Source organism: Halorubrum sp. AD140, from assembly GCF_034497445.1.
In the GTDB taxonomy this organism is placed as follows: domain Archaea; phylum Halobacteriota; class Halobacteria; order Halobacteriales; family Haloferacaceae; genus Halorubrum.
The window spans coordinates 1-57671 of the sequence record NZ_JAXRUU010000010.1; the positions used below are offsets into that span (position 1 = coordinate 1).

At 56.9% G+C, this 57671-nt stretch carries 50 protein-coding genes, 2 tRNA genes and 4 pseudogenes (1 of these 56 running past the window's edge); 18 read left to right on the top strand and 38 right to left on the bottom strand.

What is annotated here, in order from left to right; translation table 11 throughout:
* A partial coding sequence (locus U4E84_RS04110; RefSeq protein ID WP_322530831.1) for a DsrE/DsrF/DrsH-like family protein occupies positions 1-560 on the top strand: 560 nt, incomplete at its 5' end.
* A 6-nt stretch (positions 561-566) separates the two neighbouring features.
* Positions 567-788, top strand: coding sequence for a HalOD1 output domain-containing protein (locus U4E84_RS04115; RefSeq protein WP_322530832.1), 222 nt, complete (start codon positions 567-569; stop codon positions 786-788).
* Between the two features lie 145 nt (positions 789-933).
* Here U4E84_RS04115 and U4E84_RS04120 read toward each other — a convergent pair whose 3' ends face one another.
* The 10 genes and pseudogenes from U4E84_RS04120 to U4E84_RS04160 form a co-directional block, all read right to left on the bottom strand.
* Positions 934-1929 (bottom strand): cytochrome d ubiquinol oxidase subunit II, encoded by a 996-nt coding sequence (locus tag U4E84_RS04120; RefSeq protein ID WP_322530833.1) that lies wholly within the window; start codon positions 1927-1929, stop codon positions 934-936.
* Positions 1922-3370, bottom strand: coding sequence for a cytochrome ubiquinol oxidase subunit I (locus U4E84_RS04125; protein WP_322530834.1), 1449 nt, complete (start codon positions 3368-3370; stop codon positions 1922-1924). The genes U4E84_RS04120 and U4E84_RS04125 overlap by 8 nt, the downstream gene beginning before the upstream one ends.
* Before the next feature lie 394 nt (positions 3371-3764).
* Positions 3765-4883: pseudogene (locus U4E84_RS04130) on the bottom strand (aminotransferase class V-fold PLP-dependent enzyme).
* Between the two features lie 84 nt (positions 4884-4967).
* Entirely contained in the window at positions 4968-5585 is a 618-nt protein-coding gene (locus U4E84_RS04135; RefSeq protein ID WP_322530835.1) for a DUF1641 domain-containing protein, read from the bottom strand.
* Positions 5586-5587: 2 nt separating this feature from the next.
* A complete protein-coding gene (locus U4E84_RS04140) occupies positions 5588-6733 on the bottom strand; it encodes an FAD/NAD(P)-binding oxidoreductase (RefSeq protein WP_322530836.1) in 1146 nt (381 codons plus the stop codon).
* Positions 6730-6966 (bottom strand): sulfurtransferase TusA family protein, encoded by a 237-nt coding sequence (locus U4E84_RS04145; RefSeq protein ID WP_322530837.1) that lies wholly within the window; start codon positions 6964-6966, stop codon positions 6730-6732. Before U4E84_RS04145 ends, U4E84_RS04140 begins: the two co-directional genes overlap by 4 nt.
* 128 nt (positions 6967-7094) lie before the next feature.
* A pseudogene (locus tag U4E84_RS18955) lies at positions 7095-7476 on the bottom strand (hypothetical protein).
* Between the two features lie 2 nt (positions 7477-7478).
* Positions 7479-7697 carry a DUF2892 domain-containing protein gene (locus tag U4E84_RS04150; protein ID WP_322530838.1) on the bottom strand — a complete coding sequence of 73 codons (219 nt, stop codon included), beginning with the start codon at positions 7695-7697 and terminating at the stop codon, positions 7479-7481.
* A 92-nt stretch (positions 7698-7789) separates the two neighbouring features.
* Entirely contained in the window at positions 7790-9040 is a 1251-nt protein-coding gene (locus U4E84_RS04155; RefSeq protein ID WP_322530839.1) for a M20/M25/M40 family metallo-hydrolase, read from the bottom strand.
* A complete protein-coding gene (locus tag U4E84_RS04160) occupies positions 9037-10389 on the bottom strand; it encodes an FAD-dependent oxidoreductase (protein ID WP_322530840.1) in 1353 nt (450 codons plus the stop codon). Before U4E84_RS04160 ends, U4E84_RS04155 begins: the two co-directional genes overlap by 4 nt.
* A 94-nt stretch (positions 10390-10483) precedes the next feature.
* Here U4E84_RS04160 and U4E84_RS04165 point away from each other — a divergent pair, with 94 nt between their 5' ends.
* Entirely contained in the window at positions 10484-10891 is a 408-nt protein-coding gene (locus tag U4E84_RS04165; protein WP_322530886.1) for a MarR family transcriptional regulator, read from the top strand.
* A gap of 30 nt (positions 10892-10921) precedes the next feature.
* Here U4E84_RS04165 and U4E84_RS04170 read toward each other — a convergent pair.
* Positions 10922-11092: pseudogene (locus U4E84_RS04170) on the bottom strand (transcriptional regulator TrmB); the annotation flags it as partial.
* A gap of 63 nt (positions 11093-11155) precedes the next feature.
* Between U4E84_RS04170 and U4E84_RS04175 the strand changes: the two are divergent.
* From U4E84_RS04175 to U4E84_RS04190, 5 genes and pseudogenes are all read left to right on the top strand, one after another.
* The gene (locus U4E84_RS04175) at positions 11156-11917 is read left to right on the top strand and encodes a hypothetical protein (RefSeq protein WP_322530841.1); all 762 of its coding nucleotides are present in this window, start codon (positions 11156-11158) and stop codon (positions 11915-11917) included.
* A 610-nt stretch (positions 11918-12527) separates the two neighbouring features.
* Positions 12528-13487, top strand: a complete 960-nt coding sequence (locus U4E84_RS18960; protein WP_345785495.1) for a tyrosine-type recombinase/integrase — start codon at positions 12528-12530, stop codon at positions 13485-13487.
* A gap of 718 nt (positions 13488-14205) precedes the next feature.
* The gene (locus tag U4E84_RS04180) at positions 14206-18654 is read left to right on the top strand and encodes an ATP-binding protein (RefSeq protein ID WP_322530842.1); all 4449 of its coding nucleotides are present in this window, start codon (positions 14206-14208) and stop codon (positions 18652-18654) included.
* A gap of 59 nt (positions 18655-18713) precedes the next feature.
* Positions 18714-19175, top strand: a complete 462-nt coding sequence (locus U4E84_RS04185; protein WP_322530843.1) for a hypothetical protein — start codon at positions 18714-18716, stop codon at positions 19173-19175.
* A 372-nt stretch (positions 19176-19547) separates the two neighbouring features.
* Positions 19548-19727: pseudogene (locus U4E84_RS04190) on the top strand (helix-turn-helix domain-containing protein); the annotation flags it as partial.
* Positions 19728-19960: 233 nt separating this feature from the next.
* On the opposite strand, the gene U4E84_RS04195 reads toward U4E84_RS04190, so the two are convergent.
* The 3 genes from U4E84_RS04195 to U4E84_RS04205 form a co-directional block, all read right to left on the bottom strand.
* The gene (locus tag U4E84_RS04195; protein WP_322530844.1) at positions 19961-20509 is read right to left on the bottom strand and encodes a hypothetical protein; all 549 of its coding nucleotides are present in this window, start codon (positions 20507-20509) and stop codon (positions 19961-19963) included.
* A gap of 880 nt (positions 20510-21389) precedes the next feature.
* On the bottom strand, positions 21390-21836 hold the full coding sequence (locus U4E84_RS04200) for a hypothetical protein (protein WP_322530845.1): 447 nt from the start codon (positions 21834-21836) through the stop codon (positions 21390-21392).
* A 72-nt stretch (positions 21837-21908) separates the two neighbouring features.
* Entirely contained in the window at positions 21909-22664 is a 756-nt protein-coding gene (locus U4E84_RS04205; protein ID WP_322530846.1) for a PD-(D/E)XK nuclease family protein, read from the bottom strand.
* A 1018-nt stretch (positions 22665-23682) separates the two neighbouring features.
* Between U4E84_RS04205 and U4E84_RS04210 the strand changes: the two genes are divergently transcribed.
* Entirely contained in the window at positions 23683-24483 is an 801-nt protein-coding gene (locus U4E84_RS04210) for a hypothetical protein (protein WP_322530847.1), read from the top strand.
* Positions 24484-24602: 119 nt separating this feature from the next.
* On the opposite strand, the gene U4E84_RS04215 is transcribed toward U4E84_RS04210, so the two are convergent.
* The gene (locus tag U4E84_RS04215) at positions 24603-25616 is read right to left on the bottom strand and encodes a nucleotide kinase domain-containing protein (RefSeq protein ID WP_322530848.1); all 1014 of its coding nucleotides are present in this window, start codon (positions 25614-25616) and stop codon (positions 24603-24605) included.
* 118 nt (positions 25617-25734) lie between these two features.
* Between U4E84_RS04215 and U4E84_RS04220 the strand changes: the two genes are divergently transcribed.
* From U4E84_RS04220 to U4E84_RS04235, 4 genes are read left to right on the top strand one after another with little or no spacing between them, the layout of a single operon-like run.
* Positions 25735-26622: a hypothetical protein gene (locus tag U4E84_RS04220; protein WP_322530849.1), complete on the top strand. Its 888-nt coding sequence runs from the start codon at positions 25735-25737 to the stop codon at positions 26620-26622.
* The gene (locus U4E84_RS04225) at positions 26619-27191 is read left to right on the top strand and encodes a hypothetical protein (protein WP_322530850.1); all 573 of its coding nucleotides are present in this window, start codon (positions 26619-26621) and stop codon (positions 27189-27191) included. Before U4E84_RS04220 ends, U4E84_RS04225 begins: the two co-directional genes overlap by 4 nt.
* A gap of 15 nt (positions 27192-27206) precedes the next feature.
* Complete coding sequence (locus U4E84_RS04230) at positions 27207-27647, top strand: DUF4231 domain-containing protein (protein ID WP_322530851.1); 441 nt, start codon at positions 27207-27209, stop codon at positions 27645-27647.
* A gap of 44 nt (positions 27648-27691) precedes the next feature.
* On the top strand, positions 27692-28162 hold the full coding sequence (locus U4E84_RS04235) for a TIR domain-containing protein (RefSeq protein ID WP_322530852.1): 471 nt from the start codon (positions 27692-27694) through the stop codon (positions 28160-28162).
* A gap of 54 nt (positions 28163-28216) precedes the next feature.
* Here U4E84_RS04235 and U4E84_RS18965 read toward each other — a convergent pair whose 3' ends face one another.
* The gene (locus U4E84_RS18965) at positions 28217-28480 is read right to left on the bottom strand and encodes a hypothetical protein (protein ID WP_345785496.1); all 264 of its coding nucleotides are present in this window, start codon (positions 28478-28480) and stop codon (positions 28217-28219) included.
* 619 nt (positions 28481-29099) lie between these two features.
* Here U4E84_RS18965 and U4E84_RS04240 point away from each other — a divergent pair.
* A complete protein-coding gene (locus tag U4E84_RS04240; RefSeq protein WP_322530853.1) occupies positions 29100-29306 on the top strand; it encodes a hypothetical protein in 207 nt (68 codons plus the stop codon).
* A gap of 740 nt (positions 29307-30046) precedes the next feature.
* On the opposite strand, the gene U4E84_RS04245 is transcribed toward U4E84_RS04240, so the two are convergent.
* The 10 genes from U4E84_RS04245 to U4E84_RS04285 all read right to left on the bottom strand — a co-directional run bounded on the left by U4E84_RS04245 (position 30047) and on the right by U4E84_RS04285 (position 43657).
* Entirely contained in the window at positions 30047-32647 is a 2601-nt protein-coding gene (locus U4E84_RS04245; protein ID WP_322530854.1) for an N-6 DNA methylase, read from the bottom strand.
* A gap of 98 nt (positions 32648-32745) precedes the next feature.
* Entirely contained in the window at positions 32746-35721 is a 2976-nt protein-coding gene (locus U4E84_RS04250) for a type I restriction endonuclease subunit R (protein WP_322530855.1), read from the bottom strand.
* Positions 35722-35744: 23 nt separating this feature from the next.
* Positions 35745-36977, bottom strand: coding sequence for a restriction endonuclease subunit S (locus tag U4E84_RS04255; RefSeq protein WP_322530856.1), 1233 nt, complete (start codon positions 36975-36977; stop codon positions 35745-35747).
* Complete coding sequence (locus U4E84_RS04260) at positions 36974-38542, bottom strand: class I SAM-dependent DNA methyltransferase (RefSeq protein ID WP_322530857.1); 1569 nt, start codon at positions 38540-38542, stop codon at positions 36974-36976. Before U4E84_RS04260 ends, U4E84_RS04255 begins: the two co-directional genes overlap by 4 nt.
* A 640-nt stretch (positions 38543-39182) precedes the next feature.
* The gene (locus tag U4E84_RS04265) at positions 39183-39863 is read right to left on the bottom strand and encodes a hypothetical protein (protein WP_322530858.1); all 681 of its coding nucleotides are present in this window, start codon (positions 39861-39863) and stop codon (positions 39183-39185) included.
* A 71-nt stretch (positions 39864-39934) separates the two neighbouring features.
* The gene (locus U4E84_RS04270) at positions 39935-40225 is read right to left on the bottom strand and encodes a hypothetical protein (RefSeq protein WP_322530859.1); all 291 of its coding nucleotides are present in this window, start codon (positions 40223-40225) and stop codon (positions 39935-39937) included.
* On the bottom strand, positions 40218-42728 hold the full coding sequence (locus U4E84_RS04275; protein WP_322530860.1) for a MarR family transcriptional regulator: 2511 nt from the start codon (positions 42726-42728) through the stop codon (positions 40218-40220). The genes U4E84_RS04270 and U4E84_RS04275 overlap by 8 nt, the downstream gene beginning before the upstream one ends.
* Positions 42637-43383, bottom strand: a complete 747-nt coding sequence (locus U4E84_RS19025; protein ID WP_369698422.1) for a DUF5817 domain-containing protein — start codon at positions 43381-43383, stop codon at positions 42637-42639. The genes U4E84_RS04275 and U4E84_RS19025 overlap by 92 nt, the downstream gene beginning before the upstream one ends.
* On the bottom strand, positions 43380-43502 hold the full coding sequence (locus tag U4E84_RS04280; RefSeq protein ID WP_322530861.1) for a hypothetical protein: 123 nt from the start codon (positions 43500-43502) through the stop codon (positions 43380-43382). Before U4E84_RS04280 ends, U4E84_RS19025 begins: the two co-directional genes overlap by 4 nt.
* A complete protein-coding gene (locus U4E84_RS04285; protein WP_322530862.1) occupies positions 43496-43657 on the bottom strand; it encodes a hypothetical protein in 162 nt (53 codons plus the stop codon). Before U4E84_RS04285 ends, U4E84_RS04280 begins: the two co-directional genes overlap by 7 nt.
* Before the next feature lie 2071 nt (positions 43658-45728).
* Here U4E84_RS04285 and U4E84_RS04290 point away from each other — a divergent pair.
* A complete protein-coding gene (locus U4E84_RS04290; RefSeq protein ID WP_322530863.1) occupies positions 45729-46523 on the top strand; it encodes a hypothetical protein in 795 nt (264 codons plus the stop codon).
* 34 nt (positions 46524-46557) lie between these two features.
* Here the strand turns inward: U4E84_RS04290 and U4E84_RS04295 are convergent, their stop codons facing one another.
* Together U4E84_RS04295 and U4E84_RS04300 are read right to left on the bottom strand one after the other, a co-directional pair.
* Positions 46558-47574 carry a phage integrase SAM-like domain-containing protein gene (locus tag U4E84_RS04295; RefSeq protein ID WP_322530864.1) on the bottom strand — a complete coding sequence of 339 codons (1017 nt, stop codon included), beginning with the start codon at positions 47572-47574 and terminating at the stop codon, positions 46558-46560.
* Between the two features lie 410 nt (positions 47575-47984).
* Positions 47985-48059 (bottom strand) — tRNA-Val (locus tag U4E84_RS04300).
* 81 nt (positions 48060-48140) lie between these two features.
* Between U4E84_RS04300 and U4E84_RS04305 the strand changes: the two genes are divergently transcribed.
* On the top strand, positions 48141-48656 hold the full coding sequence (locus U4E84_RS04305; protein WP_322530865.1) for a hypothetical protein: 516 nt from the start codon (positions 48141-48143) through the stop codon (positions 48654-48656).
* Between the two features lie 11 nt (positions 48657-48667).
* Here the strand turns inward: U4E84_RS04305 and U4E84_RS04310 are convergent, their stop codons facing one another.
* From U4E84_RS04310 to phoU, 5 genes are all read right to left on the bottom strand, one after another.
* Entirely contained in the window at positions 48668-48943 is a 276-nt protein-coding gene (locus tag U4E84_RS04310) for a hypothetical protein (protein ID WP_322530866.1), read from the bottom strand.
* A gap of 110 nt (positions 48944-49053) precedes the next feature.
* A complete protein-coding gene (locus U4E84_RS04315) occupies positions 49054-49587 on the bottom strand; it encodes a cob(I)yrinic acid a,c-diamide adenosyltransferase (protein WP_322530867.1) in 534 nt (177 codons plus the stop codon).
* Entirely contained in the window at positions 49584-49823 is a 240-nt protein-coding gene (locus U4E84_RS04320) for a glutaredoxin (protein WP_322530868.1), read from the bottom strand. The genes U4E84_RS04315 and U4E84_RS04320 overlap by 4 nt, the downstream gene beginning before the upstream one ends.
* 89 nt (positions 49824-49912) lie before the next feature.
* On the bottom strand, positions 49913-50311 hold the full coding sequence (locus U4E84_RS04325; RefSeq protein ID WP_322530869.1) for a thioesterase family protein: 399 nt from the start codon (positions 50309-50311) through the stop codon (positions 49913-49915).
* Between the two features lie 63 nt (positions 50312-50374).
* Entirely contained in the window at positions 50375-51049 is a 675-nt protein-coding gene (gene phoU / locus U4E84_RS04330) for a phosphate signaling complex protein PhoU (RefSeq protein WP_322530870.1), read from the bottom strand.
* A 470-nt stretch (positions 51050-51519) separates the two neighbouring features.
* Between phoU and U4E84_RS04335 the strand changes: the two genes are divergently transcribed.
* The gene (locus tag U4E84_RS04335; protein ID WP_322530871.1) at positions 51520-52260 is read left to right on the top strand and encodes a ferritin-like domain-containing protein; all 741 of its coding nucleotides are present in this window, start codon (positions 51520-51522) and stop codon (positions 52258-52260) included.
* A gap of 577 nt (positions 52261-52837) precedes the next feature.
* Here the strand turns inward: U4E84_RS04335 and U4E84_RS04340 are convergent.
* Positions 52838-53401, bottom strand: coding sequence for an OsmC family protein (locus tag U4E84_RS04340; protein WP_322530872.1), 564 nt, complete (start codon positions 53399-53401; stop codon positions 52838-52840).
* Positions 53402-53759: 358 nt separating this feature from the next.
* Positions 53760-53834 (bottom strand) — tRNA-Val (locus U4E84_RS04345).
* Positions 53835-54038: 204 nt separating this feature from the next.
* Between U4E84_RS04345 and U4E84_RS04350 the strand changes: the two genes are divergently transcribed.
* Positions 54039-55175 (top strand): M24 family metallopeptidase, encoded by a 1137-nt coding sequence (locus tag U4E84_RS04350; RefSeq protein ID WP_322530873.1) that lies wholly within the window; start codon positions 54039-54041, stop codon positions 55173-55175.
* Positions 55176-55201: 26 nt separating this feature from the next.
* Here the strand turns inward: U4E84_RS04350 and U4E84_RS04355 are convergent, their stop codons facing one another.
* The 3 genes from U4E84_RS04355 to U4E84_RS04365 form a co-directional block, all read right to left on the bottom strand.
* The gene (locus U4E84_RS04355) at positions 55202-56614 is read right to left on the bottom strand and encodes an NAD(P)/FAD-dependent oxidoreductase (RefSeq protein ID WP_322530874.1); all 1413 of its coding nucleotides are present in this window, start codon (positions 56612-56614) and stop codon (positions 55202-55204) included.
* A 129-nt stretch (positions 56615-56743) separates the two neighbouring features.
* Positions 56744-57592, bottom strand: coding sequence for a glycerophosphodiester phosphodiesterase (locus U4E84_RS04360; RefSeq protein WP_322530875.1), 849 nt, complete (start codon positions 57590-57592; stop codon positions 56744-56746).
* Positions 57589-57671, bottom strand: the end of a protein-coding gene (locus U4E84_RS04365) for a hypothetical protein (protein WP_322530876.1). 91 nt of this gene lie beyond the right edge of the window; 83 of the gene's 174 nt are visible here — the last part of the coding sequence; its start codon lies beyond the right edge, outside the window; its stop codon occupies positions 57589-57591. Before U4E84_RS04365 ends, U4E84_RS04360 begins: the two co-directional genes overlap by 4 nt.

Below are 57671 nucleotides of genomic sequence, written 5' to 3' on the forward strand. Positions count from 1 at the left end.
CACCCGACGCGCCGACCGACGACGCGCCCTCGCATGCTGAGCTGGCCGCACGCGTCGACGAACTCGAAGAGGCGCTCGCCGAAGCCACCAGCGAGGACGACAGACGGAAGATGAGCATCATCGCGACGAAGGGGACGCTGGACATGGCGTACCCGCCGCTCATCCTCGCCAGCACCGCCGCCGCCTTCGGCTACGACGTGACCGTCTTCCACACGTTCTGGGGGCTCGACATTCTCCACGAGGAACGCTCGAAGAACCTCAAACTCAGCTCCGTCGGCAACCCCAACATGCCCGTGCCGAACGCCGTCGCCGTGCTCCCCGGCATGGACCGCGTGACGACGAAGATGATGGAGAAGAAGATCGCGGACAACGACACCGCCACCATCGAGGAACTCATCGAGACGAGCCTCGACATGGGTGTGGAGTTCCAGGCCTGTCAGATGACCATCGACCTGATGGACTACGACGAGGACGACTTCTACGACGGCGTCACCACGGGCGTCGGCGCCGCGACCGCCCTCCAAGACATGGCCGACGCCGACATCCAACTCCTCGTCTAATCCTCCATGAACGAACTCGAGAATCCGATTCCCCAGATTGTCGAGGCCGTCGCGGAGGCGGAGGGCGTCGAGCCAGTCACGCTCGAGCCGCCGCTAGCCGAGATCGTCGATCCGGATGCAATAGACCGGTTGGTCGAGCATTCGACGGCGTCTGACCTCGAAGTTCGATTCGCGTATCGTGGTCACGACGTCATCGTCGACGACAGCGGTCGTGTACAGGTCGACTGAAGCAGACCGTCATTTCTCTCACCATACCCCGTACTTCACCAAAACCGCCTCAGCGGCGCCGTTTGGTTTCACCGGATGCTCGGCGATGAGACCAGCCATGTGTATGCCTGCCCAAGTTGTTCCGCAAGGGCAGGTCATGAGGATGTCAGCCCTCATAGCCCTCACCCTCGATTGGGCCGCTGAAGACGCCATAGAGGAACTTGAAGTACCATAGTACCAGCAGTAACACCGGAAACCCGAGGACAGTCACGAGATTCAGCGCCAGCGGCGATACGACTGCTTCTCTAACCAGCAGCCCGGTTGACGGATAGATCGTCGGATAGAGCAGAATTGCGATCAAAATCGTCAACAGTGCGGGGAGGGCCAACGCGCTCGCCAGCCAGGCCCGGTACTGGCCGCGTAGGGCAAGCAGGCATCCACCCAGCCCCACGGCTGCCGAGAGGGCGACGACTGCAGCCACGGGAAGTGAGAGGACCGTGTCGGCAGCGCCGCCCGCATCGCTAAGGACAACAGTTCCAAGCAGCACGATCACCCCAACAAGGTACGCCAGTGTTGCGCCGACACCGTACACACGCAGTTCCGCAGCCAAGCGGGGCTCGGTTTTGGCCGCGAGGAACGCCGCACCAGTGACGATCGAGACGGCGACCAGCCCAACGCCGGTCAGCACCACTGGCAGCGTTGCGGTGCCGAACAGCCAACGGCCGGCAAGCATCCCGAACAGCAGTGGCGCGATAACGCTGCCGCCGACGAAGGCGTAGTCGGTATATCGCTTCCACCGTTCGTCATCACGCTGCTCGCGAAGTTCCGGGCCGAGTCCCCGGAACACCAATGCGAGGACGAACCCGATTGCGAGCAGGTAATTGTCCGCGAGGAGACGAGCGTAGACGCGCGGGAATGCCGCCAGCAGCATCGTCCCGAATGCGACCAGCCACACCTCGTTCGCGTCCCAGACCGGGCCAAACGCCGACAGTAACGTCTCTCGCTCGTGTTCGTCCGTTCGGGTCGCATACAGCATTCCGATTCCGAAATCGAAGCCATCGAGGACGACGTACATTCCCAATGCGAACAGCACTGCGCCGAACCAGATCTCCGGCAGCGACTCGACGAGGTAGGTATCAACAGGTATCAACTGATCAGTCATCTTCGCTCACCCACGGGATCGGACCACGCCAGCGGCTTTCATTCGACGCTCGGACTCCGAGTGCCTGGAGTTCCTTCCGGACTAGCCACTTCAAAACGTACAGGGCTGTCAACACCAACCCGACGTAGACGACGACGAACCCGACTAGAGTCAGTGTCGCCTCGGCCCCGGTGAGCGTCGATGACACCGCCTCGCTCGTCTTGAGTTCGTCCTGAATGACCCACGGCTGTCGGCCGATTTCGGTGACGTACCAGCCGGTGAGCAACGCGGCGTAACCAAGTGGCGATGCAGCGATCATCGCCTTCAGGTAGCGTGTGCTGTCAGACAGCCGCCCGCGGTACGTGAGGTACCCGCCCCACAGCGCCAGCCCAATAAACAAGAACCCGAGCCCAACCATAAAGCGGAACGACCAGAACACGAGTGCTACGGGGGGATTCTCCTCGTACTCATTCAGTCCGATGACCTCGGCGTCGAAGTCCCCACCGCTGGCGAGGAACGACCCAATTGCGGGAAGGCTCACAGTGACGAGGTTCTCGGCTCGCGGGTCAGTGAGTGCTTCGGGGGACTTCGGAAACGCGACCAAGTGCAGGTCGGCCTGCCCCGTCTCATAGTGGGCTTCCATTGCGGCGAATTTCTGTGGCTGTGTGTCCTCGACGTGGCGACCGTAGGCGTCGCCATGGACCGCCTGGAACGGTGCGGAGACGATCAGGAGTACGACAGCTAGCTTGAGAGCGGTGTTCCATGCTTTAGTGTCGGGCTTTTTCCATACGATGTACGCCGAGACACCCGCGACTAGTAGTGCAACCGATATCACCGACGCGTTCATCATATGGACGTACATCCAGGGCATTCGCGGAGTGAGGAACGCGGTGAACGGGTCGGTCAGTTTGGCGACCTCCATCCCGTTGCGGGTGACCATCTCGTAGCCTCGTGGAGTCTGCATCCAAGCGTTGACGATTAGGATCCAGAACCCCGACAGCCAAGCGCCCACGCCGACGAGTACCGATGAGATGACATACGTTCGGTCTTCAACGCGGTCGCGGCCGTACAGCAACACGCCGAGGAAGACGGCCTCCAAGAAGAACGCCATCTTCGCTTCGAAGGCCAGCGGGCCACCAATCAGTTCACCGGCCACCTCGGCGAATTGTGGGAAGTTCGTGCCGAACTGAAAGCTCATCGGAATCCCCGTAACTGTACCCATCACGAAGCCGGCGGCGAACACCTTCACCCAGAACGAGCGTAATCGCGCATACTGCTGCTCGTTCGTCCGCACGTCTTTCCAAGTGAAGTAGATAATGAATGGTGCGAGCCCGATCGAGAGAGACGCGAAGATGATGTGAACAGAGATCGTCCATCCGAACTGCATCCGGCTCGCAGTCTCTGGAGAGAGCAACGCTACCAATCCCAAGTCGACGGCGGACAACAGTGTTGTTGGGCCCATGCGGGAAATACTACGAGACACTGCCTAATAAGTCGTCAGGCGAGTCCCAATTTGCGAACTTCAGCACAAAACTATATTTGTAGAACCAAAATTTATTATAGTTCTTCGGTAACTCAGCAACATATATTATCATATTAGTTTTGAAGAATGAGAGATAGAGTGCGAAGTGACCGGTTGAGGGGACGAAAACCGATATTGTGACGAGAAAATCAGTCCCATCGGAAGGATGAGTGGCCAGGTCGACGGTGGGAACCCAGATACTCCCGCCTCGCCGGCAGCAACAGACGATAATGATTCGTCACGGGGGGACTGCTTAGCCAACAATCAGCCGCCTGTTTAGTCAGTGTCCATTAACGTAGGTGTGCGTCCAACAGAGAGGTGTACATTGAAAAAATCAAATCCACTCCGATCCGAGGGCATCAAATAACCGCTCGACCTCAGCGTGAGTGTTGACCGCGTGAACCGACGCCCGGACGGCGTCCGGGGCCGGCAAGGTGCGAACGACAATTCCCTCCGACGCGAGTCGGTCGACCGTCCCTTCGGGGTCATCCACGTCGATAGTCACGAGTCCCGACTCGGGGTCCGCTGGACTGAGAAGCCGGTTGTCTGGAATTCCATCGGCCAGCCCGCTGACCTATTCCTGAATCCGGGCAGCGATACGGTCGACTCCCACTTCATCTATCGCCACGATTGCTTCCGCCAGGGAGACGTGTGGGGCCGGGTTGGCCGAGCCGACCTCGAAACGGCGAGCGCCGGCTGCGAAATCGTAGGGGTCTGCAGTCGGCGTCTCGACGCTTCGGTACCCAACTGTAGTGGGTTGCAGGGAGTCAGCAGCTCTCCGGTCGACGTAGAGGAAGCCCCCGCCCCACAGCCGCAACAGCCACTTGTGGCCGGCCGCCGCGACGGCGTCCGCCCCCCACTCGCCGACGTGCATCGGGAGCTGTCCCGGCACCTGTACGGCGTCGACGAGCGCGAAAGCGCCAGCTTCGTGAGCGATGTCCACGAGATCAGCGACGGGCAATTGGGTGCCGTGCGTCCAGGTCACGGCACTGAAACAGGCCAGGCGCGCGTCGGCGACGGCCTCGGCGAAGGCGTCGACGTCGACGCGGCCGTTCTCCGTCTCGACGACGCGAACCTCGACGCCCTCCTGTTCAAGGCGTTGCCACGGGAGCGTTCCGGCCGGGTGCTCGAGGTCGGTCCGCACGACGGTGTCGCCGGGCTCCCAGTCGATGGCGGTCGCGACGGCGTTGATACCCGCGGTCGTGCTCTCCGTGAGCGCGATCTCGTCGTCGTCCGCACCGCCGAAGGTGGCGACGCGCTCCCGCACGCAGTCGTAGGCGTCGAACGCCACCTCGTAGGGGTCCCTTCGCGTGCTCGTTTCGTACTCGTGTGACTGCACGAACTCGTCGGCAGCCTCGACGACGTACTGAGGGCTCGGCCCGTGAGCGTCGAAATTCAGGTAGACGTCCTCGTCCAGGGCGGGCGTGTCGGCGCGGAGTTCTTTGGGAGTCATCTCGTTGTCTGACTATACAATACAATCTGGCTCGGTCACGCTCCGTCGACATCGACTGGGAGGTGACCGCCCCGAAGAGACCGGCTAGTGAGAGTTCTCGGTGGATTGCGCACGGCCGAGTGCGCCCGCAAGCGCCAGCAGGTAGCCCAGCCCGTACTGGACGTCCGGATCACGTAATCCGCGCAGCAGGCCGACGGCCCCGACCTGGTCGGGGGAGCTCTGCTCCGCTTCACCGACGCTCGCCAGCAGCGTTTGGATGCCATCGCGGGTATCGTCGTCCGCGGCCGTCTGCGCGACCTCGCCGACCGCAGCACCGGTACCGGCCAATGACGTGACCATCTCGTCGTCGAGCGCCGCGGTCGCCAGCGATCCGACCTCCGCGATTTCGGCCAATTCGTTTAGCGTCCCGCTTTGCTGAAGCGCGAGCAACGTCTCGAGGGCCTCCCGCAGGTCGTCGCCGTTCTCCCCAACCGTCTTGGCCAGTGCCACGGTCTCGTCCGTCGCGAGGCCGTCGGCGGACTCGACGAGCGACGATCCCGTGGCCGAGAGCTCGCGAACCATCTCGTCGTTGAGCGCGCTCTCGCCCAGCGAGAGCACGTCCAGTAGCTCGTTTACCGCGTCTAGATGCTCCACGAACTCGGCGACCGCCTCGGGGTTCCGTTCGATCGCCGCCTCCAACTCGGAGTTCTGCGGTTCAGACATGGTCAGAGCAGCCCTCGTGCAGTCAGCCAGTAGGACTCGTTGTACGCCAGCTTCGACCAGTGGAGCTTCTCCGACGGCGGCGCCGGCGACGGTTGCTTCTCGTAGTCGAACTCGACGAACGACGCCGCGTCCATCCCCGTCTCGAGGAAACACAGCGTCTTTCCGTCGTAGGTCGCAGTCGCCGGGCGGCCGCGGATCTCGCTGGCGAGGCGCTGGCCGACGACGCCGGCCTGGTAGTGGGCGACGCTGCCCGCCTTCGGGGCGCCGGTGTCGGCCGTGTCGCCGAGCGCGTAGACGTTCTCGGCGGCCTCGGCCTCGAGCGTGTGTTTGTCGACGTCGACCCAGCCGTCGTCGCCGAGACCCGCCTCTTCGATGAAGTCGACGCCGCCGTGGGGCGGAATCGTCACGAGAAGGTCGTAGTCGAGTTCGGTCCCTTCCATCGACGTGATACTCTCCGCCTCGGGATCGATCGACTCGGCGTTGAAGAACGTCTCCACTTGGATCTCCCGTTCCTCCATGAGGGGGCGAGCCCACTCGGCGATGTGGGGGTTGCCGTGGACGCGCTGGATCGGATACGTGTACGTGATATCGACGTCCTCCCGGAGGCCGCGTTCGCGGAGCCAGTCGTCGGCCATGAAGACGAACTCCAGTGGTGCCGCCGGACACATGTGCGGCGTCCCGACGACGCTCAACACGAGGTCGCCCTCGGTGAAAGCCAGCAGTTCCTCGCGCAGGTCGGTCGCGCCCGACTCGCTGTAGTAGTCGTGACCGCCCTCTGCGAGACCCGGAACCCGATCGGGTTCCAACGTCGATCCGGTCGCCAGGACTAGGTAGTCGTAGCTGATTGATGGGACACTCCCGTGGAACTGAAGCTGCTGGGCCTCGGTGTCGACGTCGGACACGCGATCGATCCGGAGGTCGACGGCGTCGTCGACGAGGTCCTCGAGCGGACGACGGCCGTCGTCGGGTTCGCGCTGGCCGAACGGCACGTACAGCCAGACCGGCTTGTAGACGTGGTCGGGGTCGTCGTTGATCAGCGTGACGCGGACGTCGCCGGCGTCGAGTTCGGATTCGAGTCGGTCGGCGAGGTCGTTCGCGAGGACGGTCCCACCGGTCCCGCCACCGACGATGACGACGTGCTCGGTCATGTTTTCTCCACGTAGAACGCGTTGTGGTCGTCGCGCTTTTCGACCGCCAGTAGTTCGTTGCCTGCTTCCTCGACCCACTCGGGAACGTCGGTGAGCGACTGGCCGTTGTCGCTCAGCAGTCGGATCACCTCTCCCGATTCGGCGCTCCGAATCTCGCCGATGAGGTCCATCAATGGGCCGGGGCATGCTGCGCCTCTGGCGTCCACGGTGGCGTCAGGCTCGATCTCAGTCATTGAGAGGTCACAGACAGTAGTTGGAACTGCTACGTATTAGTATTGTGTGTAAGTTCCAAGTTCCTGAAAACAAGTGAATGTGGAATAGGCAACCGAGAGATCATCTCGAAATCGTCGAGTAAGCGCGTTCACCGCTCGAATACCAGCGCATAGTGATACGTAGGCAGCTCGACCTGGCGGTCGAGCGTGAACGCAGGGGTGGGAAGCACGGCGTCTTCAGTCTCTCTCGGCGTCACCCGGAGTTTCGTGGGGGGCCCCGCGGTTCAGTTCCGACAGTCGTCGTTTCGCGTGGGCGATCCTGCCAGATGACGATGATCAGGCTTCCGCCGGGTTCGGTCACCTGGAACGCCCGCTCGATCAACTCCGACTGGTCGTCGACGCCGCGAAACGTGTTTGCCACGACGAGCGTGCTGACTGAGTCGGGAAGGGCGCCAGTCAGGTTCCGGGCGTCGGCCAGAGTTTGCTCCACCAGTCCCAGTCGGGGTGGCCAGTACTCTGGAAGCGTCCCATCCCTAGGTGGATCCCGAGGTATCCACTCCCAGCAGGCGGTACAGGAGACAGACTCGAACGAGCCCAGTTCCGGCGAGAACGAGACCCAGCAGCGTTAGCGCTGTGCCAACCACCGTCCCAACTCCAAGCAGCCCCCCGAGTGAGGCCAACCCGACAGCCGCCAAAGCCACCCCGATGACGATCCGGATTCGTCTGTCTGTCGTACCAATATTGTTCTCCATGCCCACAGATACACTATACTATCACCTAAGTCTTTCCCGTCGGATTCCCCGCACCACCCGAGCAGTCCGGCACAACCGCCGGACTGGAGGCGTTACTGACCGAGCTGGGACTGCCACCGTGCTGGGAGCTGAGCGTAAACGACGGCGTTGTCGACGAGTACGTCCGTCGGAACGTACTCGTCCGGCGCGTGGACGGTGTCGGTTCCGAGTGCGAACTCGACGGTCGGGATGCCAGCATTCCGGAGTTTCTTGGCGTCGCCACCACCCGTAGCGCTCCGCCTGAAGACACGATCGCCCGTGGCCTCCTCCGCGGTCGACGCGACGGCTTCGACGAGTGGGCTGGCGGGTGCTTCGGCCGTCCCGACGCTCCATGAGACGTCGGCGATCGTGATGCCTTCGCAGTCGGCGACGCACTCTCGAATCTCCGCGAGTACATCGGGCGTGTGAACACCTGCGGTCAGTCGCACGTCAACTTCGGCGCGTGCAGACTGCGGGACGGTGTTTATCGCGTCCCCGCCCTCGAGGACGCCGAGATTGATCGAGGGATACCAGAACAGCTCTCGAGCGACATCCTCGCCCATCGATGGGGCGTAGTATTCGACTGACTCCTCGACGATCGGAACTATGTCAGCGGCGATCTCGAGCCGCTTGGTGCCGAACCGCTCGCGTAGAGTCTCGACCGCGTCGTAGAGTCGGTCGATAGCATTGACGCCGAGTACCGGCCGGGAGCCGTGAGCCCCTTCGCCGCTGGCTTCGAGCGTCAGCCAGATGCTGCCCCGGTCCGCGACTGTGACCGAGTGGCGGCCTTTCTCGCAGGTCGGTTCGCCAATCACGCATGCGTCAGCGTGGAGATCTCCAGCGTCCAGTACCGCTGGCAAGCCGGCGTCACCACCCACTTCCTCGTCGCTCACGAACGCGAATTGGAGGTCGACAGGTGGCTCTGTGTCGGTGGCTGTGAAGGCCTGAATTGCGAACAGCATCGACGCCACGGCACCTTTCATGTCGGTTGCACCGCGGCCATAGACGTGTTCATCGACGCGCTCGCCAAGTGGAGCGTGGGACCAGGCTTCTGCTTCGAACGGCACCGTATCGAGGTGGCCGTTATATAGCAGTGTGTGATCAGACCCACCCGGTAGTCGAACGAGCAGATTCGGCTTTGCTGGATCAGCTACAAAACGCTCCACTTCGACCGGAAGCGGGTCGAGGAATTGTTCGATTTCGGCGACAATATCACGCGTGTCGCCGGGCGGGTTCGACGTATCAATCGCGAGAAGGTCGAGGGTGAGCCCGACCAGTTCCTGTCGATGAGCTCGGACGTACTCGGACGGCGTAGCGTCGCTCATTCGTCCGCTACCTTCCCCTCGAGGACTTTCGCCGCGGTGAGTATCGGGTCCCAGACGGGGCTGAACGGCGGTGCATATGCCAAATCGACGTTCTTGAGATCGGTCACGGTCATACTAGCCGTGACCGCCGTCGCCACCGTGTCGATCCGTTTCGCTCCCTCCCGACCGACAACGCTCCCGCCCAGCAACCGGCCGGATTCCTGGTCAGCCACCAGCGTGACCGTGAGCTCTGCGCCATCGGGGTAGTAGTGAGCCCGCGTCGGTGCCGATATCGTTATTGAGACGGGGTCAAAGCCCGCGTCCCGTGCCCGTTCCTCGTCGAGGATACCCGTCCGGGCGGCGCCGAGGTCAAACGCCTTGACGATGGCCGTTCCGGCGATTTCCCCGACCGGTTCCGGGTCGCCGACAACGGTCTGGCCGATTGCACGGCCGGCGCGGTTGGCAGTCAACGCCAACGGTACGTGTTCCGGCTCGCCGGTCACGACGTTGCGTGCCTCCGTGCAGTCGCCCGCAGCGTAGATGTTCTCGTAGTTCGTCCGCCCGTATTCGTCGGTCGCGATGGCTCCGGTCTCGCCCACCTCAATGCTGGCGTCCGCCGCGAGATCGGTGTTCGGTTCAACACCGACGCCGACGATGGCGACGTCGGCGGGATGGGACTCGTCGTCGAGCACGACGCGCTCGACGTGCTTCGTACCCTCGAAGCCCGAGACTGCAGTGTCGAGGTGCAACTGGACGCCCTGTTCGCGGAGGTGGTCCTCGACAACCTCGGCTACCGCGTCGCCGAACGGTTGGAGGACGTGTGGCAGCATTTCGTAGAGGTGAACGTCGACGCCGCGCGCCGATAGCGCCTCGGCCATCTCGATGCCGACGTACCCGCCGCCGACGATAGCTGCGGAGTCCGGTGAGTATTCGGTGACGTAGTTCTCGATGGCGTCGGCCTCGTTCATGGCGTGGATCGTGAACACGCCGTCGAGGCCGAGCCCGTCGAACGGCGGTACGATAGCGCTCGCGCCCGTCGCGATGAGGAGATGATCGTAGGGCTGGTCGAACGTCTCATCATCACGCTCGACGGTGACGGTTTCGCCCTCAGGGTCGATACCGACCACCTCGTGGCCGGTTCGGATGTCGACGTCACGCTCGTCGCGGAATTCCTCGGGCGTCACGGTGACGAGGTCCTCCAAGTCTTCGACCTCGCCCTTGACGTAGTAAGGCATCCCGCAGGCGGCGTAGGAGACCCACTCGCCCTTCTCGAAGACGACGACGTCCAGCTCCGGGTCTTCGCGCTTGGCCTTGCTCGCGGCGCTCATCCCCGCGGCGTCACCGCCAACGACCACGAAGGTGTCGCTCATATCTCGGTGTTGGTGCGGTGGCGTCAAAAGTATTTCGCGGTATTCACAATATTACTAGAGGCTCCACGGATGCTCAGAGCGATCTCACTCGAAAATCGACCCTGTAGCTGGCGCAGTTACGGAAGCCCGCGAACTTGTCCACTTCGTGACGCAGCAGACACGGTTCGCGTTGATCAACAACATCCTCCAGCACCCCAAACAGCTCCCCTCGATGTACGAACTCGAGGAGCTCAATCCCAGCGTGAGCGAGGCGACCGTCTACAAACACATCCAGAAGCTAATCGACGCTGGCATCGTCAGGGAAGTCCCACTCGACGACGATCAGCGCCGGCAGGGTTACCCCTGGAAGTTCTACGGACTCACTGTGGAGGGACGTGAGTTCCTTGACGATCATAACCTGCTCACTGCGGAGGAGACCCTCCAGCAGATCTACGAGACGATCTCCGACAAGCCCGAGAAAATGGTCAAGTACGAGAACGCCCCACGTCCGGACGACGCGTAACTTCGGAATCGACTCGCTTACGGCTCCTGATTACGTTTCGATTTCGTAGTCAGCCGCCAGCTCCTGGAACTCGTTCCACTCCGGGAGTCGGTCGTCGTCGACCTCGCCGTGCGTCTCGAGGTAGCGGAGCAAGGCGTCGATCTCGTCTTCGAGGCCATACTTCGCCGCCTGTTCCCGGAGGTCCGCCTCGTCGACGTCGACACCGACGACCTCCCCGCGCTCGGGGATTTCGTCACCGTCTCCCGGGGCCCCACCACCGGGAAGGTGGACTTCTTCTGCCAGTCCGAACCGGAGCTCAGAGACGCCGGACTCGACGAGACGCACCCCTCCCGCATCGTCCGTCGACCGAGTCACATCGACGGGTACGACTACCGGACGTCGGACTGGGAGACCGCCAGGACGAACGGGAAGGACGTCTGGCTGCTGGACCCCGACGAGCTCTCCGGCGTGCCGGACACGATAGCCGCATTCTCGCGGCGGTCGACGACCGACGACGCACGCTCCGTCGAGGACGCCACCGACGAGAGAGGAGACTCGAACCTGATCGAGTACCTGCGAACGGGAATCACCGAGCACGACCTCACGGACACGACCACGTTCGAGGCGCGCCCGCACTGGTACCGTCCGCCCCGTAAGGACCCGACCCGCGTGCTGGTGCAAAGCGCCGGACGAGACGGGTTCCGATTCGTGTTGAACGAGGCGGGCGTCCGGAACACGAACGCCTGCTACGGCCTGTACGACATCGGCCTGACCGATCGACGGCTGAAAGCGCTCCTCGCGTACCTGAACAGCGGCGTCTTCGCCGACGTCTTCCGCGAGCACTACCGCACGCTCGACGGGGGCTTCAAGAAAGCCGAACCGGGAGACTTCGAGAGCGCCCCGGTGATCGACCCGACCGAACTGGACGCCGACCGGGTCGCCGGGCTCGCGGACGCGTTCGACGCGCTCCGAGAGACTGCCCGCGCAGGCGGGGACACCGATTCGGTGCTGGACCGGATCGACGCCGAACTTCGCCGCGCGCTCTGAGACCCTCCCGGCGACGCGCGGGACGGCGGTCGGAGACGAGTGCGGCAGACTCCCGTTCGGTACGCCGCCGAGCGCCGACACACCGCGACTGCGAACGATCGGGAAAGACGGCTCTGAACCGCCGATCCGACCGGCGGTTCGACGGACGCGCCGGCACCAGATATTTGCGGATCGAACGGAGTCATATAACCGGATTCCGGGACGGAGGCGACCCGCATACGCGGACCGGATGAGTTAGGAAGTTTCCGACCCCCCCGAAAACACCCGGCGAAATAACTATTCGGGCGGTAGATGGTCTGAAGTGAAGAATTCACACGGTTGCGGACCGTGCGTACTACGTATGGGTTGGGGCGGATTCGAACCTACATTAGAGTTGACACGTCTTGCTTCGCTGCGACGGTCAACTCTAATGAGATTCGACGTTCGTCCCTCGCTCCTCCGTCGCTCGGTCCTGCACGTCTCACCGCCGACTTCTCGGTACCGGGCGGGATTCCGTTGCGTCTTCGACGGACGGATCCTGCCGGGCTTCCGAACGCTGGTGAAGGCAGCAGAGCCTCGCGTCAGAGACCACGTGCTCGCTCCTACGCCACCCTTCAGGCACAGAGAAACCATGCCTGTAACGATTGCCGAAGCGATTGACGCGTACCTCACAGACAGACAAAGCGAACTCTCAGACAGTTCGTTGCAGAACCACCGCTACCAATTGAAGCAGTTTCGCCTGTGGTGTGGGGGTGCCGGTAATGTTGACAACATTGAGGATCTCGACCCGATCGACGTGTCCCGGTTCCGCCGGTATCGCTCGCAGGACTTGAATTCGAATACGATGTACAACCAGCTTGGGGTGCTCCGCTTGCTCCTCCGCTTCGCACACAGAATGGGGTGGGTTGAGGAGTCCCTTCCCGATTCGGTCGTGCTTCCAACACGGTCCGGCCGGTCACGAGACACCGATATTGATCCGGACCGCGTTGCATCAATTCTCGATGACCTGGAGCGATACCACTACGGATCGGTCAATCACGTGATACTGTCGCTCTTATGGACAGCTTCACTCCGTATCGGAGCCTTGCGCGCGTTAGATGTCGGTGATGTCCACACCGGTGACCAGTGGATGAATATGGTTCATCGACCGGAAACCGACACTCCGTTGAAGAACAAAGGCGGGTCGGAACGCGAGATTAACCTACACGGGTGGGTGGCTGACGTGTTGCGGGCGTGGATTGACGATCGTCGTCCAGGGGTGCAAGACTCTCACAGCAGGGAACCCTTGGTTGCGACTCAGTATGGTCGTATCGCGCGATCCTCGATACGGTCCAGGATTTACAAGCTGACTGCCTGCGGCCGTGTCGATGCTGGGTGTGTGTGCGGGTCGGACCCGATTACCCATTGTGACGGTGTCGTGTCACCACACGATATCCGTAGATCATCGATCTCCGCTTGGTTGGACGATGGGACTGACCCTACGCTCTTAAGTCAGCGTGTTGATACTTCCAAATCAACTATGTCAAAACACTACGACATCCGTGACGCAACTCAAAAGCGAGAGTTGCGTAAAGACGCATTCAATATGTAGGGACGAGTGAACGACTGACAGACTTCACCGGAGCCGTTCGGAATGGCACTGCGTCATAAGCGCTGCTTGGCCCTCACCCGATTCCGGCGGTCAAGGGTTCGTCTTACACCTCAGGTCTCACTCGAACACACGACGCGTCTTCTGGATTCCAAAGAACCCGCGAGGGGATCGGCGCTGCAGGATTTGGAACCCCAACCTTTTCCCCTCGCTCACCCCTCCCGCGTCGGGGTTCGCGTCGGGCAAAAGCTTGACCAAAATGCTTGGTCCGAGGGTTCTCAATCATCTTCTGAGCTCCATTGCGTCCGCTTCGGCTGGCGGTTCAATCCGCCCTTCGAGAGGCAGTGACAAGAAGGTTCATGCTGGCCCGTACGGGCCGGTATGGTGCTTGTCACGCATGTTGGTACAGGACTGGGGTTGCCAGTAGTGCTCGCTTCTGACGGCTCTGCTCAATCGTGAGCAATGCTTACCGGCCATGTGTGTCCGCTCCTGGACTTCACTCGCGCTTCCGTCACTTCGTCGAATTCTTATTCAAATTCTGTCAATTCATCCTCTAATTTGTCTTCGTCTACCAGTTCCTTTGTGACGTCCTAAGCGCTGTTTGCTCGGAGGAGTCTCGCGGACCCTCGCGTCTCGTAGTTTGACCAATACATTGATGCGTGTATGTGATAACACGAGTTTTGTAAAAACGACTTTACAAGCAATGAATAACACGAGTGAAGTGGGTAGTGGAGACGGTTCGGAATTGGCTCTAAAAGCCAAGCGGAAAGCTGGTCTCGCACGCGGTGATCTTTTCCAGGATATCATTGGGGGGATCTGCATGCTATCTGTTCTATTAGGCGATTCGAAAGCTGTCAAGATCGAAACGCCGTACGATGAGGACGATAGATTTGATGATATCATTTTAGAGACGGAGGAGGAGACTATCTGTATTCAAGTAAAAAACGGACCAGATTACCGCTTCACCGAAACCGATCTCAATGGCGGCTCAGGTCGATTGAATGTTGAAAAACTGGTTGAATCTGCGAAATCAAGGCGGAACGGAGATGCTGGGTCCCGGTTTATCGTATTCACGTCGTACAATGCACCTCAACCGTCCCATGTTCCATTAGCATGCGATGGCTCAGAGTTTCGCTTATTCGGTGGGTTGAATTTTGAAACTCAGCAGCTCGCAGATAGACCAGGAACAGTCTCGGAAAACACCGAAATTGAATTCATATTTGAGGTTCCCGGTGTTGAATTGGACGAGGAGGAAGAGGCTTTTCAAGGGTTGAAGACGACAAAGATATTCGACCACGTTCTTGATGAGGTCAGGCCGGTTTTTGATGATAGGGTCAATCCAAGAATCTCGGATTCTGAAACATTGGTCGAACGAGCGATAAGCCTTGCAGCTCGGGCCCGTGAAGATCCAGGACATCGCCTAACCCGTGATATCATTGCTGATCGGTTAGAGGTATTACCCTCTGTTCAAGAAATCCCCCAAGTATTTCCTGTGGATGAGGACTGTATAATCCCTGACTGGATTTACGATCTCCGAAGTTCAATGGTAGATGGTGGGGAGCGGCATCTCATTGAAGGCGAACCAGGAAGCGGGAAGTCTACAGGCATAGAGCTACTCCACAATAGTTTGGAGGAGAGGGATTCGTTTCGAACAATCAGATATAATCTCTTTTCCCCCTCGGATAGACCATCAGAAGCGAGTGATCGGATTGATCCTGAGTGGTTCCGTGATCAGATAGCAGCACAGTTACGAAATAAATTCCCAGGGGCATTCGACTCCGATAACACTCCAGTGTGGACGGGAACTGATGATTTACAAAATCACATTCATTCCGTAGCAGATTGGGCCAAGGAACACAATCAGCAGGGTATAGTTATGATTGATGGGTTAGATCATGCGCTTCCGAATCCGGAAGGGATGAACACCCACGAAGATATTGAAGGCACGATAGTAGATGAAATTGGGAAGTTAAGTATCCCAGAACCGCTTCGGCTTCTGCTGGTTGGGCGAGAACTGTCGAAAAAAGCTAAACAGACACTGTCAGTAGATAATCAAGAACCAGTACCGGCTTGGCAAAGAACTGAGATTGAAACCTATTTTGAACAAAATGGTGTTATTGTCGATTCCGCACTTCTCGACTCGGTGTATAGAGTATCCAATGGGCTTCCGGTGATACTGTCCCACCTCTTACGAACTGGTCGATCTAATCCTGGAAGTATAGAGGACGGCTTGCGTTCAGCAGTGGCCGATGCACCTGACGTTCATGGGGAATTGAGAGAATACTACGAACGAATATGGGAGCCGGTGAGTCCACATTCACGTGATGTTCTCTCATTGATCGCAGTTAGTCCGACGGCCATGGAGGCGGAACTCGTATACGAAATTCTTGATCTTCCTTGGATTCAAAATAAGGCTGAGTTGGAGAGCGGGGCACTTGCTCACACACTGGAGCAAAGTGATTCAGACCTGTATCATATATTCCACGCTAGTTTCCGTGAGTTTGTCATTGAGGAATTGAGTTCGAATGAGAAGGAAGAGATTCATGAAAGCTTGTACAAGTTTTATTTCGAAAAATCTACTGCCTCACCGTCTTATCAGACCAGGTTGCGATATCATGCTGAACATGGACCCGGTCTGGAACATCTCCGTGTTTTGGCTTCTGAAGATAACATTTTGCGCTGGTGGCGTGAAGGCGCTCATATCAGTGAGATAACGGAATCGTTAGAGCTTGCATTTGAGGGTGCAGTGGAAGCTGGTGACTACGCAACCGTCTTTTATTGTACGATTCTCGGAGCTACAACTCATGGTATGCTGTCCGTCTATGTCGATGATCGATTAGAGTACTATATTGCGTTAGGTGATGGAAACAAAGCACTCAGGTTCCTTGAACAGACTCGGGAGAATTCGCCTGGGAGCGGTGCTGTTCTTGACGCTATGCAATCCATTGCCCTTGTCTGGCCTGAGAAGTTAGATCCCGATTGGCTCGAAGAGTGGTTTGAGAACAACCAGGGAAGGGATCAGTCCTTTGACTGGAAACCAGAAGCGTATTTTGATACTGCTGCAAGAATACTCCCTCCTGACGATTTCTGGCGGCACGCCAGCGGTATAGTGTCAGGCGAGTCAGAAGACCAGTTCACATATCAGGTATTAAAGGGTGTGAGGGAAAACCCAGTTCACCTCCAAGAGCGACCTGAACCACCAGAGTGGTTGTTTGATGACCTGGCAAAAACCCTAGAAGCTTGCGAGACTATTGGTTCACAGCTTCCCGCAGAGTGGCAGCATCGGTTCCTGGAGGAGCTTTCAACATACAACGACTTATCTGCACCAGCGCTTCATACTGTCCTGAAGTGTGGGGCTGATGAAGACAAGGTAAAACGAAGTCTCGACTTGATCCAGTTCGGTGATGCACGAAGCATCAATGAGGACTATCCGCGGTTCAGTGAGGCATACTACGTCGGAGCAACACTAGCAGATCTCGGGTTTACACCCGATGCCCTCTTGACCGAGGTAGATGACATGGCCAAGGAACAACCTCGCATTCGGCAACTCGTGGCTATCATTGGTGCCGCTACAACGAGGAAAGCGAGTACTGAGACAACTAATTGGACTGATGCCACGCTTACATTCATTCGAGATTTGCTGGAAAACCGTCAACTTGGCTCCCCAGAACCAGAGAATTTTGCAAGAAATCAATATCGGACATTACTGAGAAAGACCACGCACGAGTTCGTTGAAGTTGTCGATGAAGGCACGGACGAATTAATCGATGATGTATTAGACATCGCCGATCCAGAACGTTACCAGCCGTATTTACTGAGTAAATTGGCTGAAGATATGCGGCGTGTAAGTGATGCACACCATCCAGAGGACCAGCATATATCGATGTGGGAGGAAAGATATCGTGACCTTATGCGAAGAAAGCCCTCAGGGGAGCCGCCATCAAGAGAATTAATGGATCTTGCGATCCGAGCTGCTGACTCAAATGAAATGGGCTATGCCGAGAAGTACTTCGAGAAAGCAATAGAACGAGGGTTTCGATACGGATATCACAAAGATATTCTCCTCAGTGACATTTGGGAGGGTCTCCTCCATGTAGTCGAGGATGATTGGGAGTCTCATGAAGGAACAGCGATTCAGCTAATCAATTGGGCGAACCTTCTCCATCAAATTACAGATGGTGATGAAACAAGTCACTTGGAATACGATTTTCTATCGACGCTTCTTGATGAAAACGCAGTCGATTACCATTCTGTGGCTCATACTGTGAGGGAAACCGGAACAGCACGACGATTGCGAAAATGGCGACTGCGGAATCCGGACGGAATCACAAAAGAGGAACTTGAAGAAATAATTCAGATACGCGAATGGAAGCTCAGAGCTCGTCCACATGCAACCCAAGATATCAGGTATTTCGCCAATGCTGCGTTGATTGCTGCCGAACAAGAATGGGACAGCACAGTGAAACTAGCGTTACGCTGTATGAATAGAGGTGAACGCGTTGGCAATGGTGTGGGTAAGGGGAAAGCTGAGAAGATTCGAGAGCTTGCAGAAACGTTTGATGTCCGGATCCCCGAGGACATAGTCTCCGTTGAAGACTCCGATGATTACGGAAAAGGTGACTTACAAAGACCACCTGACCTGACAGAGAAAATACATAAAACACTTGCAGCACATGAATTTGAGGACCCGATCTCTACGGGGGAACTAGACGAATTCTCTCCAAGTGAATTGGAGAATGCCGGTAAGGCAGTAATTCAAACCAGGCAATACAACCCTTCGGTAGTCGCTCCTATCGCGGAAAAACTTGTAGAACACGGTAGGGAAGATATTGCCAGTTCCTTAATCGTGAGTTCAATTACTGAGTGTCGATTGCTGACCTGGAGCTGGTACGGACACGGACGGTTCGAATTGGTATGCGAGGTACTACATGATATTGAGGGGGAAGACGCTCTGAAGTTGGTCCTTAATGCGTGGCAATCGAGCGATCTGGACTCAAGGACTAATCAGTGTATTTTCCCACAATTAGTCTGGATTGTAAAACACACACGTGGTCAGGTTGCTGCAGAAGAACTGATCGAACAAAGTGTATGGTGGTTGCGAGAACTCCTAAAACCACATGAAAACGAGGTGCAACACTGGGGTGCCATAGAATCTCCCCCGTCAAATTAGAATAAATAGCCAGCACTGTTCGACAGCATTCTTATCGGGGGAGTTTGATTCTACCACTCATGATAAATTGGTCTCCAATCGTTTCGTCAGTGGGGATTGCTCTAGTATTAATAGGAACTCTCGTCCTGGCTCTCCCTGATCTTCCTCGGTTTCTGCGAATTAGATACTACAAGAATTCTCGATTACTCCGAGACTATTACGAAGCGCGAGAGTACGTCCTCTCAGCTAAGAGGGGGCGTAGATTCACGTTTGAAGACTATGTTATTTGTTATACGTTCATCGACTACCTTGATATGAACTATAGGAGCGATATTCCAGATAACACGCCTGAAAAAATCGAGACGGGTGCTGTGACAATCAGGGCCAAGGAAGAGGACGGATGGAACGAATATGATTTTCAAATGCCTCAGAGATCAATAGTGGAACTCTTGGATCTGACTCTCGAACGTGAATGCCGTATAAGTGGAATTGCTATTGCGCTGATTGGGACGCTTCTAGCAATCATTGGAGTTCTACTTTAGACGATATTGTTACAGAGGTCATGCTTTTCCGGCGTTCTTGGCCCAGTACTAGACGGCTTTGTCGTCGTCGGAGGAAAGGACACCGTCGCTCGTAGGCCGCCATCAAGAGTATGACCCTACCAAGTTTCCGGGCATTTATCTGGAACACCGAGAGTAGGCGTAGAGAAAACGCCATTGACGCCACCTGTCCGTAGCGTCTGAAAGTAGTCGCGGATCATCGCCATTTCGACTCAATACTCGTCCAGTAACGGAGTCCGAGAACAGACGTGTGCAGCAGTCCTTCACCTGCTGGGGCTGATACTTGTCGCGGACATCTTCAAGATTCTCTCAATAACAGAAGGGTAAAACGTCCTCCATGAACTCACCCCTCGGCAACGAGAAATTCTTGTGGCCGCCATTAAACGGGGGTATTACGATAATCCACGAGGATGTTTATTGACCGATCTCGCCGAAGAGCTTGAGGTCAACAAATCGGTGATAAGTGGCATTCTACATCGAGCTGAAGGCGAAATCATCAAAGACGCTATCGGCGACCCACGCGGCCACCAGTGAGGTGATTCGTAGAAGAATGAGAGATGATCAGCACGAGATATACACACTGTATCTCGCACGGGTGTCCGGATCCTCGTTGAACTGGAAGAAATTACAGTGATCAATACGCACTCTTCAGCGACCGGCTGTTTCAGGCGAAATGAGTTTGGAGAATAGCATTTCAATAGAGCCGTCACTACATATTTACCAAGGTATCGATACTAGAACACCCAGACTTGACACAGGAAATCGATCTATGCATCTTTTTTCGACTTCATTGAGGCCTCTCGGATTGTTTTGTAGGCAAGAAGTAAGGGTGAAATCCCGAATATGATGTATCCAATAGCAGCAATAACTAGGCCGGTCAGGAAAACCAAACTCGAAGTGAGAACGATAGCTCCAATTACCAGAATCCCGGAAAACGTCAACATACCAAGCGCGAGTTCAGCAGCGATGAATTCATACGTCGATTGCGCACTCGTAATCGTAACCGTTTGGTGCTCTGTGTTTTCCGGCGTCATCCTGACGCTAGATCCTTCTCGCTCAAGAGTCGGGATTTGCTTAACAAACGGCCGCATAAACACTTCAGTCAACACGGTCATATAGAGAGCCACAGCAGGCAAACTCAGCCCAATGAATTGCAGTAATTGAAACCCGAATTCATCAACTAAACCATTCATACTGATCCCTGTTACTTGGCTTCCTTCCTGCCGCCAAGAGAAATCGTTTTTCATATGAATTACCAGAGGTGCATCGGCTTGCCTGGCAACCACCCCCCACCCTACTTGTTTAATAACACCCACCGGATTTTTGTATACATGATGTCATCGAATATCACCCCTCGGGAAGTATTCATAATGTGGGCACGTCATTCAGTACCGTGGATGATGTTATTCTTTGTACTGTTCACAATCACAGGCTACGCGTTGATGGTCTAAGAACGGTGTGAGACGTGCAGGTACAGGTGTATGGGAATAGGTTCAACCAATACTACGTCGGCGGCACCCATACATCCTGTAGAATCTCATTATCTTCCGCCATAACACTAGAGCGGCTTTCGTTGTTCGAGTTTTGTGCCTCTTGAAGCATCCGTAGCACGCGGTCGATCTCTTCTTGGATAACGACGAGAACCCCCCACATTCGTCAGTTGGACACACCGTTCCTACTTCGTAGATGTCCTCATCGTACTCCAGTAGCCGAAGAAGGTAATGTGTACGGGAGTAGCATTTCCGTTTTTCCCTCAGAATTACAGAACAGGACGTGAAACGGTTTCCCAGTACCGTCGGGATTTCGGGTCCACGTCATAGTCAAAGTCAACTGCTACGACTGAATAACCCCTCTCAAATAGGTTCTTGTTTTCCAAGAAGAATTCGTAAGTCCATGCGTCAATCTCACCGGAGATCACAAGAAACCAATCTAACGGTACCCTGTGGTGAAATCGCTTAATCCCGAAGCGATATGTTCGGTTTTGGTGGGGTCACTATAGTGATACTCTTTCGTGAGAGGAGCAATTGTGTCCAGTGGACTCATTAACCATATGGACGCTCACAATCTAAATAACGTTGAGCCTCTTGATTCCCCGTAGAATAGTCCACATCAGAATGATGAGGCTCGCGTAAGAACCACTCCCCTAAGGAAGATGTCTGTATGCCAGCGGTATCACTAAAGATAGCTTGTCAAATATTAGGTGGCGTTGTCGTATTGTTGTTGTAGAAGTTCTCCGAATTCTGCCGCGTCCCGGAAAGCTGTCTCGCCATCGGGATCCGCTTGCCGCTCAACCACTTCACTTACGTCGCCGCTGGCTTCCATCTCGGCAGCTGCTTCTTCGAGGGCTGCCTCAGCCTCGTCAAAGATCGAGTCCACAACGCCCTCAGCATTCTTCTCCGACTCCGGCCCATTTCCATCCTGGAATACCTTCGACCAACTTCGATCATCCGGAAGGTATTCGATTGAGACGATAGTGCTTTCCGTGACAAAGATTGCTCCTACAACTAACGATCTCCTCCGGTCTTTGTCCGGATCTGTGACGGCGTTAATCGGGACCACCGCGACGAACTTCCCGCTGGTGTGGAGGGCGTATAGTTCATCATCGGTCAGGGGCCGAGAGGGAAGGCTGGAAACTAATGCCATATTTGCCAATCTCATCACCGGTTTATGGTGATTTCGCTTCTGACGAACGATCAAGATGTATAGTAATGGCTTTCAAGCCCGGGAATCCGGACAGACATCATTATACTCGCACGCACGGCACTTTCCAGCCTTCTTAGTCGGTATCGGTTCACGTTCGTCCCGCCAGTAGCCGAGAGCCCAATTAAGATCCTCCAGGTACTCTACCTTGGAAAACTCGGAGAGATGAAGAACAGATTTCGGTGACTCAGTCAGCTCCTGGTCTCCGAGCTCCCATTTGTCATAGGTGGCGATAATCGACTGTTGGAGTTCCTTGCCACTTTTGGGCGCAAGTGATTGTTCGTGACTGAGGATAGCAATCTTCAGATTGTCTGTCTCGAATCCCAAACTATCGAGGATGAATCCGTAAAGCCACGCTTGGATACTCTGATTCTTGTACAGGTGATCTGGTCTCGATGTCGTCTTTCGCTCAAAGATCAGCTGTGGCTTCTGGCTCTCGAAGAGCACGGCGTCCGGGATTCCACCGATGAGGAAGTCGGCTGCCTCACCAACGAACGGACTCTCCACGATTATTTGTCGATCGCCAGTCTCCAGTGTGTTCCAGAATTCTTCGTCAGAAACCTCCTCGGAATCCTCTGCCGCTTTTTCGTGAGTCTTACTGCCCCGTGTCTTTGCTGGGGTTTCTATATCTCCGTGTTCGCGTGTGAGGTCAACCTTCTTTTCGCAATAAAATTGGCCGGCAATCCGGCTTGGTGCGAGTGAAGAGCCTTCAGATGTCGCCAGTTGCTCGAAGAGCGAGTCGTGTTTCGCCCGAACGCTCTTGATGCTCATGCACCGAAGTTGCACTTCTGGGGCTTAATCGCTACTCTTGGGTGATACGTACAGCGGACCTCTATTCAACTGATGTAAGATTGCTAATTAGTGAATCGTAGCCCCCGTCCAGTTTTCGATTCCCTTGCTCCAACCCACCTTCAAATGCTACAGTCGGGTGACGCCACGCGATCCAATCACCTGGGTCGGAAACCATTTTGATGTGACTATGCTGGTTGTCCTCGTGATTTAGCGGATTCCGATTCCTGGACTGTTGGTGAGAGCAACCACAATAACTGGAGGTGTCCGTTTTGTTGGGTCCGTGTTGGTGATCTTCTGGGGGATACATTACAGAGTGGTCGTCATCAACGTGGAGATCGCCTCTGTTCCTTGCACGCGGAGTACTATCACTCGCGGCAGTTCGACGATGGAGTAGAGCAGCTTCGGAGTGATTTTCCGAGATATAATCTGCCATTTCATCCATACTCTCGAAACCGGCAGTTACGAGAGCAACCGAAGCAAGCCAATTCTGGTGCTTCTGTGCTTCTGGAGGTGTTGTGTGGTACCGATCCGGATCACGAGTTCCGAAAACCGCTACGAAGAAAGGGTACTTCGGACGTCGAACGCCATCTTCTGTTTTTGATCGAAATTGCCTGTCAACCGTTCCGTACCCTCGCATTGTCTTTTTACAGGTGGCCAGAGACCAAGTTCCGCCATGGTATCCCGGAGCGCTTCCCGTCTGTGTTAGCCCAGCCTCTGGTTGATACTCGATTGTTTTTGCAACGTAGAACCGGCCTCGTGGATTTGTGCCTTCTACATCGTATTCATCAGCATAGTCTCTCGCTTTGTTAGACATCCAGTCTTGGATGTCATTGGGTGTTCTAAACTCAGATGAGTCAGGCTCTTCCCCCCGTTCCGCTTCAATAGAGTAGTCGTGTTCTTTGAGTGAACGCATGTTCTCAGGAATTATCCTGCGTAGTGATAATTCTTGAAGCCTGGTTCCATTGAGTTGATGAGTAGGGGATGAGTCGATGAGAGTATGTCTGAAGGAAATCAAGGCTCCAAGGTTTTACTAATTGGAATCGGAGCTGATGGCACTAATACGAAGCCACTTCCCCCCGTCTATGATGATGGGACGTTTGAGTACGTCCCGATCCCTGAAACACAGACCGGAACAGCCGAACCTATGACCTACGCGAATTGGGGATTCGCGTACCAAGACACGACCGCAGCGTCCTACTTCTGTCGTATACGGCCGAGTAAAGACGAGGAGTGGATTCAAGGAGACGAACTCGATAACCATCCTTTCCATCGAGACCCGAATTTTGAGGCGCTTACCTTTGGAGACAAGAAAGGAAGTAACGGAACCGGTAGGGAACTCAGAAAACTACGTCAGGGGGATGTTCTCGGCTTCTATGCGGGGCTTCAGAATGAAGGCCGAAAACATCGCTATGTGATTGGCCATTTCACCGTCAACGACGTAATTGACTTAGAACACCATAGAGGCGAGCGTCAGGTTGAGTTGCTTAATGAGTCCCCGAATAATGCTCACTCACTCCGTTTCCGGGGTGAGGGGGAGTCAAAACACGATGACGTCGTAATAATCGATGGCACAGACCCAGGAGGATTGCTCTCACGAGCATTCCAAATTAGTTCGTATGACCGATTCGGCTCTAGCCAGTACTACCTCACTGATGACTTTGCTGGTGAATTTTGCGTCCGTGGTCATGATCCTGACGGAGCAGAAAAGGATAATAAGGAATGGCTCGGATTCAAGGATCCACTTTGGTGTGATATAACCCCGGAGAAGTTCCGTAGTAAGACACCAGAACTCCGGTGACTGGGTCGGCTCTGCATCGCATGGAGGTTCGGATTAAATTCACCACCTCGCGGTGTTTGTCGTCAATGACGAGATGTTGCCTCTACAGTATCCGGTAAGAGCGTACGAAATAAAATTCTCTATTCGGCGGTGTTTGGGAGGCTAATCACAGGTGATCCTTCATACAAGTCACGCAGTTCGTCATATGAGCGTGCTTCGGTATTCCGGAAACAGCGCCGGGCACGGCCGTTCGAGTGCAGAATCTTATGGTACTTGTAGAATTCACAGAGGCAGTTCTGGATATTTGCTAATGACAACTCCAAACGGTCCCCGTCTTTTGTCACCAAGTAGGGAAAGTTCAGGTCCAATCGTTCGAACTCCTGTTGCTGGTTTTGGCGGAGCCACCGCATCACGTCAAGACGGTTATAACCGTTAAATTCTGTGACAAGCTGTTTTAGCCCCTTCTGAGCACCCGGACCGGGAGCCGACCAGTCATCCGGAGAAAACGAGAGTACAGAGTCGCCATCGTAGTAGTCTACAGGGTACAGAAGATCGACAAGAACTTGGTACGAAAGGAAATTCCCGAACCCGTGCTGTGAACGGATTAGCTTGTAGGCCTCTTCCAGCGATTCGGTAGAAAGCATATTGTCAAAGAACTCTGTCTCATCCGTGATTTCATTGAAAAGCGCAGCTACATTTTCCACCTTATCAGAAGAACCCATCTGATTGTAGCCGCTCACCATGTACGCTCCGGTGAATACCGTCTCCTCTAAGTTGTCCCGTCGATGTTTCAGCTCCTCTTCGAACTCTGCTGCATCGAATGTTTCCAGTGACTGAAACCCAAGATACTCGTGGGTATCAAGCCGGCCGATTAACCGGTATAGCATCACATTCAGAATCTTGTCTTGACGCGAGGCATCCACCTCCAAGATGTTCTGAATCACGTACTGTGTCCCAGGATCCAGCTCGCGGTAGACGTTCGTGAATCGGTACTCCTGCAAAATCTCGTCATCAGTCCATGGTGACGGTCGGCCTTCAATGACCCGACTATACCATACCTGCTGCCGTTCGGTGATGAACTGCCAGAACAGATCAAGAGATTCCTCATCGAGACTATTCCGAATATCATCGGGCTGTATCAAGGACTCAGACATTACTCGTATGCTCTGAAAGGCAATCGTTGACTCATTGAATCTTACGACACACATGTCCTCACTGAATATTCGGTAGGAGAAACACTTTATGCGGAGAATACGTCAACCGAGATGTAAAATGAGGTATGAATCCGATGGGGCTCCTGATTACGCGCCCCCTAACGGCTCGTGGGAGGAGCATCAGGCATCGGAAGATGCCCAAAGCTATCTGACACTCTACTACTGTGAGGACGAGATCAGCAAATATCCTGTTCGAGAGGTGACCAAGGTCAACGACAACAAGAGCGACCCGAACCTTGAGACGATGAGTTACGGGTTGTGCTCTACCTGCACCCGGGACATCCGATCCGGCCTGGTGAAGAACAACCGACCCTACCTCTTCTTCTGCACAAATATCAATGGTGAGCGTCATCTCGCCGGATACTACCATATCGGCTGGTACTCACTGGGTCCACCGCTGCTCACTAATTACCGGAACGGCAGCATCCAGGACGACTACCGTCTCGTGGCGGACGAGATGAAGTGGATCTACCCACCGATCAGCTTCGAAACCGTAGCCGATGAAACTGGGTTCGACGGGATTTTAACCGGGTTCAGAAAGAAACTCATTTCCTCCGAGACAACCGACACTCTCCTTGGTCTCTTCGAAGATCGGGAGGACTGTTCCCAACAGTACCTCGACGAGATCCGGCGACTGGAACTGATCAACAAGCGGTATCACGAATACCGATACCCAACTTGGGAGAGAGAAGCCGGATTCGACTGGGAATCTGTCCAAAGCTACGTCGGGACGATGCAAGCCGGCGAGGATAACGAAACAAAGCAAACTCTTGAAACGAAAATGGAGACGATGAATATTGACCTATCTCTTATCGCCTCAGAGAGCGTATCCGACTGGTTCTGTCTAATATGTGATCACGAGTTTGAAAATAAGGCTCCACTGAAACTGTGCCCTAACTGTGATAATGGTGGGGGGATTATTCCAGCAAGAGCGATCAACACATGAGCAACACCACACTACTTGACCTGCAGAAACGGCAGCAGGAACACGATAAGGAGCATCACCGCGATATCTTCACACTCCCGTATCCGGACAGGATGAACCACTACGTACACCACTTTTCGAAATACGTGGGGCGTATGTCCCGTGACTATGCCGATGATGATATGCGGATTGATCAAATCGAAAAGACGCTTGCTGACAGCTTCATCGTCGGACTGGCAGCGGCGAACACACTAAACTTGGACTTGCAAAGTGAGCTGGAGGGGATGTTCGGCCTTGAGGCAGACGGAGTCGCTGAATGGGGAGACGCGCTGAATCCTTCCGATGAAGTGATGGATTCGGAGGAGCTGAAAGAGTGGCTGTTCACGCGAATGGCCTCTCCGGCGGGTCGTATGGCGAACGCGATGGAATCGCTGGACCACATGGAACCGATGAACACCCGCGAAGTTTTGGAAGAGGAGACAGTAGAAATCGTCTCTAACCTTCTCATCGCTGCGGAGAACCTGGGCACCGACCTTGAGCAGATCCTAAGCGATCGATGGACCAAAATTGAAGAAGAATCCATTCTGTAAGACAGCGAATTTCATATGGTAGAGAAATTCGACGAATTCTACGAAGAATTCTATAAGCCGCAATTCGAGTGGTATGATACGAAGGCGATGAGCAACAAGAAGTATCATCGAGGGATGAAGATATCCCAGATTGCTTTAGCTGCGATTCTTCCGGTCGCCGTCACGTTGTTCCCGGTGACATCCAGCGCGTTCTGGAAGAATACCATCATCATTGCCTCTGTTCTACTTATCATCCTGGAAGCCCTCGAATCGTACCTGAACTATCAGAAGAAGTGGATGAACTATCGGACTACTGCTGAGGGACTTCGACGCGAAGAGCAAATGTTCAAAACCGGAACGAAGGAATACGAGGGCGCGGAGAATCCCGAGAAGCTGTTTGTCGAGCGGGTGATGGCGCTCACGAGCCAGGAGAACCGGTACTGGGAGATCACTACACGAAAAGCACAAGAGGCATAGAAGCATTGTGTCAATAAGCATGGCTTACCAGGCCGGATGAAATAATGACCACCCGTCGAGTCTTTATTAGTTACGAGGGAAGCGACCGGATGAAAGCGAAGGGCTTCCGGCTGCTTCGATGGAACAAGAACGTCAATGTCGAGTTTCAGGACCGGCACCTCCTCGACCCTGTTGACAGCACGAACAGGGGGTACATCCAGCAGTGTATCCGGGATGAGATCAAGGGAACCTCCACCACTGTGGTCTTAGTAGGCGAGAACACGAAGGACAGCGACTGGGTGGACTATGAGATCGAACGGTCACTGAAAGACGGGAATGGTCTAGTGGCTATCAAGGTGGATGACAGTATCAGCGACGAGGACGTGCCGGACAAATTGAAAGAGAACGGTGCAGAAATTGTCGATTGGAATCCGGACGAGTTCGGTGATGCAATCGAACGGGCAGCGAGCCAGCGGAGCAAGGTCGGTGAATCTACCGTTAGAGGCCGTGCAGGTACCGGCTGTGGACGATCTTAACGGACGGTGGGAAAATCTTACGGGCTTTCGTCGATATGTGGCCTGTTGACGTAGCTACCGCCACTTCGACTCGATAGACGTTCGGTATCGCAGTCTAAGCACAGACGTGTTGCAGCAATGTTTAATCTGCTGCGCCGGGTAGTGATCGCGGACATCCTCTAGGTTCTCGTGTGACTCGATGAGGTGGGTCAGTGCGGCATCAATGACGTCCGACATCGGTGGGTCATCCGCCGGGTCGGAGGCTACGATCGTGCTCGCCTGCTCAAGCAACCGCTTCCGGTCGTCGTTGAGTCGGAGAGTGGTGCGGTCAGTCGTCATAAAGCGTTGTGCATACGGGGGTCGTCAGAGCGTGAATTTGCGGTGACTGAACCCGGTTCTGTTTATATACGGTGCTTCTCCGCCGTGTCGCGGCCGTGGCAACATGGGTGGTGGCGAGGACGAATCTATGCACGTTCGTCTGGGTGGTACATACGTTGGCGTGCATACATCGAAGCCACTGCTGACATTGCCGTGTGGATCCTGGGTGTCGGGCTTGGAGACCCGGCTCCAGATGTTTGGAGACGGCCATTCGTCTTGTATGTAGACGGTCGCTCCTTGACGGCTAAATAAAGTTGGAAAGTTGCCCACACGTTGTTCACCCGATTTCGAGATGGGGTTTGACGGGGGTGTCCGGAACTTTACGTCATCCCCCTCTGCCAGTTTCACATCCACAACTGGAATTGCGGACAAGGGTTTCAAGTCCAGTAATAATATAGAAAGGTTTCATTTGGGACGTGGTTACAGCAGATATTCTCTAACAACCCTATGCCATCTGGCGGTTATCATTTGGGAATCGCGCGGTGGTTCGTCAGCAATAAACCCGTCTCATCAGTTGGCTTCTCAAAACACTGAGCACCCAGACCCTTGCGTTCAAACTACATCGCATCGAACGGGTGGTATGGAACTCGTCACCAACACGACCCACATCCACGGGACTCATGGTCGCGTCACAATTGAGAAAATCTACCGAGAGTACAGCGTCTACGATACTGAGCGCGGCCACGGGAGTGTTCCTGGTGCCTGGTATATCCAGTACTTGGCCGTGGACGGTGACATGTACACCGACACCGTTGACGGGTTCGTTGAAGCGATTACCGGTGAGTGACCGCTCGTCTGTGTCTTCGGGCTCAGTAACTGGCTCGGGGTTGTCCGAAACCAACACGTCCTCGATCTCCGCATCCGCTAGCGCAATTCACACCCCAGCTCTTCTCTCGCAGTCGATTCTCCTTCGATAGTAACGTGGCAAGGCCTCACTCGTCAATGCTTCTGCTCCAAACACAATCGAATCACTCAATCAAAAATATCAACACGACTCACTCTACCGAAACGTCTCAACCAGTCAATAGAATCGGTACCATCGTATCACAAGCCGTGATACTATGAATACACCAGGGGATATCTGTCAGCGATAATCTCTACCGGGCATAGGGGATGGCCACTCACTGTGAGCACGCCGAGTAATAACAGTGAGCGATAACAGTGAGCGATAACAGTGGGTAGGCACACCGGGTGGTAACATTGAGGGATCACGCTCTGTAGATACACTGAGCGCTCTCACCGTGCGGTCACTAACTGTACTTAACTCATTAACCAGAATGTCTGCACCGGCATGCGATTACGATGTCTCTGCGACTGGGGTCCGTTGGATTCGAACGGACGCGAAGCGTGCTTGCTCATGGGTTTTGTTGGCTACTAGCTGAGAAACCCAGTTCGGGTGTATCAGCACCCGGACGCTTTCCGTACGTCCCGTGGGACTGGGGCTTCTCATGCTGCGGTGGGAAATGGACTAGTATAAAAAGCGAGACTTTGAGGCGTTATGTCCAAGTGAGAAACAAAGGGATGGCCCTACCTTGAGGCGTCTTCGGCTCCGAGATACTCGTTATACTCGGTTAACAAGGCGTAGGTGAACACGAAGAAGGATAGGAGAATGATATCTGCATTGAGCTCAGGGTCCTCCAGAAGACGTCCATGTGCAATCTCGTTTCGTTGTTCCCGGACGCTCTGCATAACCTCCAACAATTCTCCGCTGAAAAAGTCATCGAGCAGAACTTTCAGACGTAGTGGCTTCCAATCCGCGTCTCTGTATCGATACTCAAGCCGAGTATTCCCTTCTTCTGTTTCCCGTTCATCGACCCGCCCACCAGTACTTTCGACGTAATCCTGAAGCATACCTTCGAACTGCGAAGCCGTTCCGCCCATAAACGACCAGTACCGGCCTTCAGAATACACTGCCAACAATTCTGCAACCAGCCGTTCACGGGACGTAAATAATTCTGCGGACCGGAACGTCTCTTCCAGTCGAGAAATCATTTCTTCATCAACAAGGTGAGTATCCCGGTCATCTATCTCGGCAATCTGATCGAGGGCTGCTTGGAGCTGCTCGATTTGGGTTTCGTACCCAGTTAACGTTGATAGAGGAGATACAGAATCATACGTTTCCGAAATAGCAGGCCTATAAGCGGAGTCAACACCTTCGAGAATAATCGTCCGAGCAGTTTCCCGGGATTCTTGAGAACCGTAGGGGCTGAGCGCGTTGAGCCGGTCAAGTGTTTCCTTACTTAGCTGCTTGATAAAAACTGGGAGGTGTCGTAGTGGCTGTGTCTGTACTTGGACGTAGTCGGCGTCGAAATTCGGGAGTTGCGCTTTGTTTAGCCGCTGGTACAACGGTGTATTTAGGAGCGTCTGAATAGCGTCTGGGCTTGGTGTTTCTTTGCAAGAGATTCCTACCACTCGATTATCATAGAGCACTTCGTCCGCATCGACTTCGATCTGGTACCAAGTTACCTCGGACGTAGTAGCTCCTGTGACAAGGTCAGGATTGGTTATTGATATTGAGCGTGGTAGGACTCCGTTCAACCCGTGTCGTTCGCGTACTACTGGAGCAATCTTTTCTTCGACGTGTTCAGCAGCTTTGGCATCAATAGGTTCGAGTGCCGTGAGAACCTCGTCAATATTCCTTGCATCGAGATTGTTTTCCTCGATAAACTCACGAAGATCGAAAAGATAGTAGTCGATATGTTCGCTAGTGATCGGATTTTCTTCAGGAACCGATTTGATAACAGGAGTGAAAAACCTATCATCGATCCCTGAATCTGCACACTGCTCCTCATCGAAGTAGAAACCTTGATTATGGCCAGTCGTCATCCCTCTTGCGATTCTTTCGGTGACATCCTCAAGCGTCGGGAGATTGCCCGTGAAGAACGGAGCCGCGCCGGGTGCATCTAGGAGCGTACGGAGCGTCGTTGTAGATATATCCGAATGGACGCTTACAGCATTGACGTTATCGACGGTCTTAGCCGCTGCTATCGAATGTACTGCTCCACAAACACGGTCAAGGTTATCGAATGAGGTTACATTCAGAATCCCGATTTCTGATTCACCCGAAGTTCGCTCGACACACGCTATTACTGGCTCAACCCCGACGATTGGGAACGTTATTTCGGGGAGTTTGACTAGCCTCTTGAGTACGACGCCGTCTGGGAGAACCCGTTCCCGAAGATTGCGGACAGCGTGGGACGGCAGTACGAAACAACCTCGGCCCGAATCAGCCAATAACTGGCACGCTGCATTCACAAACTGATGCTCAATCCGTGAGTGCGACCTCATATTCGAATTATTTCGATCTTCGCTTTTTCCAGGACTGCGGCCTTCTGGCGGATGAGCTACGACACAGTCGAATCCAGTTTCTGGTAACGGATTTCTCTCTTCGTCCGAGCTCGGATACTGGTCAAGCGAACGTTGTGGATCGGTAGAGACTTCATCAAGTATAGAGAAGAAGTTGTCAGTACGGATTTGCCAGTCTGTGATTCCCCGTTCACGAACTCGTGTTTCCGTAATCGCACACGCTAATCCGTTCTGGTCCACTCCCATGGAATACGTCGGCTCATCAATGGCATCGATTGCAGCTGTGAGGAGTTCACCACTTCCACACGCGGCATCGAGAACCGACGTTCGGTCACCGGCAGTTACCCAATTTGCGACGAGGCTCGCAACTTCTCGTGGCGTATAGTAGGTCGTTAGATTTGCAGCCAATACCTGTTCGAGGAGCTCCATGACGCTGTATCGTTCATCTTCCGAGAGGTAGTCCATCTGAAGCCGCTCCCGTTCAAGAGTACCCGTTATGAGACTACTCACAGCTGATTGAATCCCATCTAGTTCAACACCACCAAGATGCGCAGGGAGATAGGAAACGTCGAAATTATTGATGGTTCCCTCCAGCAAAAGTACAGCACCTTCTATCGAGATGAGCAAGTAATCTGCCGCATCAAATTCTTCTTCAATCACTTCCAGACGATCGTCAGAATGATGATCCGTTCGATAAGATTCGCCATACACTACGAGAAGAGTTTCCGACCCGTCAATCAACAACACGCCGTCTGCGAGCTCGGCAACCCGTGACACCCCTTCGATTTCTCGGAGTTCTTGCCTGAAATTCGAGATAGACATAATCATGACCACCCTTCACTTGGTGATGAACGTTTTCCTGATATCATGACGCACCCAAGAAGTAAGCGCAGAAAGACAACCAATCTTAGATTTGAATTCTACGACCGAACGCCCGCTGAGACATCTCCATAAAGGGCCTCTGCCTGGTGCACAATCGGTTCCACAAGCGACTGATAATCGTCATGCGAGAGGCCATTCTTTCTGAGCAGTCCCTTCACCCTCGTCTTCAATTTCGAACGCATAGCCTTCCGGTTCGTCCAGTCGATATTCACGTTCTCTTTCAGCATCTCGCAAACCTCTTGAGCAATCTCCTGTAGTTGCTCATCATCGATCTCCGTTTCACTATTCGTCGATATTGCGTCGTAGAATGCCAATTCCTCGGCGGTCAGACCCAGACGCTCCTTTCGGCGATCCTCTTGTTGGAGTTCCTCTGCGTAATTCCTCAACTCCTCAATCACTTCTTCAGTGGTTAGAAATTGGTTATTGTACTCGTTTAGAGTCTCCTCTAGTTCTTCCTCGAAGGAATCGTACTTTGCGAGATTCTGTTGCTTCCGGGTGGATATCTCATTTCGGAGCAACTTCTCAAGCATCTTCACCTGTAGCTCCGGCTGCTCAACACGTTCAACATCAGAGAGGAACTCATCGCTAACGATCGGTTCCTCTGACTTCCATTTATCAAAGCCAGCGACCGACACGACATCGTCAGCAGTGACCCCCTCCGCGATTAACTTCTTCATCGCCGAGTCTAATTCCTCATCCTTGGTCGAGTCCTCACTCTCCAAGGATCGGAGACTGTCTCGCACTGCCTCGAAAAAGAGTAAGTCAGAACGTATTTCACTGGCTGCGTTGTGCGGAGTCACCAACGCAAAGGCGCGCTTGAGTTCCGCCACGGCCTGCATGAACTCTTCTTGTTTCTCTTCGGTAGCGATGACCTCACTCTCGGCACGATGGATGAGACGAGACAATTCGAGTTCGCTGAGTTCCTGCCAGCCCTCGTAATCAATCCGTGAGAGGTATCGAGAAACCTTGTGATGCTTTTGTTGCATCACCTCAACGGCAGTTTCGACATCGACCATCGCCATCTCCTGGATGTCGGACGTGTACTTGTCCAGGGCTTGGCGCAGATCCTCTGCAATGCCGATGTAGTCAACCACGAGCCCACCTGGTTTGTCCTTGTAGACCCGGTTCACCCTCCCTATCGCCTGGAGCAGGTTGTGGTTCTTCATCGGCCGGTCGATGTAGAGGGTATGCAGTGGTGGGCAATCGAAGCCAGTCGTCCACTTATCGCAGACGACGATTATCTTGAGAGGGTCGTCTGGATCCTTGAACCGGCGTTTGAGCTTTCCTTCACTCACGGGGTCGTCGATGTGCTCCTCTGGCTCCGAGATGACCACACCAACTTCCGGGGCATCAGGCTGCTGTTCAATATATCGTTTGTATTTGACCGCAGCCTTCCGACTAATGGAGACAACCATCGCCTTCCCCTCGATCTCGCGGTCGTTGTAGTGGCCGACGATGTCGCCCGCAATCTTTTCGAGACGGTCATCGGCGGTCTCGATGATCCGACGAAGGTTAGTCCACTTCTCGACGAGCTCGTTCTCTAGTTCCTCATCACCGGAGTTGAGTAACTCTCGCACCGATTCACTGATCGCCTCCTTATTGAGTTGGAGTTTTGCAAAGCGAGATTCGTAGTAAATCGGGACGGTTGAACCGTCTTCCTCAGACCGGTCGATAGTGTACTGGCTGACGTACTCCCCGAACGTCATTCGGGTCGCGTTGTCACCGTCGTGAATTGGGGTGGCAGTGAACCCGATGAAGGAAGCATTGGGGAGTGCATCTCGCAGATTCTCTCCCAACTCTTTGGTCTGTGAACGGTGAGCCTCGTCTGCCATCACAATCACGTCTTCGCGTTCGTTGACGACGGGGTGCTCTCTCTCACCCTCCTGTGTCTGGAATTTCTGTATTGTCGTGAAGATCAGCCCGCCAGCTTGCCGGTCGAGTTTGTTACGCAGGTCTGCAATGGTATTGGCCCAGCTCACGTTGTACCCGGCGTCGCTGAACGTGTGCGTGATCTGCTCGTCCAACTCGTTCCGGTCGGTGACAACAACGAATGTCGGGTTCCCGAACTCACTGCTTCGCCGGATCTTCCTGACGAAGTAGACCATTGAGAGCGATTTTCCGGAGCCCTGAGTATGCCAATAGACACCGATACGGCCCAAGTCGTCTCCCTGGGTACTCTTCGCGCTTTCGACGGCCTCTCGGACACCGTAGAACTGGTGATATCCTGCCAGCATCTTCACGGGCTTTCCGTCCACTTTGCTGAAGAGGATGAAGTTCTCAATTAGATCTAAGAGACGTTCCTTATCGAACACGCCCCGAAGTAGGACCTCTTGTTCGGGCAGGCCGTCTCGCTCATCGCCTTCATTTTCGACATATCGCCAGGGGCGGTACCACTGCCAACCCGCATCGAGGCAGCCAATCCGGGCCTCATTCATGTCCGCCAGACCAATCACTTCGTTGTAGCGGAGGAGGGGGGAGATGTCGTTACGGTAGCGGTTATTGACTTGGTTATATGCGTTTTCGAGTGTCGCCTTCGGGTCAGTCGGGTTCTTGAACTCAAGCACACCGATGGGAAGTCCGTTGACGAAGATTATCATATCTGGCCGTCTTTGTGGATTGTCACCAACCTGAACTGTGTATTGGGTAGAGATCAACCAATCATTATTCTCAGGGTATTCAAAATCAATAGGATCAACGAACCGTCCAACTTGTTCTCCGTTCTTTTCAAATTCTACCTGGACTCCGTTGACTAATTGTGAATGTAAAACTTGATTGTCATCAATAAGATTAGGAGATTGTGTACTTGTGAGTTGCCGGAGAGCTTCGTCTATAGCTTTCTTAGGGATATCTGGATTGATCGTCTGAAGTTGGTTTTCAAGACGACCGCGAAGAACGACTTCAGAAGTTGAATGACGCTCTTCATTCAATTCCGAACCAGCGAGATGGTCATAACCGAGATTTTCAAGAATCTCAATGGCAGGCTTCTCTGAGAGTGAGAGTTCGTCCAGTCCCATTCTAACACCTTACGTTGGAATGTCTACTGACAAGTATTTCGGGGTATAACCTCCCCCGATATGAGTCGGGGGTGGAGTTCGTCATACAATTTGTTGAGTGACTGATTTTCACTTTGAAGAGAATATACTTGATCATACAGAGGTTCCACTGTCCTCTCATATTCATCCATTTGCTCCTGGGTGGGTAATTGAGTCTCTATACTACCAAATGCACGTTGACTAATTTCAGGATATGTACTCCCACTGGCTAATGCCGAGATCTCGGCCTTCTTTGACCGAACAAGATTTAGAAGAAAATGTGGTGGGATATGTCGTTTTGGCTGCAGCGCTATGAACCCCTGATTCATGGCCATTGGCGTCCTATTAATAACTACTTCCCCAATAGTAGCTCGACTGGAAAGGAAGATCGTATTCTCAGGCATCAGATCAACGTTTGTCTCCTGAAGAGCGCGGTCGTTCAATCTCCGTTCGGTTTGATATACTACAGTCCTGCCACTTTCTGTAACATCTGATGGGGTTAACCACAGATGTTCCTCCCCGATATAATCATCAGTACTCTTACGAGGACCGCCACTAGACATATCACAAATATCTTTGAATTCTACATTTTCATTCGTATCCCAGGCATTTTTCATTCCGTTACCGAAGATAGTTTCTGCTAATTCTTCACATTTCTCCATCAGTTGTGTATTCAAAGACATTTTTTCACCAAGTGGCATAAGAATTTCAACTATTTGTTGCTGGATTTGAATTGGCGGGATTGGAATTTCCCCTTCACGAATCTCTGAGAGATTTGTAGAGGGATAAGCACTACCAGTAGCGTTGACCACCATATATTTGACAAAATCCGGAGTTGTAGTTGCGTAGTAAAGATAACGAGGCAACAATTTATCCGAATTTTTAGGCCGGAGGACTACAAATCCCGTTGAGGCTACGAGATTCTCTGGTGGGTTTTCAATATACGTATATTGTTCTCGTCCCGGCCGAACTGTAGAAATGACGGTATCCCCTTCATCAACCCATCGCTTTGCTCGACTGGGAGCGTCAGAGACTAGGTGGTGATCTGTATCAGAAATATACCCTCTTCCCACATTTGATATGGTGAGATAAATCATATCGTCATATTGGAATCCCTCCGAATTCACCGAATCAGGGTTTACTTCACAAACTTCTTGAATCGAATGCTTCTCCCACGAATCGTTCTGATCAGTCATATTCCCGGATAGAAACGTGTCGAGATTCTCTTGGTCGCTCAAAATCCTAACTCCTCTATGTTTGATTCAATCTTGTTCTGTAACTCGTTTGTTCTTTTAAATTTCTCCCGCAATTCAGCAGATATCTCTTCCATTTTCACTTCATATGGTATACCGTCTCCGTCTGCTTCCTTAATCCCGACATATCTCCCAGGAGTGATGACATAGTCATTTTCTGCTATTTCATCAACTGTTGACACACTACAAAACCCAGTTTCATCTTCATAATCGCTTACTCCCTCCTCTCCCCGATAAGAACGGACAGTATCGGCAATGGTCTCAATATGTGTTGGTGTCAATCTGTTTTGAGTTGTGTCAACCGATTCATAGTATTCGCTTGCGTTTATGAATAGAGTTTCTCCACTCCGATTTCGGTATTGATCTGATTCTTTTCCTTTCGAGAGTATCCAGAGACATACCGGGATCCCAGTAGTATAGAACAATCCCCCCGGAAGCGCAATTACGGCATCAAGTAAATCGTCTTCAACAATACCTTTCCGAATTTCTCCTTCTTTGCCTCGGACAGACATCGAACCATTCGCCATAACAGTTCCTGCCATTCCTGTCTCATCAAGATGATAGAGCATATGTTGAATAAATCCAAAATTCGCATTGCTTGAAGGTGGAAGACCATATTCGAAACGGGGATCTTCTTCAGAAACAGTATCTTTCCCCCACTCGCTCATATTGAACGGTGGGTTCGTGATGATCTTGTCTGCATGGAGGTTGGGGAACTGGTCGTTCCGGATACTGTCTCCGAGTTGGATGTTCCCGTCGATACCTCGGAGATAGAGGTTCATCTTACAGATACGCCAAGTGGCGTCGTTAACCTCCTGCCCGTAAATGGACACCTGGCTCTCGTCCCCACCCTTTCGCTCTAAGAATTTATGACTCTGAACGAACATCCCACCAGAGCCACAGAATGGGTCGAAGATACGTCCCTCGAAAGGCTCCAAGATCTCAACGAGTAGTTCGACTACGTGCTTCGGGGTGTAAAACTCCCCTCCACGGTGTCCCTCCTGTCGTGCAAACTCCTTGATGAAATACTCGTAAACACGTCCGAAGACGTCCTCGTCCTGAGTGTCTTTACCGTTCCCAAGGTCAAGCTCGGCAAATTCATTCAGCAGCCCTTCCAACGTGTCCTGAGGAATCCGTGAATAACGCTTGGGCAGCATCCCGTCGAGACGGTCCGCATTCTCTTCCTCGATGGCTCGCATTGCATCGTCGATCTGTGCGCCGATGTCAGGGTCTGTCGCACTGTCTATGAGGTACTCCCATCGTGCTTCCTCGGGCACGTAGAAGACATTCTCACCGTGGTATGCGTCCTTGTCCTCCAGAATGAACTGACGCTCTTCATCGTCATCCCCGCAGTAGTACATCGAATCCTCATCGTGCGTCAGCTCCCGCAGCTCCTTGCGGCGCTGCTCGAACGCGTCCGACATGTACTTCTCGAAAAGGAGACCGAGAACGATGTGCTTGTACTCAGCAGATTCGACGGGCCCGCGAAGCCCCTCGGCAGATTGCCAGAGGCTCTTTTCGAATTTCCCGTCATCACCATTAATAGCCATACACCAATCACCGGAAGTTGGCAACTTCAACTTTTGCTTACTGCCTCATCGCAGTCAGGCTGCATCGAGGAACGATAGCTCTTCTTGGAGATGCTGAATCTGTGAGAACTCTGTGTAACCGTTAATACTGGCCCTATTGAGTACCGGTCTTTCATACTCCCACTACACGGCCACATTTACTGACCACAGTGGGCGATAACATTGGATGACCACAGTGGGCGATAACAGTAGATGGCCCCCATAGATGCCAATATTAGGTGGCCATCCCGGCAGATAACACTGGGTGACGACATTGGGCAACCTCAGTGAGTAGAAACGGTGGGTGGGCACTGCCTTTGTTCGGACCAACCGGTTTCCAGCACTCATCGGAGTTATTGACCGGACAGAATATCCACGCACGAGTAGGTAAGATGGAGGGGGACACTACGGCATCCGAACGGATCGGTCCACCACGACCGACCCGGCCGAACGAGATACCACGACCCACCACGGCCGTGGCCACTCTCTCTCTCTCTCTCTGGGGTGCCGGAGCGCCACTTCGTCCGGCAGTTTGTCGACGTAACCTCGCCTACTTGAATCTCCGGATACTCACACATCATCTACCGTGAAAACGACGTTGACAAAAAAGCGGCGTCGGCAGTCAGGATCGGTGTAGTGGTTGCCCTGGGACGGTCACGCCCCACTGACGAGGTGTGAACGCTGTGAGCGTTGCCTGCTTCCCACCCGGATTCGCTGATGTAGCTGGGTAGTACACGCGACCGTTCGGCTGCGACAACTCGGCCTCGGGTCCAGTTGTGTCGACGGCCCAGTCCTCCACTTTGCTGCCGCCCTCTGTCACCCATGCCGTTAACTCGGTCTGCGCCGGGTGATTCGCCGCGAAGTCGCGCGATGTTGGTTTCGACCACATCGGATCCTTGCGCCACGGCTCCCGCATCTCTTCTTGATCTTTGTCTGTGTCACGCGTGACACTCGTGACATCGCCGTTGAGCGTCGATTGCCACTCCCGTGACAGAGACGGTGTTGTGGTCGTGTTGTGGTGCAGGAACCGTGTTGTAGTCGATGTGTCCGGCGTGACATCCAGTGTTTCCTGCCCTCGAACTTCCGCGCCGATCGTCTCATCGTCCGCAGCCTTCGCAATCACATAGCACCACAATTTCATCGTCGTCATCCAGCGCTCGCCACCCGGAGCGCGCTTAATGAGCCCTTGTCCCTTGAGGATCGTCTGCGTTCGGTGTGAGAGACCACATTCAGACCATTCCCACGCGATCCCCGGAGGAGTGAGGTGCCGAGTGACTTCGTCCCAGTGCGAGCTGACCAGCATTGCAGTCCTCCGTGACAGGTCACCGGTACCCGATTGCCATTTCGCCGTCGTGTTAGTGTTAGTTGACAATTTCAGTTACCTCGTTCCTGCAGTACAGGCTCACGCGCTCTCTGCGGTGTGAGCGACTCATACGCATCCTCAACGACACTACGCTGACTCTCCGTGAGGTCTGTAACCTCACCGTCGAGCAATTCGTCCGCGACAGGTGCCAGCGCCGTCTCCGGCGGCCGTGCGTTCCCCGGCACGTCACCCGCCTCTTCGGCATGCAGACACGCTAACAGCATCGCTCCCGGGTCGATGTGCGAATCCCGATAGTCCGGCGCGTGGGCGTCTACGACTGCGTGGTACGCCTCATCAATCACAAGCCACCGCCCCCGGGATCGACACATCACTGAAATCCAAATCAATCTCCGCACCACCACCCGAACCACCGACACCGTCACAGGCACCAGCACCAACACCGTCACCGGGACTGCGCTCGATGTCATCATCCGGTTCATCCACACCCGCCAGAACCGACATTTGCTCCACCACCCCGCCAACCACAACCTCCGCGCGAACAACCGACACGCTCGATCCACGCCCAACATCCTCCTCACATGACCCGGGAATCGCAGCAACAACACGTCGAACCCCACCCTCCACGTCTTCACACGCGACATCCGTCACTGGCAACACCATCTCACCACGCTCAACGCGGAACGACAACTGGACTCGCCACCCAGCACCGTCACGGCTCACCAGCCCGGTCGCCTCCAACACCGACGCGTGATTCCGAACCGTCTGGGCCGACACACCAGCCCGGTCACACAACTCCGTCTGCGACAACACACGATCCGCGTGAACTAACGCCGACACGATCTCCCCAGCACTCCGTGGTAACCCGGGCAACACGTCTCGTGATGGGACCTGACGTAACACAAACCGGAGTTCCGCCCCATCCATCTCTCGAACCGATGACTCTGCCCCTAACTGTTGTAACGCCGCAGCGACCGCGAACGGCGACTCAACAACCGCATCAAGCACCGACACGATCCTTCGAGGCGCACGCAAGTTCTTCGGTCCGAGGACACGAGCAACCGTCACCGCAACCATCTCTCTCGACACACCACTCGTCACGTTCACCGGCACAACGAACTCCGGAGCATCCTCGTGCGGAGACACGCCCTCCAACTCACTCTCTAACACTTCCTGTAACCGTGACGCCGACCCGCCACGAACAACCATCGACCCGATGAAACTCCCGTGCGGATCAGCCGCATCAACTTCCACACTGAACGCCGACGCTCGCTTCTCCTCACGCTCCTCGAACAATTGCCGGAATGCCGCATGCGACTGGTAGCGTGACTGCACTAACACGGAATGTGCGATCGATTTACCGAGATCAGCGAGCTTCCCGGAATTCACTCCGGCCGGTACGCGAACATCTCGAATCAAATCCACGCCAGCTGCATCGAGTAAATGCACGATAGACCCGGCCAGCCCGTGCGATTCACTAACGATCTCACCAACGAACTCCGTCCGCTCATCGTACTCACCGTGGTGGAGTTTCTTCGTCATCATTTCGATATCCTCACCCCACTGCACCAGCATATCCCGGAACGACTCACCGTCCGCTAACACGTCATCAGTCAAATACCCGATTTGACGGACCCGACGCAACACTTCACTAGGCACCTCATCGAGAACCCGGTCAAGCGTCCGTTCACCAAGCGCAGCATCCACCAGACGCGGTGACGCTAACGCCACAGCAATAGACACCGTGTAGTCTAACGGGTTCGTCGCGTGAACAGACACGACCGCTTCACCACGCCGGTCATCCATCGACACGAACCGTGACCGCGAATCAACATCGGAAACACCGGTGTCCACGACCGTCACACCACTCGAATCACTGCCGCAAGCGGCTATCGCAGCGTGATCCGCCCGGTTGAGGTACACAGTCCGGTACGGTGCGGTCGTTGAACCGGGGCTGTCGGTGGTGCGGTCGTCGGTGCCAGTGCGGTCCCCTGCCGGGTGGTCGCCGGGGCGCTGTCGCGGTACACGTCTCTGTCGTGAGGAATTTGGGGTTCCGCTAACGCTGTTTTGCAGGGTGGTTTGCCGGCCGTCGTGTTGGTTGAAATACGTGAGGACTTCTTCGCCGGCGTTGAGCAGCGTGATTTTCTTCGCGGAGTCCGGGTTGTACGTTTCGATGAGTCCGTAGTCTTTGAGCGTGGAAATGCATTGCCTGACGCGTGAACGACTGGTTTCCAGGGTTGCGTGCGTTTCGTGGTAGGAGAGTGTGTGCCCGGGAGTGTCGTCGAGCGCGCGAAGGATTTGCGTTTCAGTGTCGTCTGCGTTGAGGTCGGTGAGCGCGTCGTCGATGCGGCTTTCTGGGTGGTGTGCGTTCGCCCATTCGCTAACGCCGGGCAGGTGATCGCGGTGGTGGTGACGGATGAACGCTTCCGTGACTCTCGTGGTGACGAGTTTGATGTCGAATGCTTTGCTGAGTATCCCGATGAGCTCGCAAATGTTGGTGCGTTGCTGCCGGTCGAGCGCTTCGAATTCACCGGGCGTGATTTCGACGGCGATCGTTGGTGCGGTGGTTTGCGTGTCGTCGTGTGTGGTTGTGGCGAATCGGAATAACTGTGCAGCGGCGTGAATGTCGTCGGTGGTGCTGTGCCCGGTGCCGAGCTCGCGGAGAACGGTGAGGAGTTTCCACGCGGTGGTTTGCGTGTGACGGCGACGGTGTTCGTGGAGGAGTGATCGTGTTCCGTGCCCGTTGAGTGGTGTTTCAGTGATTCCGACGGTGTTGAGTAGCGTTTCGAGTTCGTTGTAGCTTCGTCCGGTGACGGTTCCGATGGCGTTGAGGAAGTAGTGCTGCACTGCTTCGTTCGCGGTGATTTCGTTCCAGAGTTCGGTGACGGGTTGGCTTCCTGTGACGGTTATGGTTCCGGTGGTGTGTTGCCGTGTTGCGGTGAGGCCGGTGTTGTCGGGCGTGTCGGCTGGTGGCGGGGTGGGCGGGGTGGTGCCCGGTTCCGGTGAGCCCAGTGTGAGCGCTGGTTGGCGTGTCGGGCGTGTGTTCGTTCCGTCCGATTGTCCCGGCGATTTCCTCGGCCCGGGTACTGTACTTGTCGCGGTGCTCGGTGAGCGCGATGTCCACTTGGTCTTCGAATGCGTCGGCGTGGACCGGGGTGAGGGAGACGAGGTCGCCGTATTTTTCTCGATGCTCGGTGATCGTGTCGGTGAGCGCGCCGGGGAACGCGTCTTGGTCTTCGGGTTCGGTGATATCGATCTCGTCCCAAGTTTCAGCGTATGTACCTGTGTTCGCGTACGCTTCACGTTCGCCGGCTCGGTCGGCGAGAATCTTGGCTCGAAGTTCGCACGCGGTGTCTCGATCGTCTGCTTGGGCGAGCGACCGGTGCTTATCTGTGTCGCGTGTGCTGCCGCACGCCGGGCATGTGACCGTGTCGTTCCGGCGGAAATTCTCGACGACCCAGTGGGCTTGACAGGTGCTGCACGCGGTGACATGGAACGTCATGCGGCATCACCGGGCGTGAAGCGGGATGACTGCTTCACAGAGAAATTAACGTGCAACACGTCGCTATCCCGGTCGTTGTCTTCACCGAGACGGGGGTTCAGGTTCTCGTCGTCTACCACTCTTCTTCACCCCCTGTAACATGAACGATAGCGTTACGCGCAACCACAACCGGCGCACCGGGATTCCCGGCCGCTGGGTGCAGACGCGCGAATTCTGCGTTCATCGTGTCGATCTTCCACACCGCGCCGTCGTACTCGATGAGTTTCCCTGGCATTAGGCGAGCACCTCCAGGGAGCTGGCATCATCAACGCAGAGTTGCCTGTCCGTGTTGACGAATTGGTGGGCTGCTTCGATGGTTTTCCCGTCTCTCAACAGGATCAGCGCTGGTTTTCCAGATTCGGTGCGACCACTTTTATTAGGTTTGGTCTCGTATGTCAATCTGAGTGCACCCTGGTTAAGGGCACTCGGCGGACCCGGGCGACCCTCGTGGTCACCCCGGGATCAAGTACTTTGCATCGCCAGAGGCGTCGATGGATGCAACCGCAGTGGGGGGACGGTGAGAGTTTCGTCCGGATCTCCGAGTGTATCACCACATAGGGGTCTGACTCTTATAAAAGCTCGCGGAAGGGGTTTTAGTGGATATAGGATTCGAGCGTTAAACCCGCTCTACTCAATGACTACAATCCTCACCCAGGTAGTCATCGGTAGATATATTAATGAGATTACGGGCGAAGATCCGAATAATCCATACCGACGCCCATCCACCGTTGACTTGACCCCCTTCACCTGCTCCGACGATTTTACAAATCTTCAACCGATTTTACATCCACTTGACTGAGAGTGTAAAACGAAATCAGGCGCTACACGACTCAATGGAGTGGTTTAGAGTGTTGTTTTACAGATTTTACGGGTTTTACACTTTTCATTTAGATGGGTATGCGCGAGACTCTCTCTCCCCCGGGCTCTCGGTGGTTCTGTAGAGGCATCTCTATGTATACCTCCCCTTATCTGAGAGACGTAAAATCTGTAAAATCTGCCTTCACCCTTCCGCCGTATTTCGATTATCGTTTGACACTGTGACGTAAATCTCTGTGAATCGCGTGTGAGATTGTGTAAATCGGGTCATTTGGATCGTTGGTGCGAAGAGGGCGCGTCGGCTACGCTCGCATGTGTCGTGTAGTGAGTCTCCTGTGAAGGGTCGATTGCCTTCACCACCACTACACGGTCACTGACGGTCACACCTGCACTGCATTGCACTCGCGGTCGTGTGGGTCCTGTCGTCGCCGTGAGCGTGTTGAGCGTCTCGTCCCTGCGTGGGGACGCGTGGCTGTGCGTCGTCGTGTGGTGGATTGTAGAGCTCCTAATGTGGTTGGCGCGATTGTGAACGTTGACAAGAACAGTACCGCCGGTTGTTACTCGGCGTCGTTGTTACCCTACACGGTCGCGGTCGTGACTGGCACCCTTGGGCGTGGTTGCCTACCTGTACCCCAGGTATCAGCGCTTGTTCGATTAAGCCATACGGCGTGTGAGCTGGCATCGATTGACAATCCATCGCGCATCAAGGCACCCCGCCCGTCGTCGCCACCCAGCCACGAGTCGAGTTTTGACTGGTCACCCCGGCCTACGATCGTCCGCCGGCACCCCAAGGGGGAACCGACACCCCCTCGGAGCCTACCGGCGCTTGAGCACACCACTGACTGCGTCGCTGCCAGGGTAGATCCCATCTACATCAACACCCATCTTTGGATGAAATCGGCCGATATAGAACCGTGGCAAACGCCAGTTACCGCCTTAGATCGCTTGCCACGGTCTTATACCCACCTTAGCTACCGTGGCTCGATTCGCGGTGATTTCTCGCCGGATGACTGATTCCGTTATTTTGCATTGATTCGCGTAACGCTCCTTTGTGAATCGCTACAGTGCATCCCGTAACACCTTCTCCCGGTGGAGCCTACCGGCGTGTGAGCGGATACCCGCCCCAGTGGCAAACGTATCACTCTCTTGAGGGGTAAATCCCCCACCCCTACTACACCAAACACCCTCTTCGGACGAAATCGGCCGGTATAGACCTGCGCCAAACGCATTTCACGACCACAGCTCACTTGGCGCAGGTTCTAAAGCTCTTAGAAGCTGCGCGATGGTTTCAATACTCAATTTTCTGATATGGGGTAGTGGATTGGTTTCTGCGGGGGGTTTCTGCAGTCGGGGTTCTACTTTCGCGGGGGGATTTCGCGCCGGTGTTTTCTTTCCGCAGGGGGTTTCTGCGAACGTGTTGAACTATGCCCGCGAAAACCCCCCGCGAAACCTTATACCACCACGCGCAGAAATTTTAACCGTAGAATAAGATGACACAGTTAGAGATTACAGATGTCGTTGAACCGGAGGTGAATAGCGAAGAGAATGACAGTGAATCGTTCATCGCGTTGACTCGCGCGGCTACTCTGAGCCTGCAAGAATCTCATCTGCGCGAGGTCCTCGCGGCAGCAGATACTGTTGCTGATGCGGGTGTTGGCGCAACGGAGAGAAGTAAGATCGTCCGTCGTGTAGTCGATAATGAGGCTGACCAGAACCCAGCTCGCGTTGGACCGGGTTGGGTGTCATGGTCGTGCGCACAAGACGGCAGTAATGCTGACGGTGCGATTCAGGTTGCGTTACGTGACGACATTCCTCACCTCTTCGTTTACAACTTCAGCGTGTTCGGCCAGTCACCCGGCGTGATTTCCGATCGGATTCGAGAGGCTACTGATGCTGGGATAACGGTACATATCGTCTCACGGGGATTCGATGTGAATGACGAGAACGTTGGCACGGTTCTGACGGTGTTGTACGGTCTCGATGAGACTGGGTTGGAACTGCAGCGTGAGGCTGAGATGCGGGACGTGCAAGCGTGGACTGGTGGCTTCTCGCAGGACCGTGGGCGCGCGTCGTTGGGGTTCACCTACGATGATGGTGAAGTGGTGCCGGGGGAGAATTTCGACGAGGTGCGCGCGGTGCTGGCGATGGTGCTGGACGATTCGCCGGACGGGTTGTCGCGCCGACAGGCTGCTGAGAGGCTGGATGCGTCGCCGCGCACGATTTCGCGGGCGATTGAGGAGCGCCCGGATCGTTACGGGTTAACAAAAGAAGATACGGGGGAGTGAGCGTGCCGGGGGGTGCCTGCCCTTGCCCACGTCCCTACACCTGATCTAAGTACTTCCTCCGCTGCTCTGCCTTCTGTCGTTCCGTTCTCTGGTCATAATGCTTATCGAGCGTATCCGACTGCACGTCCGCTCGTGAACTGACCGCCGGTTGCGGGACATCGTTCTGCAACCAGTGCGTAATCGCACCACGCCGAATCGCGTGCGGTGACACCGACGACGGGCACTCGTACGCTAACTGGCGGTCTTTCGCGGCATCACACGCTTCTGGGTCGCGGTCGTGTGGCCACTCGTTCCCGACAGCACAGGGGCGCGTGCAGGCGTACGCTGTCGCCTGAATCGTCTGAACGTGCGGGCGGCCGTGAACGGTCGTTATCAGCGGTTTGCGTCCGTCGTCCGTAACGTCATCGCGGTTCGTGTCGATGAAGTCGTTGACAGTCTCGCGCACCCCAGGTGCGAGGGCGATAACACGTTCTCCCTCGCCCTGGTTCTTCAACGGTGTTCCGCTGGCTGGTCGATGTTGGACGTCCAGTACTGGGTTGTCAGTGTCGAGTTCACAGTCACGGAGATCGAGGGCGCGGAGTGATCCGCGGCGGAGGATACACCGCCACAGTAACAGCATCGTGACGTGGTCGTTGCTCGCGTATCCGTACTTTTCCAGGTAATCGAGGATCGCTTGCGCGGCTTCCGGGTCAAGCATCACATCCCGCTCGTTATCCCCGTCGGAGAGTGCCGGTGAGAGGACTGCCTCACTGATATCGTTCTTCGCGGCATCGATCGTCTCGTCTGCCCACCTCAAGAATACGCGGAGCGTATCCAGCTGGGTTTTGAGCGTGACGTTGTTAATGTCGTGCTCGTCACGTCTCCACTGCTTGTACCGGTGACAGTCGATCGGATCAAGTTCAGAAAGTAACTTGATGTCTCCCTCGCCAGCGCACCACTCAGTGAAGTGTGAGAGGCGCGACCGATGAGAATAGATCGTTGATTGAGCGAGTTCGGGTTGCTTGTCTGCCAAATACATCCTGACGGCTTCGGTAGGTTCGATGTCTTCCATGGTTCGTTTGGCTCTAGCGAACACCGGCCGAGAACGGGGCGCAAGTTGTCGGGACTTCAACTCACCCGCATCAACAGACAGACTGACTTAAGCGAAGCCTCTACGTCTGTTGGATGCTAAGAGAGTTTATTCCAAATGGGCGCTGCAGGCTTTCAAGTGCGAAAATAGTCCTTGGAAGCCAACACTCTCAATTGTCATTGAGATACCTGTTCAAAATAAGAGGGGCATAGATTCAGCCGCATATTTATATCCTCCTTCAACAAAATGCGTAGACGTGCCTGGGGTGCAGGACAGTATCGTCGGTCTCGATAACGGATTCAAAAGCAGTCGCGGCTCCCTGGAAGTGAAAACCCCGGTTTCAACAGTATCAGTGTGCGCTTCGTGGACCTTCAAGATCGCGTGCGCAAGAATGGGTTGGGGCGGATTCGAACCGCCGACCTGCTCCGTGTGAAGGAGCCGTCATAACCTGGCTAGACCACCAACCCGCTCGTGTCGAGGTATCCGACCTCGGGACTTAAGGGTTACTTTGTCGAAACCCCAGTCGACGACGCCTCGCCGGACCACCCATGACTCACGAGCTTCGATTCCTCGAACGCGTGCGCCGGACCGTCGCGAGCCTCTTGCACCTCCCGCTGTCGGCGATCGGCCTGTACGCCGAGCGGGAGACGCCTCGCGACCAGTACGCGCTCACGCTCCGCGAGCCGTACCCGATCGTCGAGGCGCGCCTTCACCGGCTCGGGTTCGTCCGCAACCTCGTCTCCTCGCTGAAGTTTCGCGACTACGCGACCCCGCCGGAGACGTCGGTCGCCAGCTGGGTACGGTACCCGGACGGAGCACTCAAGAGCGACTTCCAGCTCCACCTCGCGCTGTTCGTCGGCCCGACCGGCTCGACGACCGACGTGTACGCCCACTGGGAGCCCTCCTGGATCCGCCACCCGGTCCGCCACTACCGGGCGAGCGACGTCGACGCCGAGACCGGAATCGAGCGCACGCGGGCGCTGTTCGAGCTGGAGGGGATCGAATACGTCGTGGTGCCGGCCGAAGAGCGGGTCGCTACCGGGGCGGCGGCCGTGGAAAACTAAGAGACCGGGAACTACTCCTCTGCGGCGTCGTGGCCGCGGTACTCCTTCACGCGCGCCCGAGCCGAGGCGACCGCCTCACGGGCCTCCCCCTCCGCGCGCTCCTCGATCCGCTTCAGATCGGTCTGAAGGCGGTCCAGCCGCGACGACTCCGGCTCCTCTTCCTCGCCGACACCGACGAGTTCCTTCACGCGGGCCTCGACCGGCTCCAGCTCCTCTTTCACGCCCGCTTTCGCGTGCTCCGCCGCGCGACCGAGGTAGTACCGTGCGTCTTCGAAGTGTTTGCTCATATCTGTCCTTTAGAAGGCAACGGATATATTCTTTGTGGCGAGACGGCGGACCGAGCGCGGTCGCTCGCGGGATGGGAAAACGAAGGCGACTGTCAGTACGAGGACGACTCTCAGTACGAGGGCGACTCTTCGGGCTCGCCGTCGCGCGCGTTCGCGACCCGCCCGAGCGTGAACAACAGGTCAGAAAGACGGTTGAGGTAGGTGACGACCGCTTCGTTGATCGGCTCCGATCGCGCGAGCGCGACGACTCGGCGCTCGGCGCGGCGCGTCACGGTCCGGGCGTGGTGGAGGCGCGCGCCTGACTCGCCCCCGCCGGGCAGGATGAACGAGGTGAGCGGCTCCAACTCCTCGTCGAAGGCGTCGATCCGCTCTTCGAGGGTCTCGACCAGCCTGGGCTCCACCTGCGGGTCGTCTGGATCCGGGTCCGGGTTCGCGAGGTCCGCCTGTACCACGTGGAGGTGGTTCTGAACCGTCTCCAAGAGGCCGTCGAGGTCGTCGTGACCGGTCGGGCGCACCGTCCCGATCAGCGCGTTCGCCTCGTCGACGGTCCCGTAGGCCTCGATCCGCGGGCTGGACTTCGACACGCGACTCATGTCTCGCAGGTCCGTCTCTCCCTGGTCGCCGCGGCCGGTGTAGATCGTCATGCGAGGGTGCTCTCGACGTACGCTAGGATGTTCGCGCTCTCGGCCATCGTCACGCCGCGCTCCTCGTCGACCAGAACGGGGACGCCGCGCTGACCGCTGACCCGCTTCACCTCGTCGCGGTCGGAGTGGAGCGCGTCGACCCATGCGGTCTCGTACTCGATCCCGGCGTCGTCGAGCGCGTCGGACACCTTCTCACACCACGGACACCCGTCGAGCGCGTAGAGTCGGACTGCCATGTCCCACCGATCGGCACGCGGCGGCAAGAAGGTACGGTGTCGGCGATTGATCCTCCGCGATCGAACCGTCGCTCGGAGCCCGCGAGACGCTACAGGCCGTGGTACGACTCCATCTCCCCGCGGAACGCCGACGGGACCGGCGCAGGCGCACCGGAGTCGGGGTCGAGGCTGACGAGCGTCGCCTCGCCTTCGGCCGCGACCGTGTCGTCGACGCGGATCTCGTGGGTCATCGTCACGCTGGAGCGCCCGATATCGGCGACGTCGAGATCGATCGCGACCGACCCGTCCGTCAGCTCGACCGGCCGGCGGAAGTCCAGCGAGAGCGACGCCAACACCGTCGACACCCGGGAGAGGTCGGCGCCGAGGACGTCGCGGAAGTACTCGGTCCGGGCCTGTTCGACGTACGTCGCGTAGACGGCGTTGTTGACGTGACCCATCGCGTCGATGTCGCGGAAGCGGACGTCGATCTCGGTCGTGTAAGTGCTCATGTCGGATCCTCCGCGGGAGACGGTATGTAGGCGTCGAGATCGGTCGAGGACCGGCCGCACCCGTCAGTACAGCAGCTCGTCGTCGTTCTCGATCATGTACAGCGACCGGGCGGCGATGTTGACGGCGTGGTCGCCGACGCGTTCGAGGTCGCGGATCGTGAGGAGCAGCCGCGAGACGTTCCGCATCGTCCCCTCCACGTCGGTCTCCTCGCGGAGCTCGTCGCGCTCGATGAGGTCGCGGACGACGAGCTCGCTCGCGGCCTCGCAAGCGGCGTCGAGTTCGTCGTCGGCCTCGGCGACGGCGTGACACAGCTCGGGGTCGGACTGCGCGTACGCCTCCATGGCGTCTTCCAACATCGCCAGCGTATCGTCGCCGATGCGCTGGACGTCGACGTCGGGGAACACCTCGCGGTCGGCCCGCTTCGCGTACCCGCCGAGATTCGTCGCGAGGTCCGCGATCCGTTCGAGGTCGGTGATGATCTTGAACGAGGCCGCGATGAACCGCAAGTCCCCCGCCACCGGCTGCTGGAGCGCGATAAGGTCGGTACATTCGCCCTCTAGCTCGAGGTAGAGGTCGTTGATCTCGGCGTCGCCGGTGATGACCTCCTCGCCCAGCTCGCCGTCCTGCTGTTCTAAGGCGTCGAGACCCATCCGAAGGCGCTCAGCGACCACCTCGCTCATGTAGAGCACGTCGTCGCGGAGATCCTCCAGTTTCGTCTGGTACTGTTCGCGTGGCATCGTCTTGGCGTATCCGCCTCTCCGGACGTACAAAAACACGTCGCCGATCGCGCGGTCACCGACTCTCGGGGCGACTGAAAGTCGCGCTAGCGGGTGGAGCCGTCGCGTCGAACGATGCACTCCGCACGAACCCCGTGGACGGGTGCACACGTACGGCGGAGTTACTCTACAACGTGTCTTGCATACCGAGAAACGGCCTGATGTCGACCGTATCCGGGTCGAATCGGTGGGACACATACGGCGGAATTACTGCAAATGCGTCCGGCATACCGGGAGACGGCGTGGAGACGATCGCAATCCCGGTCGAATCGGTACCGCGCCACGCTTCCATTTGTAAGATCGACGGGAGGAAAAATTCCCGATCTATAACAAAGTGCGACACTGCCAAGCGGTGGATTGTGGTAAATTCGAACGAAGACGACGGCGAACGACGGGCGGACAGTACGGGGAATAACACGAGGCGACAGTTCGTGATCGGATCGGCCGGTGCGCTCGGTGGGTTGGCGCTCGGGAGCGGGTTCGCTGGGTCCACGGCCGCCCAGTCGGACGACGAGGAGGAAGATGGCGAGGAGGGTGAAGGCGAGGAAGCGGAGCCGGTCGATAACGAGTTCGAAGACGACGTCGACATCCTCAACTTCGCTCTCACGCTAGAGTACCTCGAAGCGCGCTTCTACGCGGAAGGGCTGGAGAACATCGACGAGGAGGACCTGTGTAGCTGCAGAGCGTTCGGCGGCGAGGACGACCCGCTCCGCGAGCGGGCCTACGAAGAGCTCGAGACGATACAGGCCCACGAGGAGGCCCACGTCGAGGCCCTCCAGGACGCGATCGAGGAACTCGACGGGGAGCCCGTCGAGGAGCCGGAGTTCGACTTCGGGATGGCGGTGGAGTATCCCATGGCGTTCCTCGGAACGGCCGCGCAGCTCGAGGACGTCGGAGTCTCAGCGTACGCCGGCGCCGCGCCCTACATCGAGAACGAGGAGATCCTCGTCCCGGCGCTCGGCATCCACAGCGTCGAAGCCCGCCACGCCTCGTTCCTGCGGACGCTCAACGGCGAGACGGGGTTCCCGGACGTGGTCGACGCGCCGCGCTCCCGGTCGGAAATCGAGGAGCTCGTCGCGCCGTACGTCGTCGACATGGAACAGGAGGGCGACGAGGAACAGGAGGATGACGAGGAGCAGGAAGACGACGAGGAGCAGGAAGACGACGAATAGAGACCGACGCCAACGCCGGTGACGACGACGCTCCCGACGACGCCAACACGGCATCCCGACGGAGCAGCGAGAGAGACGGAGACGGAGCGGCTACTCCCGCCCCGTCTCCCGTATCGCCGGCGATCGCCCCCGTTGACGCCGACAGCCGCTTGTCCTGAACACACGACCCGGCCCCGACGATACCGCTTCCGTCTCGGTTGGAAGGTTCCGTTTTGCTCGGTTGACCGAGCGTGCTCGACGTCGGCGCAGTCTCGAGACTCCCGCCCGCGGAGTCTGAGTGAGTGAGTCCAAGAGGGATCGTCGGGCGTACGGCGAAGAGGCGTATTCTCGTGGAGTACTCGTCGCGTACTCCGCGGAGCTGTCGCTGTGGACGCGACGACGGCTTCGTCGGGTTCGTCTCACTGACTGCCGACGCACGACACGCTCCCGGTGAGATGGGCGAATAGGTCCACCCAAACCATCGCTCGTCCGTTTGGGATTCCCGACTTGGGTGACGGATCGACGAGCCGTGCTGAATACGGCGATGTACGTGGAGTCTCGAACCGATCGCAGGGGTTCCTCACAAAAAGAGAGGTGTTCAATCCGCGACGAGGCGGATGTCGAGGGGGACCTGGTTCGCGATCACGTCCACCAGCGGCGAGGTCTTCTCGACACGCTCGCGCAGTTCGGTCAGTTCAGCCTCGGAAGCGTCGGCGTCCACGTAGACCGTGCAGTCGATCGACTCGTAGCCGGGACGGACGTCCTCGGAGAGACCGAGGAAGCCGCGGAGATCGACGTCGCCCGCCATCTCGAAGCGGAGACCGTCGAGTTCGATTCCCATGTGAGCCGCGTTCGCCGCGTAGCCGACGCTCAGACACGAGCCGAGCGCCCCGAGGAGGAGTTCGACGGCGTTCGGGCCGGTTCGCTCTCCGAGGATCTGTTCGGGCTCGTCACCTCGGAGTGTGAACTCACGAGTGTGAACGGTTTCGCCCGCCTGATCAAACTCGTCGATCGTCGTCACGGACTTGAGTGCGTCCTCCCAACGGGTCTCGGCCCGGAACGTGAACATTCCGACGTCGGAATCCTCGCCGATCGCTTCGACTGCGCCTTCAAGCGCAGCGACGTCGACACCGTTCACCGTCTGTCGCTCGGTAGTAGCCATTTCGGATCACCGATCTCCATTGGACAGCTGAGAGAATAAAGCCATATTAGCGGACGCGATTTCTTGCGTTGCGTTTTGTCACGAATAGGTGCCCGATTCTCGTCGACGCTCCCGTTTCGATCGTGGCGAAGTAGACTTCTCGGATTCCGCAGCGGTACTCATACCTGCCCTCGCTCCGACGCTATAAATCTCTCTCGCCGTCCAGCGATTTTCACTTATAAGTTAGTGGGTTGGGGCAGATTTGAACCACCGAACGGCGGTTCGGCTCGCTCCGCTCGCCGACTGCGCCGTTCGAGCCCGCGCCTCGCGGTGCTCGGCGCGGATGCCGGCCTCTATCGAACGCAGTTGTCGAGAGAAGTGGGTTGGGGCAGATTTGAACTGCCGGCCTCCTCCATGTCAAGGAGGTGTCATAACCGGACTAGACTACCAACCCGAGGGGGCTTACTGTCGCGTTTCGTCGTACCCGGGGGACGTAATTGAACCTTTCGTTTCGAACCCCGACGCCATGGTGCGGTCTCCCGATCGGACCCGCTCGCACGCGGCGATAGCGCGCCACGGTGACGAGTCGATCCACCGCGCCGCCGTGCTCGCGGTCGGCTTTCGACCGCTTTTACTGGATTGGCGAGAGTCGATCGATATGGTCGATTTCGCCGCCCGCACAGAGAGGCTCGACGCGTACCTCGAGGAGCGCGGACTCGAAGCGGTGTGGTTCGCCAGGCCGAACGGGTTCGCGTGGCTCACCGGCGGCGACAACGTCGTCGACGCGGACGCCGACGTGGGGGTCGCCGCCGCCGGCTACGACGGTGCCCTCCGCGTGATCACCGACAACATCGAAGCGGAGCGGCTCGCCGAGGAGGAGCTGCCCGACGCGGTCGCCGTCGAGTCGTTCCCGTGGCACGCCGACTCGCTGGCCGAGGCCGTCGCGGAGCGCTCGCCCGCGCCGGGCGCCGCCGACTTCGACGTGCCGGGCTTCGAGCGCGTCGACGGGAGCCGCCTGCGCCAGCCGCTCACCGACGACGACGTCGAGCGCTACCGCGAACTGGGCCGCGAGGTCGCGGCCGCCGTCGAGACCGTCTGCCGCAACCTCGAACCCGAGGACCCGGAGTACGAGGTCGCCGCCGGGATCGACATCTCGCTCGCCTCCCGCGACGTCGACACCCCGGTCGTGCTCGTGGGCGGCGCGGAGCGCGCGGAACGGTTCCGTCACTACACGCCGAGCGACGCGACGCTCGGCGACTACGCGCTCGTCTCGGTCACCGCCGAGCGGGCCGGCCTCTACGCCTCCATGACGCGGACCGTCGCCTTCGACGCCCCCGACTGGCTGGAGGAGCGCCACCGCGCGGCGGCCCGCGTCGAGGCGACCGCGCTCGCGGCGACCGAGGCCGCGGCGGCGGGCGAACTGACTGACGGGGGCGACGGGGCGGACGACGTCCCCGACACCGCCGGCGACGTCTTCGACGCGATCCGCGAAGCGTACGACGCCGTCGGCTTCGCCGACGAGTGGCGGAAACACCACCAGGGCGGCGCCGCGGGGTTCGCGGGCCGCGAGTGGATCGCCATGCCGGACGGCGACGAGCCGGTCCGGCGGCCGATGGGCTACGCGTGGAACCCGACGGTGCAGGGGGCGAAAAGCGAGGACACTCACCTCGTCGCGGCCGACCGGACCGAGACGCTCACCAAGACGGGCCAGTGGCCGACTCACGAGGTCGAGCCGGTCGACGTCGACGGCGTCCCGACCGAACCGCGGGAGCTGACGGCGCCTGTGATCCGATAGGCTACCGCGGGGTCAGGGTGGCCCCGTCAGTACACGTACTCGCTCTCGTCGATGCCGACGTAGTCCTTCTTCACCCGGCGCTTGTTCCACTTGTAGCCGAGCAGCAGTTTCACCGACTCCCAGCCGGAGCGGTACGGCTGCGAGAGGAGGCCGTCGCCGGCCTCCGCGGCTAGCATCGCGTCGGCCGCGCCGATGATCCGGTTCCAGTCGTCCGGGTCGTAGTCGGCGACCATGTCCGCCATCGTCACGTTGCGGACGATCTCGTCGCCGATCGCCTCCTTCCAGCGCCGGTTGTAGGGGGTCAGGTCGCCCGCGGCGGCCAGTTCCCCGGCGATGGCGCCGGTCCGGACCGCGACGTGGTCGCCGCCCTCGTGGAAGGCGGAGGTCGTCCCCATCGCGCCGCCGACGACCGCGATACCGGCGTCCGTCGGCGAGTCGATCGGTCGCGTCGAGGAGATCGGGTACGTCTCCGTTCCGTTCCGCTTTCCCGCGTCCTCGACGATCGGAAAGTCCGTCTCCACGTCGTACTCGTCGCCGTACTGCCACTCCAGAAGTCGCCGGACGTACTCGCCGCCCCGCGGGATCGACTCGTCGTCCGTATCGAGGAGCGCGTAGGCCTCTCGGTCGAACTCGTCGATATCGAGGCCGATCGGCATCGTCAGCCCGATCCGGCAGACGCGGTCGTCGTTCGGGAATATCCACGGGTACGCCGTCTCGCCGGGCATCACGCCCCACCAGAAGACGAGCGCTTCGTCGACCTCCTCGTACACCGCTTCCGGGACGCGGCGGTACTCCTGGTAGGCGATGTGGTTCGCCGTCCGAGAGGCGAGCCGCTCCGAGGCCGCCGCGTCCGCGGGGAGGTACTCGTCGAGCACCCGGTTCGTCACCGTGCGCTGTGGACCGTCCGCGAGGACGACGAAGTCCGCCCCGATCGCGTCGCCGGACGCGAGCTCGAGGGTGTGACGGGGGTCGCTCCCGCCGGCGCTCTCCGCCCCGCCGCCGCTCGGGTCGACCGACAGGTCGGTGTCGACGCCGCGGACGGACGCGCCGACGCGGTACTCCGCCCCGGCGTCCTCGGCCCGGTCGCGGAGCCAGTCGTCGAAGCGGGCGCGGTGGAAGGTGTACCCGAACTTGTCGTACGACGAATCGATGCCGGTGGCGGTGAGCGTCGCGGCCTCGTCGGGGCCGCGGAACTCGGCACGGTTTAACTCCCGCTGGACGACGCCGTCGTCGAACTCGTCGGGGTGGATCCCCATGATGTCGACCCAGTAGTCCAAGATCCCCGCCGCGTCCGTCGAGTCGGGACCGAGCCGATCGCGGTCGGCCCGGGGGACGCCCCTCTCGAGGACGAGCGCGTCGGCGCCGGCGGTCGCGGCCGCGTGCGCTGCGGACGCGCCGGCCGGACCGCCTCCGACGATCGCGACGTCTACGCGTTCCATACCCCGTGAGATAGCCGTCCGGCTATTAAATTCACGGTCCCGGACCGCGGCGGCGTCTCCGAACGAGGCGGTAGCGGTCCCGCGGTTCGACGGCCGAGCACCGATCGCGAGCCCGACGTGTGGTCGACGTCACTCCCGAAGCACCGCGGAGTAGTCCGCGACGATCCCGTCGACGCCGGCCGCCGCGAGCCGGTCGGCCTCGTACCACGTCTCGACGGTCCAGACGTTCACCGCGCGCCCCTCCGCGTGTGCGACCCCGAGGGGGTCCGAGCTGTCGCCGTCCCAGGAGCCGCCGAACCGCTCCGCGTCGAAGAACGGCGTGCCGCGAACCGCGTCGATCGGCGGGTGGATCGCGGCCGCGTCGTGCTCGCGGGCGATCGCGAGTCCGTCCGCGACCGACTCGGACACCAGCGGGGCGACGGGAAGCGACGACAGCTCTCGGACCGCCGCGAGCGCTCCCTCGCAGAACGACGAGAACAGGAGGTCGTGCCCGAACCCCTCGGTGACCGCCAGCACGCGCTCGACGAACGGGCGCCAGACCGCGGTCCGCTCCGCGAGGGCGTCGCCCGCGAGCTTCTCGTCGGGGCGGAGGTCGCGACGGCCGGGGTTCTTGAGCTCGACGTTCACGCCGACGTCCGGCGGAATCGCGTCGAGCACGTCGACGAGGAGCGGGACCGTCTCTCCGCTGTCGAGCACCTCCGCGTCGGTGACGGTCGCCGTGTCCGTCTCCCAGACGAGCCCCGTCGCGTCGGTGAGCCCGCGGCCGTCGCGACCGGAGAGATCGGCGTCGTGGAAGACGACCACGTCGCCGTCGGCGGTGGGCACGACGTCGACCTCGATCCAGTCGGCTCGGCGCCTCGGCGACACGGCCGCGGTCGTCGGGTCGACGTCCCCGGCGACCCACTCGGCCGCCGCGACGGTGTTCTCCGGGGCCTCGCCCGCGAACCCGCGGTGGGCGAAGAGTCTCGGGTCGGTCATATCGCGTCGAGGACGGCGTCGACGACGACGCTCACCGCCTCTGAGATCACGCGTCTGACGCGCGCGAGCACACCCGCCT

Coding starts and splice junctions, on each gene's coding strand:
- U4E84_RS04115 (WP_322530832.1), top strand. CDS start 567: ATGAACGAACTCGAGAATCCGATTCCCCAGATTGTCGAGGCCGTCGCG.
- U4E84_RS04120 (WP_322530833.1), bottom strand. CDS start 1,929: ATGACTGATCAGTTGATACCTGTTGATACCTACCTCGTCGAGTCGCTG.
- U4E84_RS04125 (WP_322530834.1), bottom strand. CDS start 3,370: ATGGGCCCAACAACACTGTTGTCCGCCGTCGACTTGGGATTGGTAGCG.
- U4E84_RS04135 (WP_322530835.1), bottom strand. CDS start 5,585: ATGTCTGAACCGCAGAACTCCGAGTTGGAGGCGGCGATCGAACGGAAC.
- U4E84_RS04140 (WP_322530836.1), bottom strand. CDS start 6,733: ATGACCGAGCACGTCGTCATCGTCGGTGGCGGGACCGGTGGGACCGTC.
- U4E84_RS04145 (WP_322530837.1), bottom strand. CDS start 6,966: ATGACTGAGATCGAGCCTGACGCCACCGTGGACGCCAGAGGCGCAGCA.
- U4E84_RS04150 (WP_322530838.1), bottom strand. CDS start 7,697: ATGGAGAACAATATTGGTACGACAGACAGACGAATCCGGATCGTCATC.
- U4E84_RS04155 (WP_322530839.1), bottom strand. CDS start 9,040: ATGAGCGACGCTACGCCGTCCGAGTACGTCCGAGCTCATCGACAGGAA.
- U4E84_RS04160 (WP_322530840.1), bottom strand. CDS start 10,389: ATGAGCGACACCTTCGTGGTCGTTGGCGGTGACGCCGCGGGGATGAGC.
- U4E84_RS18960 (WP_345785495.1), top strand. CDS start 12,528: ATGCCTGTAACGATTGCCGAAGCGATTGACGCGTACCTCACAGACAGA.
- U4E84_RS04185 (WP_322530843.1), top strand. CDS start 18,714: ATGATAAATTGGTCTCCAATCGTTTCGTCAGTGGGGATTGCTCTAGTA.
- U4E84_RS04200 (WP_322530845.1), bottom strand. CDS start 21,836: ATGGCATTAGTTTCCAGCCTTCCCTCTCGGCCCCTGACCGATGATGAA.
- U4E84_RS04205 (WP_322530846.1), bottom strand. CDS start 22,664: ATGAGCATCAAGAGCGTTCGGGCGAAACACGACTCGCTCTTCGAGCAA.
- U4E84_RS04210 (WP_322530847.1), top strand. CDS start 23,683: ATGTCTGAAGGAAATCAAGGCTCCAAGGTTTTACTAATTGGAATCGGA.
- U4E84_RS04215 (WP_322530848.1), bottom strand. CDS start 25,616: ATGTCTGAGTCCTTGATACAGCCCGATGATATTCGGAATAGTCTCGAT.
- U4E84_RS04220 (WP_322530849.1), top strand. CDS start 25,735: ATGAGGTATGAATCCGATGGGGCTCCTGATTACGCGCCCCCTAACGGC.
- U4E84_RS04225 (WP_322530850.1), top strand. CDS start 26,619: ATGAGCAACACCACACTACTTGACCTGCAGAAACGGCAGCAGGAACAC.
- U4E84_RS04230 (WP_322530851.1), top strand. CDS start 27,207: ATGGTAGAGAAATTCGACGAATTCTACGAAGAATTCTATAAGCCGCAA.
- U4E84_RS04235 (WP_322530852.1), top strand. CDS start 27,692: ATGACCACCCGTCGAGTCTTTATTAGTTACGAGGGAAGCGACCGGATG.
- U4E84_RS18965 (WP_345785496.1), bottom strand. CDS start 28,480: ATGACGACTGACCGCACCACTCTCCGACTCAACGACGACCGGAAGCGG.
- U4E84_RS04240 (WP_322530853.1), top strand. CDS start 29,100: ATGGAACTCGTCACCAACACGACCCACATCCACGGGACTCATGGTCGC.
- U4E84_RS04245 (WP_322530854.1), bottom strand. CDS start 32,647: ATGTCTATCTCGAATTTCAGGCAAGAACTCCGAGAAATCGAAGGGGTG.
- U4E84_RS04250 (WP_322530855.1), bottom strand. CDS start 35,721: ATGGGACTGGACGAACTCTCACTCTCAGAGAAGCCTGCCATTGAGATT.
- U4E84_RS04260 (WP_322530857.1), bottom strand. CDS start 38,542: ATGGCTATTAATGGTGATGACGGGAAATTCGAAAAGAGCCTCTGGCAA.
- U4E84_RS04265 (WP_322530858.1), bottom strand. CDS start 39,863: ATGCTGGTCAGCTCGCACTGGGACGAAGTCACTCGGCACCTCACTCCT.
- U4E84_RS19025 (WP_369698422.1), bottom strand. CDS start 43,383: ATGACGTTCCATGTCACCGCGTGCAGCACCTGTCAAGCCCACTGGGTC.
- U4E84_RS04285 (WP_322530862.1), bottom strand. CDS start 43,657: ATGCCAGGGAAACTCATCGAGTACGACGGCGCGGTGTGGAAGATCGAC.
- U4E84_RS04290 (WP_322530863.1), top strand. CDS start 45,729: ATGACACAGTTAGAGATTACAGATGTCGTTGAACCGGAGGTGAATAGC.
- U4E84_RS04295 (WP_322530864.1), bottom strand. CDS start 47,574: ATGGAAGACATCGAACCTACCGAAGCCGTCAGGATGTATTTGGCAGAC.
- U4E84_RS04305 (WP_322530865.1), top strand. CDS start 48,141: ATGACTCACGAGCTTCGATTCCTCGAACGCGTGCGCCGGACCGTCGCG.
- U4E84_RS04310 (WP_322530866.1), bottom strand. CDS start 48,943: ATGAGCAAACACTTCGAAGACGCACGGTACTACCTCGGTCGCGCGGCG.
- U4E84_RS04315 (WP_322530867.1), bottom strand. CDS start 49,587: ATGACGATCTACACCGGCCGCGGCGACCAGGGAGAGACGGACCTGCGA.
- U4E84_RS04320 (WP_322530868.1), bottom strand. CDS start 49,823: ATGGCAGTCCGACTCTACGCGCTCGACGGGTGTCCGTGGTGTGAGAAG.
- U4E84_RS04325 (WP_322530869.1), bottom strand. CDS start 50,311: ATGAGCACTTACACGACCGAGATCGACGTCCGCTTCCGCGACATCGAC.
- phoU (WP_322530870.1), bottom strand. CDS start 51,049: ATGCCACGCGAACAGTACCAGACGAAACTGGAGGATCTCCGCGACGAC.
- U4E84_RS04340 (WP_322530872.1), bottom strand. CDS start 53,401: ATGGCTACTACCGAGCGACAGACGGTGAACGGTGTCGACGTCGCTGCG.
- U4E84_RS04350 (WP_322530873.1), top strand. CDS start 54,039: ATGGTCGATTTCGCCGCCCGCACAGAGAGGCTCGACGCGTACCTCGAG.
- U4E84_RS04355 (WP_322530874.1), bottom strand. CDS start 56,614: ATGGAACGCGTAGACGTCGCGATCGTCGGAGGCGGTCCGGCCGGCGCG.
- U4E84_RS04360 (WP_322530875.1), bottom strand. CDS start 57,592: ATGACCGACCCGAGACTCTTCGCCCACCGCGGGTTCGCGGGCGAGGCC.